Origin of the sequence: Thermosulfurimonas sp. F29 (genome assembly GCF_019688735.1) — a bacterium.
In the GTDB taxonomy this organism is placed as follows: domain Bacteria; phylum Desulfobacterota; class Thermodesulfobacteria; order Thermodesulfobacteriales; family Thermodesulfobacteriaceae; genus Thermosulfurimonas_A.
Genome location: NZ_JAIFYA010000001.1, coordinates 445,166 through 499,836 on the forward strand (window position 1 = coordinate 445,166; position 54,671 = coordinate 499,836).

61 protein-coding genes and 2 tRNA genes (2 of these 63 running past the window's edge) are annotated in these 54,671 nt (G+C 58.6%); 37 read left to right on the forward strand and 26 right to left on the reverse strand.

The features are described from left to right. The 7 genes from rsmB to K3767_RS02315 all read left to right on the forward strand — a co-directional run. Positions 1-89, forward strand: partial view of a 16S rRNA (cytosine(967)-C(5))-methyltransferase RsmB gene (gene rsmB / locus K3767_RS02285; protein ID WP_221171953.1) — the 3' end only. 1,279 nt of this gene lie to the left of the window's left edge; 89 of the gene's 1,368 nt are visible here — the last part of the coding sequence; its start codon lies off the left edge, out of view; its stop codon occupies positions 87-89. Between the two features lie 13 nt (positions 90-102). Continuing rightward, positions 103-912, forward strand: coding sequence for a YkgJ family cysteine cluster protein (locus K3767_RS02290; RefSeq protein ID WP_221171954.1), 810 nt, complete (start codon positions 103-105; stop codon positions 910-912). Positions 913-955: 43 nt separating this feature from the next. Continuing rightward, positions 956-1,028 (forward strand) — tRNA-Phe (locus tag K3767_RS02295). Positions 1,029-1,351: 323 nt separating this feature from the next. Further along, positions 1,352-2,665, forward strand: coding sequence for a transcription termination factor Rho (rho, locus tag K3767_RS02300; RefSeq protein ID WP_370630427.1), 1,314 nt, complete (start codon positions 1,352-1,354; stop codon positions 2,663-2,665). 66 nt (positions 2,666-2,731) lie between these two features. Then, positions 2,732-2,956, forward strand: a complete 225-nt coding sequence (gene rpmE, locus K3767_RS02305; RefSeq protein WP_221171955.1) for a 50S ribosomal protein L31 — start codon at positions 2,732-2,734, stop codon at positions 2,954-2,956. A 3-nt stretch (positions 2,957-2,959) separates the two neighbouring features. After that, positions 2,960-4,069 carry a peptide chain release factor 1 gene (gene prfA, locus K3767_RS02310; protein WP_221171956.1) on the forward strand — a complete coding sequence of 370 codons (1,110 nt, stop codon included), beginning with the start codon at positions 2,960-2,962 and terminating at the stop codon, positions 4,067-4,069. Beyond that, positions 4,066-4,407: an Mth938-like domain-containing protein gene (locus K3767_RS02315; RefSeq protein WP_221171957.1), complete on the forward strand. Its 342-nt coding sequence runs from the start codon at positions 4,066-4,068 to the stop codon at positions 4,405-4,407. Before prfA ends, K3767_RS02315 begins: the two co-directional genes overlap by 4 nt. A 203-nt stretch (positions 4,408-4,610) precedes the next feature. Here K3767_RS02315 and K3767_RS02320 read toward each other — a convergent pair whose 3' ends face one another. Then, positions 4,611-4,982 carry a response regulator gene (locus K3767_RS02320; protein ID WP_221171958.1) on the reverse strand — a complete coding sequence of 124 codons (372 nt, stop codon included), beginning with the start codon at positions 4,980-4,982 and terminating at the stop codon, positions 4,611-4,613. A 60-nt stretch (positions 4,983-5,042) separates the two neighbouring features. Here K3767_RS02320 and K3767_RS02325 point away from each other — a divergent pair, with 60 nt between their 5' ends. Genes K3767_RS02325 through K3767_RS02340 form a run of 4 tightly spaced genes read left to right on the forward strand, consistent with a single transcriptional unit; the run spans position 5,043 to position 7,978 of the window. Next, the gene (locus K3767_RS02325) at positions 5,043-5,243 is read left to right on the forward strand and encodes a Trm112 family protein (protein ID WP_221171959.1); all 201 of its coding nucleotides are present in this window, start codon (positions 5,043-5,045) and stop codon (positions 5,241-5,243) included. Then, positions 5,227-5,781, forward strand: coding sequence for a DUF4416 family protein (locus tag K3767_RS02330; protein ID WP_221171960.1), 555 nt, complete (start codon positions 5,227-5,229; stop codon positions 5,779-5,781). The genes K3767_RS02325 and K3767_RS02330 overlap by 17 nt, the downstream gene beginning before the upstream one ends. After that, entirely contained in the window at positions 5,742-6,698 is a 957-nt protein-coding gene (gene moaA / locus K3767_RS02335) for a GTP 3',8-cyclase MoaA (protein WP_221171961.1), read from the forward strand. Before K3767_RS02330 ends, moaA begins: the two co-directional genes overlap by 40 nt. Beyond that, positions 6,695-7,978 (forward strand): aminotransferase class I/II-fold pyridoxal phosphate-dependent enzyme, encoded by a 1,284-nt coding sequence (locus K3767_RS02340; protein ID WP_255592140.1) that lies wholly within the window; start codon positions 6,695-6,697, stop codon positions 7,976-7,978. The genes moaA and K3767_RS02340 overlap by 4 nt, the downstream gene beginning before the upstream one ends. Here the strand turns inward: K3767_RS02340 and K3767_RS02345 are convergent. From K3767_RS02345 to mqnC, 4 genes are read right to left on the reverse strand one after another with little or no spacing between them, the layout of a single operon-like run. Further along, on the reverse strand, positions 7,968-8,663 hold the full coding sequence (locus K3767_RS02345; RefSeq protein WP_221171962.1) for a ubiquinone/menaquinone biosynthesis methyltransferase: 696 nt from the start codon (positions 8,661-8,663) through the stop codon (positions 7,968-7,970). The two genes, K3767_RS02340 and K3767_RS02345, sit on opposite strands and share 11 nt — an antisense overlap. After that, positions 8,660-9,466: a menaquinone biosynthetic enzyme MqnA/MqnD family protein gene (locus tag K3767_RS02350; RefSeq protein ID WP_221171963.1), complete on the reverse strand. Its 807-nt coding sequence runs from the start codon at positions 9,464-9,466 to the stop codon at positions 8,660-8,662. The genes K3767_RS02345 and K3767_RS02350 overlap by 4 nt, the downstream gene beginning before the upstream one ends. Continuing rightward, complete coding sequence (locus tag K3767_RS02355; protein WP_221171964.1) at positions 9,453-10,667, reverse strand: amidohydrolase family protein; 1,215 nt, start codon at positions 10,665-10,667, stop codon at positions 9,453-9,455. The genes K3767_RS02350 and K3767_RS02355 overlap by 14 nt, the downstream gene beginning before the upstream one ends. Next, positions 10,668-11,747, reverse strand: a complete 1,080-nt coding sequence (gene mqnC, locus K3767_RS02360) for a cyclic dehypoxanthinyl futalosine synthase (RefSeq protein WP_221171965.1) — start codon at positions 11,745-11,747, stop codon at positions 10,668-10,670. It abuts the gene before it with no gap. A gap of 120 nt (positions 11,748-11,867) precedes the next feature. Here mqnC and K3767_RS02365 point away from each other — a divergent pair, with 120 nt between their 5' ends. Continuing rightward, positions 11,868-13,172 (forward strand): endonuclease Q family protein, encoded by a 1,305-nt coding sequence (locus K3767_RS02365; protein ID WP_221171966.1) that lies wholly within the window; start codon positions 11,868-11,870, stop codon positions 13,170-13,172. On the opposite strand, the gene K3767_RS02370 is transcribed toward K3767_RS02365, so the two are convergent. The 7 genes from K3767_RS02370 to recG are packed head-to-tail and all read right to left on the reverse strand — an operon-like array spanning position 13,135 to position 20,029. Next, entirely contained in the window at positions 13,135-13,320 is a 186-nt protein-coding gene (locus K3767_RS02370; RefSeq protein ID WP_221171967.1) for a hypothetical protein, read from the reverse strand. The genes K3767_RS02365 and K3767_RS02370 overlap by 38 nt on opposite strands. Then, the gene (locus K3767_RS02375) at positions 13,317-13,787 is read right to left on the reverse strand and encodes a nucleotidyltransferase (RefSeq protein ID WP_221171968.1); all 471 of its coding nucleotides are present in this window, start codon (positions 13,785-13,787) and stop codon (positions 13,317-13,319) included. Before K3767_RS02375 ends, K3767_RS02370 begins: the two co-directional genes overlap by 4 nt. Continuing rightward, a complete protein-coding gene (locus K3767_RS02380; RefSeq protein WP_221171969.1) occupies positions 13,757-14,983 on the reverse strand; it encodes a mechanosensitive ion channel family protein in 1,227 nt (408 codons plus the stop codon). The genes K3767_RS02375 and K3767_RS02380 overlap by 31 nt, the downstream gene beginning before the upstream one ends. Continuing rightward, entirely contained in the window at positions 14,980-15,837 is an 858-nt protein-coding gene (locus tag K3767_RS02385) for an HDOD domain-containing protein (protein ID WP_221171970.1), read from the reverse strand. The genes K3767_RS02380 and K3767_RS02385 overlap by 4 nt, the downstream gene beginning before the upstream one ends. After that, the gene (locus tag K3767_RS02390; protein ID WP_221171971.1) at positions 15,834-16,313 is read right to left on the reverse strand and encodes a chemotaxis protein CheD; all 480 of its coding nucleotides are present in this window, start codon (positions 16,311-16,313) and stop codon (positions 15,834-15,836) included. The genes K3767_RS02385 and K3767_RS02390 overlap by 4 nt, the downstream gene beginning before the upstream one ends. 6 nt (positions 16,314-16,319) lie before the next feature. Continuing rightward, a complete protein-coding gene (locus K3767_RS02395) occupies positions 16,320-17,609 on the reverse strand; it encodes a homoserine dehydrogenase (protein ID WP_221171972.1) in 1,290 nt (429 codons plus the stop codon). After that, positions 17,609-20,029 carry an ATP-dependent DNA helicase RecG gene (gene recG, locus K3767_RS02400; RefSeq protein ID WP_221171973.1) on the reverse strand — a complete coding sequence of 807 codons (2,421 nt, stop codon included), beginning with the start codon at positions 20,027-20,029 and terminating at the stop codon, positions 17,609-17,611. The genes K3767_RS02395 and recG overlap by 1 nt, the downstream gene beginning before the upstream one ends. Positions 20,030-20,121: 92 nt before the next feature. On the opposite strand from recG, the gene lon reads away from it, so the two are divergent. Beyond that, on the forward strand, positions 20,122-22,476 hold the full coding sequence (lon, locus tag K3767_RS02405; protein WP_221171974.1) for an endopeptidase La: 2,355 nt from the start codon (positions 20,122-20,124) through the stop codon (positions 22,474-22,476). An 86-nt stretch (positions 22,477-22,562) separates the two neighbouring features. On the opposite strand, the gene K3767_RS02410 is transcribed toward lon, so the two are convergent. Further along, on the reverse strand, positions 22,563-23,390 hold the full coding sequence (locus K3767_RS02410) for a glycosyltransferase (RefSeq protein WP_221171975.1): 828 nt from the start codon (positions 23,388-23,390) through the stop codon (positions 22,563-22,565). Positions 23,391-23,504: 114 nt separating this feature from the next. On the opposite strand from K3767_RS02410, the gene K3767_RS02415 reads away from it, so the two are divergent. Continuing rightward, positions 23,505-23,963 carry an Hsp20/alpha crystallin family protein gene (locus K3767_RS02415; protein WP_221171976.1) on the forward strand — a complete coding sequence of 153 codons (459 nt, stop codon included), beginning with the start codon at positions 23,505-23,507 and terminating at the stop codon, positions 23,961-23,963. 29 nt (positions 23,964-23,992) lie between these two features. Continuing rightward, positions 23,993-24,391 (forward strand): Hsp20/alpha crystallin family protein, encoded by a 399-nt coding sequence (locus K3767_RS02420; RefSeq protein WP_221171977.1) that lies wholly within the window; start codon positions 23,993-23,995, stop codon positions 24,389-24,391. Between the two features lie 71 nt (positions 24,392-24,462). Here the strand turns inward: K3767_RS02420 and kdsB are convergent, their stop codons facing one another. The 5 genes from kdsB to K3767_RS02445 form a co-directional block, all read right to left on the reverse strand. Beyond that, entirely contained in the window at positions 24,463-25,203 is a 741-nt protein-coding gene (gene kdsB / locus K3767_RS02425) for a 3-deoxy-manno-octulosonate cytidylyltransferase (RefSeq protein ID WP_221171978.1), read from the reverse strand. Positions 25,204-26,146: 943 nt separating this feature from the next. Next, positions 26,147-27,163 carry a glycosyltransferase family 9 protein gene (locus K3767_RS02430; RefSeq protein ID WP_221171979.1) on the reverse strand — a complete coding sequence of 339 codons (1,017 nt, stop codon included), beginning with the start codon at positions 27,161-27,163 and terminating at the stop codon, positions 26,147-26,149. Continuing rightward, positions 27,160-27,894: a SagB/ThcOx family dehydrogenase gene (locus tag K3767_RS02435; protein ID WP_221171980.1), complete on the reverse strand. Its 735-nt coding sequence runs from the start codon at positions 27,892-27,894 to the stop codon at positions 27,160-27,162. Before K3767_RS02435 ends, K3767_RS02430 begins: the two co-directional genes overlap by 4 nt. Continuing rightward, complete coding sequence (locus K3767_RS02440) at positions 27,887-29,092, reverse strand: hypothetical protein (RefSeq protein ID WP_221171981.1); 1,206 nt, start codon at positions 29,090-29,092, stop codon at positions 27,887-27,889. Before K3767_RS02440 ends, K3767_RS02435 begins: the two co-directional genes overlap by 8 nt. Next, a complete protein-coding gene (locus tag K3767_RS02445) occupies positions 29,085-30,650 on the reverse strand; it encodes a sigma-54-dependent Fis family transcriptional regulator (protein WP_255592147.1) in 1,566 nt (521 codons plus the stop codon). The genes K3767_RS02440 and K3767_RS02445 overlap by 8 nt, the downstream gene beginning before the upstream one ends. Positions 30,651-30,755: 105 nt before the next feature. Here K3767_RS02445 and K3767_RS02450 point away from each other — a divergent pair, with 105 nt between their 5' ends. From K3767_RS02450 to K3767_RS02470, 5 genes are all read left to right on the forward strand, one after another. Next, positions 30,756-31,568, forward strand: a complete 813-nt coding sequence (locus K3767_RS02450) for a transporter associated domain-containing protein (protein ID WP_221171982.1) — start codon at positions 30,756-30,758, stop codon at positions 31,566-31,568. Then, complete coding sequence (gene lnt / locus K3767_RS02455) at positions 31,486-32,985, forward strand: apolipoprotein N-acyltransferase (RefSeq protein WP_221171983.1); 1,500 nt, start codon at positions 31,486-31,488, stop codon at positions 32,983-32,985. Before K3767_RS02450 ends, lnt begins: the two co-directional genes overlap by 83 nt. A gap of 195 nt (positions 32,986-33,180) precedes the next feature. Beyond that, entirely contained in the window at positions 33,181-33,603 is a 423-nt protein-coding gene (locus K3767_RS02460) for a prepilin-type N-terminal cleavage/methylation domain-containing protein (RefSeq protein ID WP_255592148.1), read from the forward strand. Continuing rightward, positions 33,603-34,016 (forward strand): type IV pilin protein, encoded by a 414-nt coding sequence (locus tag K3767_RS02465; RefSeq protein WP_255592149.1) that lies wholly within the window; start codon positions 33,603-33,605, stop codon positions 34,014-34,016. The genes K3767_RS02460 and K3767_RS02465 overlap by 1 nt, the downstream gene beginning before the upstream one ends. Beyond that, complete coding sequence (locus K3767_RS02470; protein WP_255592150.1) at positions 33,989-34,468, forward strand: type IV pilin protein; 480 nt, start codon at positions 33,989-33,991, stop codon at positions 34,466-34,468. The genes K3767_RS02465 and K3767_RS02470 overlap by 28 nt, the downstream gene beginning before the upstream one ends. A gap of 68 nt (positions 34,469-34,536) precedes the next feature. Here the strand turns inward: K3767_RS02470 and K3767_RS02475 are convergent. Further along, positions 34,537-34,613: transfer RNA gene (locus K3767_RS02475), tRNA-Arg, on the reverse strand. Between the two features lie 329 nt (positions 34,614-34,942). Here K3767_RS02475 and K3767_RS02480 point away from each other — a divergent pair. Next, positions 34,943-36,628: a phosphoheptose isomerase gene (locus K3767_RS02480; protein WP_221171986.1), complete on the forward strand. Its 1,686-nt coding sequence runs from the start codon at positions 34,943-34,945 to the stop codon at positions 36,626-36,628. 2 nt (positions 36,629-36,630) lie between these two features. After that, the gene (locus K3767_RS02485) at positions 36,631-37,632 is read left to right on the forward strand and encodes a TrkA family potassium uptake protein (RefSeq protein ID WP_221171987.1); all 1,002 of its coding nucleotides are present in this window, start codon (positions 36,631-36,633) and stop codon (positions 37,630-37,632) included. Positions 37,633-37,636: 4 nt separating this feature from the next. On the opposite strand, the gene K3767_RS02490 is transcribed toward K3767_RS02485, so the two are convergent. Further along, complete coding sequence (locus K3767_RS02490) at positions 37,637-39,199, reverse strand: exosortase C-terminal domain/associated protein EpsI (RefSeq protein WP_255592151.1); 1,563 nt, start codon at positions 39,197-39,199, stop codon at positions 37,637-37,639. 181 nt (positions 39,200-39,380) lie between these two features. Between K3767_RS02490 and K3767_RS02495 the strand changes: the two genes are divergently transcribed. Further along, positions 39,381-40,499 (forward strand): 3-deoxy-7-phosphoheptulonate synthase, encoded by a 1,119-nt coding sequence (locus K3767_RS02495; protein ID WP_221171989.1) that lies wholly within the window; start codon positions 39,381-39,383, stop codon positions 40,497-40,499. A gap of 123 nt (positions 40,500-40,622) precedes the next feature. Continuing rightward, complete coding sequence (locus K3767_RS02500; RefSeq protein WP_221171990.1) at positions 40,623-41,537, forward strand: radical SAM protein; 915 nt, start codon at positions 40,623-40,625, stop codon at positions 41,535-41,537. Here the strand turns inward: K3767_RS02500 and K3767_RS02505 are convergent. Genes K3767_RS02505 through rplS form a run of 4 tightly spaced genes read right to left on the reverse strand, consistent with a single transcriptional unit; the run spans position 41,521 to position 44,640 of the window. Next, a complete protein-coding gene (locus K3767_RS02505; RefSeq protein ID WP_221171991.1) occupies positions 41,521-43,308 on the reverse strand; it encodes a DUF6178 family protein in 1,788 nt (595 codons plus the stop codon). The two genes, K3767_RS02500 and K3767_RS02505, sit on opposite strands and share 17 nt — an antisense overlap. Next, complete coding sequence (locus K3767_RS02510; protein WP_221171992.1) at positions 43,301-43,711, reverse strand: YraN family protein; 411 nt, start codon at positions 43,709-43,711, stop codon at positions 43,301-43,303. Before K3767_RS02510 ends, K3767_RS02505 begins: the two co-directional genes overlap by 8 nt. Next, the gene (locus K3767_RS02515) at positions 43,650-44,327 is read right to left on the reverse strand and encodes a ribonuclease HII (protein ID WP_255592153.1); all 678 of its coding nucleotides are present in this window, start codon (positions 44,325-44,327) and stop codon (positions 43,650-43,652) included. Before K3767_RS02515 ends, K3767_RS02510 begins: the two co-directional genes overlap by 62 nt. Continuing rightward, entirely contained in the window at positions 44,293-44,640 is a 348-nt protein-coding gene (gene rplS, locus K3767_RS02520; RefSeq protein WP_221171993.1) for a 50S ribosomal protein L19, read from the reverse strand. The genes K3767_RS02515 and rplS overlap by 35 nt, the downstream gene beginning before the upstream one ends. Before the next feature lie 93 nt (positions 44,641-44,733). Between rplS and K3767_RS02525 the strand changes: the two genes are divergently transcribed. Genes K3767_RS02525 through K3767_RS02545 form a run of 5 tightly spaced genes read left to right on the forward strand, consistent with a single transcriptional unit; the run spans position 44,734 to position 47,348 of the window. Continuing rightward, positions 44,734-45,246 carry a hypothetical protein gene (locus K3767_RS02525; protein ID WP_255592156.1) on the forward strand — a complete coding sequence of 171 codons (513 nt, stop codon included), beginning with the start codon at positions 44,734-44,736 and terminating at the stop codon, positions 45,244-45,246. After that, positions 45,225-45,845, forward strand: a complete 621-nt coding sequence (locus K3767_RS02530) for an alpha/beta hydrolase (protein ID WP_221171994.1) — start codon at positions 45,225-45,227, stop codon at positions 45,843-45,845. The genes K3767_RS02525 and K3767_RS02530 overlap by 22 nt, the downstream gene beginning before the upstream one ends. Before the next feature lie 11 nt (positions 45,846-45,856). Beyond that, on the forward strand, positions 45,857-46,363 hold the full coding sequence (locus tag K3767_RS02535) for a BCAM0308 family protein (protein WP_221171995.1): 507 nt from the start codon (positions 45,857-45,859) through the stop codon (positions 46,361-46,363). A gap of 4 nt (positions 46,364-46,367) precedes the next feature. Further along, positions 46,368-46,643: a TraR/DksA C4-type zinc finger protein gene (locus K3767_RS02540; RefSeq protein WP_221171996.1), complete on the forward strand. Its 276-nt coding sequence runs from the start codon at positions 46,368-46,370 to the stop codon at positions 46,641-46,643. 6 nt (positions 46,644-46,649) lie between these two features. Then, positions 46,650-47,348, forward strand: coding sequence for a CDP-alcohol phosphatidyltransferase family protein (locus tag K3767_RS02545; RefSeq protein ID WP_221171997.1), 699 nt, complete (start codon positions 46,650-46,652; stop codon positions 47,346-47,348). On the opposite strand, the gene rpe is transcribed toward K3767_RS02545, so the two are convergent. After that, positions 47,298-47,975, reverse strand: coding sequence for a ribulose-phosphate 3-epimerase (rpe, locus tag K3767_RS02550; RefSeq protein ID WP_221171998.1), 678 nt, complete (start codon positions 47,973-47,975; stop codon positions 47,298-47,300). The two genes, K3767_RS02545 and rpe, sit on opposite strands and share 51 nt — an antisense overlap. Beyond that, entirely contained in the window at positions 47,965-48,366 is a 402-nt protein-coding gene (locus K3767_RS02555; protein ID WP_221171999.1) for a hypothetical protein, read from the reverse strand. The genes rpe and K3767_RS02555 overlap by 11 nt, the downstream gene beginning before the upstream one ends. 24 nt (positions 48,367-48,390) lie before the next feature. On the opposite strand from K3767_RS02555, the gene K3767_RS02560 reads away from it, so the two are divergent. The 8 genes in view from K3767_RS02560 to K3767_RS02595 are tightly spaced (at most 17 nt apart) and all read left to right on the forward strand, a layout consistent with a single transcriptional unit that may run on beyond the window. After that, on the forward strand, positions 48,391-49,017 hold the full coding sequence (locus K3767_RS02560) for a thermonuclease family protein (RefSeq protein ID WP_221172000.1): 627 nt from the start codon (positions 48,391-48,393) through the stop codon (positions 49,015-49,017). A 15-nt stretch (positions 49,018-49,032) separates the two neighbouring features. Next, entirely contained in the window at positions 49,033-50,103 is a 1,071-nt protein-coding gene (pheA, locus tag K3767_RS02565) for a prephenate dehydratase (RefSeq protein WP_221172001.1), read from the forward strand. Positions 50,104-50,120: 17 nt separating this feature from the next. Next, entirely contained in the window at positions 50,121-50,615 is a 495-nt protein-coding gene (locus K3767_RS02570) for a hypothetical protein (protein ID WP_221172002.1), read from the forward strand. After that, positions 50,590-50,835, forward strand: coding sequence for an FmdB family zinc ribbon protein (locus K3767_RS02575; RefSeq protein ID WP_221172003.1), 246 nt, complete (start codon positions 50,590-50,592; stop codon positions 50,833-50,835). The genes K3767_RS02570 and K3767_RS02575 overlap by 26 nt, the downstream gene beginning before the upstream one ends. Beyond that, positions 50,836-52,572 (forward strand): M48 family metallopeptidase, encoded by a 1,737-nt coding sequence (locus K3767_RS02580; RefSeq protein WP_221172004.1) that lies wholly within the window; start codon positions 50,836-50,838, stop codon positions 52,570-52,572. After that, positions 52,553-53,359, forward strand: coding sequence for a 50S ribosomal protein L11 methyltransferase (locus K3767_RS02585; protein WP_221172005.1), 807 nt, complete (start codon positions 52,553-52,555; stop codon positions 53,357-53,359). The genes K3767_RS02580 and K3767_RS02585 overlap by 20 nt, the downstream gene beginning before the upstream one ends. Next, a complete protein-coding gene (locus K3767_RS02590; RefSeq protein WP_255592161.1) occupies positions 53,332-54,132 on the forward strand; it encodes a type III pantothenate kinase in 801 nt (266 codons plus the stop codon). Before K3767_RS02585 ends, K3767_RS02590 begins: the two co-directional genes overlap by 28 nt. Further along, positions 54,125-54,671: the 5' portion of an LD-carboxypeptidase gene (locus K3767_RS02595; RefSeq protein WP_221172006.1), read on the forward strand. It continues 311 nt past the right edge of the window; 547 of the gene's 858 nt are visible here — the first part of the coding sequence; the start codon lies at positions 54,125-54,127; its stop codon lies off the right edge, out of view. Before K3767_RS02590 ends, K3767_RS02595 begins: the two co-directional genes overlap by 8 nt.

A 54,671-nucleotide genomic window follows, 5' to 3' on the forward strand; every position in this document is an offset into this window, starting at 1 on the left:
TGGTGGACGAAAACGGGTTCCTGCACACCTATCCCCATCGCCATGGTCTCGACGGATTTTTCGGGGTAAGATTGAGAAAACGGCGTTAAAGGAGAGGGCGTTATGGCCATCACTGAACTTCGCGGAATGGATCGCATTATCGTTCCCATAAAGCTGGAACCCCACACGAAGTTCGTCTTTCAGTGCGGGCCCGGGGTGCCCTGTTTCAAACTCTGCTGTTCGGCCCTTTATCTGCCGCTTACCCCTTACGACATTCTGCGCCTGCGCAACCATCTGGGGCTCACCACCGACGAATTCCTTCTTCAGTACACCGAACCCTTCATTCTTCCCCGGTCGGGGCTTCCGGTGGCCAGACTCAGGATGCGGGACGACGAAGAGAAGACCTGTCCCTTCCTGGGGGAGGAGGGGTGCACGGTCTATCCGGTGCGGCCTCTGGCCTGTCGGTACTATCCCCTGGGACTGGGGATCTTTCGCAATCGCGACGAGGGACGCAACGAGGACTTTTACTACCTGGTGAAGGAGGGGTTCTGTCAGGGACTTGATTCCGGGCCGGAGATCACCGTAGAGGAATATCGACGGAGTCAGGGCATCCCGGAGACGGAGGAGCCGGTAAAGGAATGGGCCGAGATCGTCATGAAAAAGGAGTCGCTGGGTCCGGTGGAGGTCCCGGAAAAGAGCCTCCAGCTCTTTTTTATGGTGAGCACCAATCCGGAACGGTTTCGCCGTTTCGTTTTCGAGAGCAAATTTCTGGAAATCTTCGAGGTGGACGAGGGAACCCTTTCCCGCATCCGGGAGGACGACCTGGCTCTCCTCCAGTTCGGGTTCCGGTGGTTGAAGAGCGTTCTTTTCGGGGAGGAGTTGGTCAAGCGCCGCAGGGAGGTTCCCAAACACAAGAAGATCAAGCCCGTTTAGGGACTTGCAAGACCGATAAAAGATGGTATTTATGGTGGAAAGTGCCGGGGTAGCTCAGTCGGTAGAGCAGCGGACTGAAAATCCGCGTGTCCCTGGTTCGATTCCGGGCCCCGGCACCTTGATTCTCAAGGGTTTCCCGCCTTAATAAAAATTTTTGGGTGTCCAAAAGGCTGAAAGACCCGCGGAGGGCTTCCTCGGAAGGAGAGAGGGTGTGATAAAAAGCGTGCTCGCCTCCCAATTTTTTTCTTGTTCAGACTGGTTCCAAACCATAGAAGATATTTCAAACCAGTTAACATCTTGACACCCCATTTCCTTTTTAATATTATTGATGGTAAGATAGTCTTCGGGCCTCTTGGAATTAGCCCGCCCTGCAAGGTCAATAGATTTTTTTAAGGAAGACTTCCTAACGAATGCAAATTCACATCAAGGAGTTAGTTCTATGTCTCAGGAGACCCTTCTGACCACAGAGAAAGCCCCTGAGGAACGCGGGGAAGTTGCGGTACTGGATCTCCGCGATCTCCGGCAGCGGCCCCTTAGCGAGCTGGCGGAGCTGGCCGAGGCCTTCGGGGTGGAAAACGCCTCGGGAATGCGCAAGCAGGAGCTCGTCTCCTCCATCGTGCGCACCCATCTTGAAAAGGGCGGCGAGGTGCGGGCCGAGGGAGTACTTGAGGTTCTGCCCGAGGGGTTCGGCTTCCTGCGGTTCCCGGACTACAGTTATCTCCCCGGGCCGGAGGACATCTATGTATCCCCCTCCCAGATTCGACGCTTCGGTCTGCGCACCGGGGACACCATCACGGGGTCCATTCGTCCCCCCAAGGAGGGAGAGAAGTACTTCGCCCTTCTCAAGATCGAAAGAATCAACTTTCAGCCCCCGGAGCGGGCCCGCCTGCGCATTCCCTTTGACAACCTCACCCCCATCTATCCCAACGAGTGGTTGCGACTGGAGACCGATCCGGACAACTTTTCCACCCGGATCATCGATCTCTTCACCCCCATCGGGAAGGGTCAGCGCGGTCTCATCGTGGCTCCGCCGCGTACGGGAAAGACCATGCTCCTCCAGAACATCGCCAACGGCATCGCCCGAAACTATCCGGACATTTACCTCATAATTCTCCTCATCGACGAGCGTCCGGAAGAGGTTACCGACATGGAACGCAGCGTACCGGCGGCCGAGGTGATAAGCTCCACCTTCGACGAACCGCCCCAGCGCCACACTCAAGTGGCCGAGATAGTGATCGAACGAGCCAAACGCCTGGTGGAACACGGCTACGATGTAGTGATCCTTCTCGACAGCCTTACCCGTCTGGCCCGGGCCTACAACACCGTGGTGCCCTCGAGCGGGAAGCTCCTTTCCGGAGGCATTGACGCCAACGCGCTCCACAAACCCAAGAGATTCTTCGGGGCCGCCCGAAACATCGAGGAAGGGGGAAGCCTTACCATCATCGCCACCTGTCTGGTGGATACCGGAAGCCGGATGGACGAGGTGATCTTCGAGGAATTCAAGGGGACCGGAAACCTGGAGATCCATCTGGATCGGCGCCTGGCGGACCGGCGTATCTGGCCGGCCATAGACATCCATCACAGCGGCACCCGAAAGGAGGAGCTCCTGCTGCCGCCGGAGATCCTGCACCGGGTGTGGTTGCTCCGCAAGGTGCTCTCCCCGCTGAATCCCGTGGACTGCATGGAGTTTCTGCTGGACAAGATGAAGGACACCAGGAGCAATGCCGAATTCCTGGCCTCCATGAACCAGTGAACTTGCCACCGGAAAAGGGGGCGTTAAACTTAGACGAAAATTTCAGGTGCTACGGGGAGGAAGGTCATGAAAAAGGGGATTCATCCGGAGTATTATCCCGAGGCGGTGGTGCGTTGCGCCTGCGGAAACGAATTGCGGGTGGGGGCCACCCGGCCGGAAATCCGGGTGGAGGTCTGTTCCAAGTGCCACCCCTTCTTCACCGGGGAGCAGCGTTTTGTGGACACCGAAGGGCGCGTGGAAAAGTTCATGAAGAAGTACGCGGATTACTACAGGGAGAAGGAATCCCGGTAAATCATGGCCCTTTCGGACCTCTATCTTTCCAGACTCGCCGAGGTGGAACGGCGTTATCGGGAGCTCTCGGAGGAGCTCTCGGATCCCGCCCTGTTTTCGGACCGGGAGCGTTACGCCCGGCTGGCCCGCGAACACGCGGAGCTTGAGCCGGTGGTGGAAGCCTACCGGGAATACCAACGGATTCTTAAGGAGCTCGCCGAAAACAAGGAACTCCTGGAAGAGGAGAAGGACGAGGAACTCCGGGAGCTGGCCCGGGAGGAGATCAAGCAGCTGGAGGAACGACTGGAGGTACTGGAGAAGGAGATCCCCCTCCTGCTGCTTCCCCGGGATCCCAACGACGAAAAGAGCGTGATACTGGAGATTCGGTCCGGTGCAGGGGGGGAGGAAGCGGCGCTTTTTGCGGCGGATCTCCTGCGCATGTACACCCGATATGCCGAACGCCGGGGCTGGAAAACGGAGATCCTTTCGGCCAACGAGACCGGTCTGGGAGGCTTCAAGGAGGCCATCCTGCGCATCGACGGCAAAGGGGCTTACAGCCGGCTCAAGTACGAAAGCGGGGTGCACCGGGTCCAGCGCATCCCGGTTACGGAGTCCGGGGGGCGTATCCACACCTCCACGGTCACGGTGGCGGTGTTGCCCGAGGCCGACGAGGTGGAGGTGGAGATCCGTCCCGAGGATCTGCGCATCGAGACCATGCGGGCTTCGGGGCACGGAGGCCAGCATGTGAACCGCACCGAAAGCGCGGTGCGCATTACGCACCTTCCCACCGGGATAACGGTCTACTGTGCCAACGAGCGCAGTCAGCACCAGAACCGGGCCACGGCCATGAAGATCCTGCGGGCCCGCCTCTACGAGATGGCCCTTAGGGAACAACAGGAGAAGATCCAGGCCGAACGCCGCAGCCAGGTGGGCACCGGCGACCGCAGCGAACGCATCCGGACCTACAACTTTCCCCAGAACCGGGTCACGGATCATCGGGTGGGGCTCACCCTTTACCGCCTGGAGGAGGTTCTGGACGGTGACATCGACGAAATACTGGACGCCCTGATCACCCACTTCCGCACCGAAGCCCTCAAGCGGGAAGAGGAAAACCTCCTGAGGAAGGCGGCATGATTGAGTCCTATCGTTTCGGAGAAATGGTGGTGGCCGGGCGGAGTTATCGGCGCGATCTCAAGATCGTGGAGGGGGAGGTTCGTCCGGACTGGTGGCGGAAGGAGGGCCATTACCTCCAGCCCGAGGATCTGGAGGATGTGTGGGCGGCCCGGCCCGAGATCCTGGTGGTGGGCACCGGGGCCAGCGGGGTGATGCGCATCGATCCGCGGGTAAGAGAGAAAGCCTCCTCCCTGGGGATCGAGCTCGAGGCCTATCCCACCGCCCGGGCGGCGGAACGCTTCAACGAACTTCTCCGCGCCGGTCGTCGGGTGGCCGGGGCCTTTCACCTGACCTGCTGATCCTCTCGCGAAGCGGCCGGCCGGGTCTGAAAGTAAGCCGAACCCCCTGCCTGGTGCGAGAAACGCGCCACCGCCCCAGCCCTTTCAGGTACACGGTATCGTCCGTGGCCAGACCCCGGGAAATTTCCTCAAGCAGGAGGCGAAGAAAGATCCGACTTTCACGGAAGGGGATCCCCAGTCGCTCAGCCAGTCTGCGGGAGAGTTCAAGAAGACCCGCCAAGGTGATTGCCCACGATGTTCGTGATTTCGTCCAGAGGAACCGGCTTTTTCAGAAGATATAAAGGACCGCGATATTCCTCTTCCACCTCCCCCAGCAGATCTTCGTCCACGAGACCGGTAAGGATAATGACGGGAATTTGAGGGGGGAGGGTTTTCAAAAGTTTGCAGGCACTTCCATCCGGAAGATCGCAATCGGAAATTATAAGATCGTAGTGCCTTTCCGCGTAAAGACGACGCGCTTCGGCGAGAGTGCCGACGAGATCTATCTCCACTTCCGGGAAGAGTAAAGAGAGATACTCTCCTAACTGCTCCCGGATGGCTCCCTCGTCTTCGATTATCAGAAGTCGCTTTTTCATGGTATTTATAACGGGTTGAATAATAAAAGCAAAACGCTTGAGCAGCAAGGGGGAAAGACCATGGCCGAGGTGGTGCCCCGTGAACTTCTCGAGCTTCTGGCCTGTCCCAGGTGCAAGGGTGAGGTGGAGGCGGTGGAAAGTCCCCCGGGTCTTCTCTGCCGCCGATGCGACCTCTTCTATGAGGTGCGGGAGGGCATTCCGGTGATGCTGGTGGAGGAGGCCCGACGCTGGTCGGAGGTAAAGGGTGAGTCATCCGGGTAATCCCCCACCGGCCCTCTACTTCGTGAGTGCCTTCGGGAGGGATCGGGAGCGGGTCCTTGAGGCGATAGAGGTCCTTTCCCGGAAGCTGGGACCCGCGCGGGAGAGGTCTCCGTGGTTTCCCTTCGACTTCACGGATTACTACGCCCGGGAATTCGGGGCTCCCCTCACGCGGGCCTTTTTCTTCTTCGACCTGCGCCCGCAGGAGGATCTAGTGGAGGTGAAACACTGGACCTACGAGGTGGAGAGAGCCTTCGCGAGGGGGGACAAACGCACCGTGAATCTCGATCCGGGCTACCTCCTCCTTTCCCGTCTGGTACTGGCCACCTTCAAGGACTTCGCCCATCGCATCTACCTGGGTAAGGGGGTCTTTGCCGAGGTGACCCTCCTTTTTCGGGAGGGGAGCTTCCGGCCCCTTCCCTGGACCTATCCGGATTACGCGGCGGAGGAAACCATCGCCCTTTTCAACCGGATGAGAGGGGAGTATAAAAAGCTTTTGAAATGCTCGTCGATCTCTTCGGCCGCAGGATCACCTACCTGAGGATCTCGATCACCGATCGCTGCAATCTGCGCTGTCTTTACTGCAGCGGCAGGCCTTTCGAATGGCTGGCCCCGGAGAGGATCCTTTCCTACGAGGAAATTTATCGTCTGGTGAAGGTGGCGGTGCATCTGGGAGTGGAAAGGGTGCGGCTTACCGGGGGGGAACCCCTGGTGCGCCGGGGGGTTGCCGGGCTGATAAGGATGCTCGCCGGCATCCCGGGGCTGCGGGACCTTTCCCTCACTACCAACGGTCTTCTTCTGGCGAATCTGGCTCAGGAGCTCCGGGGGGCCGGACTGCGCAGGGTCAATGTGAGCCTGGACACCTTCGACCCCGAAAAGTTTCGCAGAATTACCGGGGTGGACGGCCTCGAGCGGGTGCTGGCCGGCATCGAGGCCGCTCTCTCCGCGGGGCTCACGCCGGTGAAGGTAAATGTGGTGGTGATGCGGGGTTTGAACGACGAGGAGGTACCGGAGCTGGCCCGGTGGACGCTTTCCACGCCGGTGCACCTGCGGTTCATCGAGTTCATGCCGGTGGGCGAAGGGACGGAGTGGGGGCCGGATCGATTCGTGCCCCTGGAGGAGATCCGGGAGAGGGCGGCGGAGGCCGGAGAGCTTCGTCCGGCCGAGGTGGAGGGAGGAGGACCGGCCCGGGTCTTCCGACTCCCCGGGGGAAAGGGCACCGTGGGATTTATTGCGGCCATGAGCCGACACTTCTGCCGCCACTGCAACCGCCTGCGCATCACTCCGGAGGGCCGGATAAGATACTGCCTCTTCTCCGACCGGGAGTTTGACCTGAGGCCCCACCTCGCCCGCGGGGAGGAGGCCCTGGCCGAGGCCCTTCGCCAGGCGGTACGCCGAAAACCGGCCTCCCGCCTCGGGCTTGAGCCGCGCAGACTCATGCGGACCATCGGCGGATGATTGACAAAGTGCGGGAAGAGGGGCAATATCAGGGTTCAACTCCTCTTAAGGTTGCGGGAAAGATGGCCTTTCCTCCCATAAGACCGGCTCGTCGAACGGAGAGGATCGAGTATGCGGTGCGGGACATCGTCGTCACCGCGGAGGAGGCGGCCCGTCGGGGAAAGGAACTGCTCTTCCTCAACATAGGGGATCCCATTCAGTACGACTTTTTCACGCCCCGGCCCATCGTGGAAGCCGCCTGCAAGGCCATGCTGGAAAACCTCACCGGTTATTCCGCTTCAGCCGGGGTGGACGAGGCCATCGAGGCCATACGGCGCGAGGCCCGTCGGGCCGGAATAGAGCCGGTGGACATCTTCATCACCACCGGGGCCAGCGAGGCCATCGACTTCGCCCTCACCGCTCTGGTCAACAGCGGCGACAATGTCCTGGTGCCCTACCCGGGCTATCCCCTCTACACCGCCATCCTGGCCAAACTGGAGGCCGAGCCCAACCCCTATTACCTGCGGGAGGAGGCGGGGTGGCAGCCCGATCCGGAGGAGATCGAGGCCAAGGTGAACGAACGCACCCGGGCCATCGTGCTCATCAATCCCAACAATCCCACCGGGGCGGTCTTCAGCCGGGAGGTCCTGTTGGCCATCGCCGAGATCGCCCGTCGACACCGTCTGGTAATCCTTTCGGACGAGATCTACGACAAGCTGGTCTTTGACGGGGATCGGCATCACTCCATTGCGGCCCTGGCCCCGGATGTCCCGGTGGTGACTTTTAACGGTCTTTCCAAGTGTTACCTGGCTCCTGGGTTCCGGATAGGCTGGGGAATAGTTTCCGGGCCGGCGGAAGTGGTGAGCGACTACATCGAGGCCATTCACAAGCTGGCCCGGGCCCGGCTCTCCACCAGTCACCCCAAACAGTACGCCATCCCCGTGGCCCTGGAGGGGGATCAGTCGCACCTTCCGGCGGTACTGGAGAAGCTCCGCCGGCGCCGCGACCTCACTTACAAAATGCTTAATGAGATCCCCGGGATCTCCTGTGTCAAACCCCGGGGAGCCTTCTACGCTTTTCCTCGTATAGAGATCCCGGGGGTCTCGGACCGGGAGTTCGTGCGGGAGCTGATCCTGGAGACCGGGGTGGTGGTGGTCCATGGGAGCGGGTTCGGGGAGGTCCCCGGCACGGCCCACTTCCGGGTGGTCTTCTTGCCTCCGGAGGAGGTCCTGGAGAGGGCCTACACGCGCCTGGCTGAATTTGCGGAAAGGTTCTTCCGCCGGCGGGGCCTTACGGTTTGATTCCGGTGTAGATGGTTACCACCCCGAAGGTCAGGGGGTAAGCCTTAGGCTCCCGGAAACCGGCCTCCGAGAGCCAGGAGAGGACCACCTCCGGAGCGGCAAACTCGTAAATGGAACGGGCCAGATAATGATAGGCCTCGCGATCCCCGGTGAGCAGTCCTCCCAGAAGGGGCATGTAGTAACGGAGGTAGAGACGATAAAGGGGAGCGAATAGAGGGGTCCGGGGACGGGAAAATTCCAGGATGACCAGTTTGCCTCCCGGTTTGAGCACCCGGAAGGCCTCGAGCAGCCCCTTTTCGGGACGGGAGAGATTGCGCAGACCGAAGGCCATGGTGGCTCCGTAAAAGGTTTCCCCGGCAAAGGGGAGACTTTCGGCGTCCCCGCACACCGCTCGGATCCATCCGGCGAGGGGATCCCCGGAGAGCCGAAAGGTGCCGTAGAGGAGCATCTCCGGGGTGAGATCCAGAGCCACCACCGGTCGAGGCTCCTGACGGACCAGTTCCCTGGCGAGCACCAGGGTCCCCGCACACAGATCCAGGAGCGGACCGGGAAATCCGGCCAGTTCCGCGGCGGCCTTTCGCCTCCAGCGGGCGTCTATGCCCAGGCTTCCCAGGGTGTTCACCAGGTCGTATCTCCGGGTGACCCGGGAAAACTTTTCGCGCACGAAGCCTTTGCGGTCCTTCATGGAAGCTCCACGAACGCAAGGTCTTCCGGCCGGGAGATCTCGCCCCGGCGCGCCAGGTGCCGAAAGAATACGCGCAGGGCCTCCTGTTTTAGCCCGGAAAGGTCGTACTCCAGCCCCAGAAGATACCCGAGGGCCTCGTCCGGGGTAAGCGCGGAGGGACATCTCCGGGCGATTTCCCTTAGATGGGCCAGGCCGTAAGCCCGGGAGAGGTAAAGGGCCCCGGCGAGGGGGCCGATGAGCTCGGAAAAAAGCTCCACGGCCCTCCGGTGCACCGCGAGCACCGCGAACACGAAGGGAAGCCCGGTTCTCTCCATCCACACTCCGGCGAGATCCAGTACCTCCGGAAAAGGGGGATTCCGGCGCAGGAGCAGGGCCTCGTCGCCGATGGCGAGATAGCCGGCCTCCGCCGAACCGGGAGGGCCGGAACGATACCGGGGACTCAGACCGTAAAAGTCTTCGAGCAAAAGCTTCAGGAGGGCTACGGAGGTGGCGCTCTCGGGGGTCACGGCCACGGTCCGTTCGGAAAGACCCCGGAGGGGGCCCCGGAAAAAGAGGAGCACGCTTCCCACCCGGCCGGTGGCGCTGATGGAAAGATCGGGAAGGAGCAGGAGATCCCGGTGATGTTTGGCATAGGCCAGGGAGGATACGAGGCCGGCCTCGAGTTCTCCCTCCGCGATGAGACGGTTAAGTTGAGCCGGGCTGCCGTAGATCACTTTGACCCGGGAAGGGAGCAGATCCCGGAGCCGATAGCGCAGGGGAGCAGTGTTGAAGTAGTTGACCAGACCCAGCCTAAAGATCCTCATAGATGCGCGCCTCCACCTTTTTGGGACCTTCGAGAAGACCCCTCACCGGATCGGAACCGGAAAAGGATCCCGAAAGGGCGATCATCTCCGGGCGGAAACCCGGCGCGAGCGCCCCGAGATCCCGGCGTCCCAGGGCCTCCGCCCCCCAGAGGGTGCCCATGAGAAAGTAGGTCTCCGGGGGGATCTCGGGATAGGCGTAGTACAGGACCTCCATTTCCGAAAGGATGGAGAGCCGGTCGTTACTGGCCAGGCTGTCGGTGCCCAGGCAGGGTCTAAGTCCGGCCCGGAGGAGATCCGGGAGAGGTGGGAGCCCCACCCCGAGAAAGACATTGCTTCTGGGACAGAGGCAGGGACGCACCCGCCTCCGGGCCAGGATCTCGATGTCCTCCGGGCTTACCTGTACCACATGGACGCAGATGGTCCGGTCGTCGAGCACCCCCAGTCGATCCAGATAAGCCACCGGGGAGAGTCCCGGGGCCCGAAATTCCGGGTGAAACTGCCCTCTCTCCTCGAGAAGGAAACGGATGGGGCCGCTTCCGTCCCGGAGAAATAGGGTCTCCTCCGGGGATTCGGCCACATGGATGGAAAAGGGGCGTCCCCGGCGCCTGGTCCAGCTCTTTATGGCCTGGATTAGCACCGGAGAGACCGTGTAGGGGGCATGGGGAGAGAGGGCGTAAACCATACGGGCTTCCGGGAACCGGGCCAGGAAATCCTTGAGCTCCGTGGTGCCCCGGAAATCAATGATTTCCCTGAAGTAAACGGTAAAAAAAGGGGCCTCCCGGAGGAGGGCCAGGGTGAGGCCGGTGTTGCCCACCTCTCCCAGCAACCCCACGCCCTCGCGCCACAGTTCCTTCAGGGCCTCGCCGGCGGCCCGGCGCACCTCTTCCAGGGAAAATTCGGCCCGCTTGCGCAGGAGAGACTTGACCCAGGTCACGAAGGACCCCGTGGGGGTGAGCCGGAAACGGAGGACCGAGAGCTCCAGGTGGGTGTGGGCGTTGGCCAGGGCCGGAAGAAGGGCCACCTCGCCCAGATCCACGGAGCGCCCGGAGAAGGTGCGTCGCAGCAGGGAATAGGGCCCCACCGCAACGATGCGCCCCCTTTCCACCGCCACGGCCCCGTTTTCCACCGGAGGGCCTTGCATGGGCAGGATCAGACGGGCCCTGAAGAGAACCGGTTTGCGGGAGACGGGATATTCTTCCATTCACTCGAGCAGGCTGTAATCCATTCGTCTGCGCCGGGGCTCGTAACCGGCCGCCCGGATTATCCTGCGCATCTCCTCTTCGGAGAGGCGGTGCGCTACCCCCGCGGCGGCTACCACATTTTCCTCAATCATGGTGCTTCCGAAGTCGTTGGCCCCGAACTCGAGAGCCACCTGAGCCACCTTGGGTCCCTGGGTCACCCAGGAAGCCTGAAGGTTGGGCACATTGTCGAGTACTATGCGGGACACGGCTAGAGTCCGGAGGTATTCCACCGGAGTGGCCTTGGGCACGGAAAGGGCCGTGTTGCCGGGCTGAAAGGGCCAGGGGATGAAGGCCGTAAATCCCCCGGTCTCGTCCTGGAGTTCCCGGATCCGAAAAAGGTGTTCCACCCGTTCCTCAAGGGTTTCGATGTGTCCGAACATCATGGTGGCCGTGGTCTTGAGCCCCAAGCGGTGGGCTATGCGCATGACCGAGAGCCATTCCTCCGCCGAGCACTTGTTGGGAGAAATCCTTCGCCGCACCCGGTCCACCAGGATCTCGGCCCCTCCGCCCGGGATGGAATCCAGACCCGCGGCGATGAGGCGTCGCAGGACCTCCTCTATGGAGAGCCCCTCCCGGCGGGCGAAAAAAACGATCTCCGGGGGGGAAAAACCGTGGACATGGATCCGGGGGAACCGTTCCTTGATGAAGGAGAGCATTTCCTCGTAGTAGGAGAGGGGAAGATCAGGGTGAAGGCCTCCCTGAAGGAGGATCTGATACCCCCCCAGGGTCAGGGTCTCCTCGATCTTGCGGGCGAGTTCCTCGAAGGAAAGAAGATAACCCCCGGGGTCTCCGGGAGAGCGATAGTAGGCGCAGAACTTGCATCCAGAAACGCATATGTTGGTGTAGTTTATGTTACGATCCACCACATAGGTCACGATGGGTTCGGGGTGAAGGCGAAAGCGTATCTCCCGGGCGAGTTCCCCGAGTTCGAAGAGATCCGCCTCGAAGAGGATCCTGGCCTCGGCCCGGTTCACCCGTTCCCCGGCTCGGACCTTTTCCAGCACCTCGGGAAGAGACACCCTCTCCATGATCTCTCCCATTTAACCGACCCCTCTTCCCACCGTCAACTCGAAAAAATGGGATCGGATCCTATTTTTGAGGGGGTGGTTGCCTTCGGGGAGGATTGTGGTAGCTCATACGGAGACACGAAAGGAGGCGAAATGGCCGGAGCAAACCCTGGAAACGAATGGCCCCCGAGGGAGTGGTTCGGAAAATTCTACCTGGCCGACCTCCATGTGCACAGTCGCTACAGCCGGGCCACCAGCCGGGACATGACCGTGCCCACTCTGGCCCGGGTGGCCCGGGAGAAGGGCCTGGCCCTGGTGGGCACCGGGGACTTCACCCATCCGGACTACTTCCGGGAGCTCAGCGAATACCTCGTCCCGGCCCCGGAAGAAGGGCTCTATGTTTTCCGTGACGATCCGGAGGGGGTGCGCTTCGTGCTTTCCGCGGAGGTCTCCAACATATTCTCCCAGGGCCCCTACCGGAACCGGCGCATCCACACCCTCCTCCTGGCCCCCTCGCTGGAGGTGGTGCGGGAGATCAACCTGGCCCTCTCCCGGCTCGGGGATCTCTCCGCCGACGGACGGCCCACCTTCGGATTCCCGGTGAAAAAACTGGTGCGGCTGCTGCGCGAAATCTCCCCGGACATAGCCATCATTCCCGCCCACGCCTGGACGCCCTGGTACTCGGTCTTCGGGGCCTTTTCGGGATTCAACTCCGTGGAGGAATGCTTCGAGGAGGAAACCGAACACATCTGGGCCCTCGAGACCGGACTCTCCTCGGACCCCGAGATGAACTGGCGCATTTCGGCTCTGGATCGTTACACCCTGATCTCCAATTCCGACGCCCACTCCCCGGCCAAGCTGGGACGGGAGGCCAACGCCTTCTGGTATCCCATGAGTTATCCGGCCCTGCTTTCGGCTCTCCGGGAGGGCAACCTGGCCTTCACCGTCGAGTTCTATCCCGAGGAAGGCAAGTACCACTTCGACGGCCATCGATCCTGCGGAGTCCTCTTCTCTCCGGCGGAAACCCGGGCCCACGGAGGCAGGTGCCCGGTCTGCGGCGAGCCTCTTACCGTGGGAGTGATGCACCGGGTGGAGGAACTGGCCGATCGTCCCGAAGGCTATCGCCCCCCGGGCAAACCCCTCTCGGTGCACCTGGTGCCGCTTGAGGAAATCATCGCCGAGGCCCTGGGGGTGGGACCACAAAGCAAGCGGGTGAAGCGTACTTATCGGCAACTGGTGGATCTCGCCGGAAGCGAGTTCGCTTTGCTTCTCGAAAAGCCTCTTTCCGAACTGGCTTCCTTCGTTCCGGAGAAGATCCTCGAGGGTATCAGACGGGTACGGGAAGGGCGAGTCTATGTGCGCCCGGGCTACGATGGAGTGTACGGGGTGGTATCCATTTTCGGAGGAGAAGAGGAAGAAACTACCGCGGAGGCCCCTCGCCAGCAGAGCCTCTTCTGAGCCGCAGCCAGCGTTCGAGTTTCTCCCGGGGCACGGCCCTCAGAATAAACTCCCAGGTCTCCTCGAGCCACCTCAGGCGTTCTTCCACCGTGGTATCCCTGAAACGCCTCAGGGTCTCCGGGTCGGGAGCAAAATACCAATCCTTCATAACTTCTCCAGCATCTCGATGTCTTTAAGATCCTGGGGCCTTCCAGCCATTCTTTTGAGTCTTATAAGGGTATTCTTAGAAACCACGGGAATTTCTATGTCTTTTGCTTTTTTCCATTCTATCTCGAGTTCCCCAAAGGGAACAGGCTCTTTGATAAAAAAGTCCACCTGTTTTATCAGATCGGCGGGATGATAGAGACTCATCATCACCATATTCTTTTCCCGAAAAAGTCTATCCCTTTCCGCGGGATTAAGAAGGATTTCTTTCGTAATCGGGACCCGGGGCATGAATCCGAGCTCTTCCATGGCTCCCCAGAACTTTTCCAGGTTTTCTCCGGACAGTTCTACAAAAAGATCAAGATCCGCGGTAAGGCGCACCACCCCGTGGAGCACCAGAGCCAGGCCCCCGGTAACGGCATACTTTACGGCCCGTTCATTTAATTTTCTGAATACTTCTTCGTAGAACACTTTCCGGAAAGGGCCTCTTTCAGGTCAAACCCGGTGGGTTTCTGGAAGATGCGGAGTTCGAACTCCGGCGCCGCGGCGATGATGTGATCGAATATGTCGGCCTGGACCTTCTCGTAGGGCACCCAGCGGGTGTCGGCCACGAAACAGTAAACCTCCAGGGGGAGCCCCTCGGCGGTGGGCTGGAGGTGACGCACCATGAGGGTCATGTCCTTGCGGATCATGGGATGGGCCCGGAGATACTCCTCCACATAGACGCGAAAGGTGCCCAGGTTGGTGAGACGCCGACCGTTCAGCGGAGAGGCCCCAGCGTCTATCCCCATCCTCCGGTTGTAGTCCTCGATCTCCCTGAGCTTGCGATCCAGGTAGTCCCGGAGGAGGTGAATGCGCCTCAGTCGTTCGAGAAGCTCGTCGTCCACGAACTTCACCGAGCTCTGATCCACCAGGAGATGACGCTTTATCCGGCGCCCTCCGGAGCGCTCCATCCCCCGCCAGTTCTTGAAGGACTCCTCCATCAGGCGGTAGGTAGGAATGCTCACGATGGTCTTGTCCCAGTTCTGAACCAGGACATTGTAGAGGGTCATCTCCACCACCTCGCCGTCGGCGCCGAACTGAGGGGCCTCGATCCAGTCTCCGATGCGGATGAGATCCTGGCTGATGATCTGGACGCTGGCCACGAAGGAAAGAATGGTGTTGCGAAAGACCAGGATCACCACGGCGCTCAGGGCTCCCAGTCCGGAAAGAATGCCCCAGGGAGAGCGATCGAGCAGGGTGCACACCGCCACTATTCCCGCGGCAAGCCACACCAGGAACTTGAGGATCTGCACATAGCCACGGATGGGGTGTCTCCTGGCGAAGGGAAGCCGGTTGTAAAGCGCAAGCGCCACCGAGAGCCCTCGATTTACGATGAGGGCCGCCACCGGGGCAAGCAGGATCTCCACCGCCTTCACCACCGGAGCCCTCACCTGCGGCACGAAAAGACTCCCGTAGTAGAGCACCGAAAGGGGGACAAGGTAGGCCAGAGCGGAGAAGACGCCGTGTTGTACCAGGAGGTCGTCGATGTCGGTACGGGAGCGCTCGGCCAGCCGTTGGATGAAAACGATCAGGGTGCGCCGGGTGAGCCAGTAGGCCAGCCAGGAGGCCGCAAGGAGAAAGGCGACCTTTCCCAGCAGCAGGGCCTCGGGAGGGAGGTTTTTCATGAGAAGAAAGCGGCCTTGAGGTTTTCGACCCGGGCGAAGGTCTCCACTATAACCGGATAGAGATCCTTTTCCCCCACGCCTGCGGCCTCAAGCAACCCCTCGGGGATGTGATAGGCAAAGGTGTCCACCCCCACCCCTATCCCCATGAGGTTTACCAGGGCGTTGGCCAGGGCCGTAAGCGCGGGAAGCCGCCCCTGAAGCATGAGGCTTTCGTCGTGATGGGCCCGCACCGCGAAGTAAACCTCCCGGGGAAACTCCCAGCGTCGCAGGAGTTCCGCCCCCACGATGGCGTGATCAGCCCCGAGCACCATCCACTCGGCCTGCATGAAGGTGAGCCCGGGATTTTCCTTAAGGGTCTTCTCCAGGTCGTGGAGCTCTCCCTCCACATAGAGACCCAGGACGATCTTGCCTATGTCGTGAAGCAGGGCCGCGGTGTAAAGGTTTTCCGGACGATGAAGCCCCGCCCGCCGGGCCAGGGCCTCGGCCGCAAGCCCGCAGGCCATGGAATGCAGCCATATCTCCTCGGGGCTGAGTCCGTATCCCCTTATGGGCTCCTTGAGATACTCCCCCAGGCACGAGGCGATGAGCACGAACTTGATCTGGTTTATCCCCAGGAGAGAGAAGGCCTGGAGAAGGGTGTTCACCTTTCGGGGCAGCCCGAAGGCCGCGGAATTTACCAGCTTGAGGAAGTTGGCGGTTATGGCCGCATCGTGGCGCACGACCTTTTCCAGTTCCGCGAAGTCCACCTCGTCGTTCTGGAGAAGGGCCAGGGCCCTGCGGGCGGTCTCCGGGAAGTTGGGAATCCGGTCCACCTTCTCGAAGATGTGTTCCAGAACGGGTTCGCGACGGTTCACCAGCTTTCCACCTCGTAAGCGGTGTAGACCTTTATCCCCTCGCGAAGGGAGACCTCCATCCTCCGGACCTTCGAGTCCCCCACCCTCTCGGCCGTGGGGAAAAGCCCCAGTCTTTTCAGGAAGAACCGGGCCGCGGCCGCGTTTTTGGCTCCGATGTCGAGCCACTTGGGGGAGGCCCGGAAGCGTCCGCCGCCGGCCACCACCAGCCGCACCCTTAACGGATCCCCGCCCCGGCGGCGAAACTCCTCCACGAAACGCGGCAGGGCCTCCTCGGCGAAGAAACCCGGAAAGCCCTCCGGAGCCGAAAGCCCCCGGGACTCCGGAAGCACATACTGCAGGAGCCCGGCCACCCCGGACTCCGCGTCCACCATTCCCACCGCCACGCAGGCCCCGAGACGCCGGGTGAAGAGGACCTCCTCCGGGGAGGTGGTCAAACGGAAAGTTCCTCCTTCCACGAGCACCCGCATTAACCTCATCTTGCCCTAGGCTTCCAGAATGCGCAAGAGCCTGGTGGGGGCGGTGACCACCTCCAGCCGATCTATCTCGGAAAGGGCCCGACGCACATCCGCCTCCCGGGCCTCGTGGGTGAGCATCACGATGGGCACCGACCCCTTTTCCCTGCGTCCCTTCTGAATCACCGAGGCGATGCTGATCCCGTGGCGTCCCAGCACGCCGGAGATCCTGGAAAGCACCCCCGGACGATCCACCGCGGAGAACCGGAAGTAGTACCGGGAAACCACCTCCTCCATGGGCCGCAGGGAAAGGGGGCTGTCCCGGAAGAGAATCGGTGCGGGACGGGCCCCGGAGGTGATCAGCCGGGCCGCGTCGAGGAGATCCCCCACCACGGCGCTGGCGGTGGGTTCGGCCCCGGCCCCGAGACCGTAAAGCAGCACCTCACCCACGAAATCCCCTTCCAGGAGAAAACCGTTGAAGGCCCCCCGGACCGAGGCCAGCACATGACCCTCCGGGATCAGGGTGGGATGGACGCGTACCTCCACCTTCCCGTCTTCCTCCCGGGCTATGGCCAGAAGTTTCAGCACATAACCGAACTCCCGGGCGAAAACCAGATCGGAGACCTCGAGGTCGGCTATGCCTTCCTGGTGAATTCTTCCCGCGGGCACATGGGCCCCGTAGGCCAGGGTGGCCAGAATGGCCAGCTTGTGCACCGAGTCCCGCCCGGAGATATCCAGGGCGGGATCCGCCTCGGCAAACCCCCGATCCTGGGCCTCGGCGAGGGCCTCGGCGAAGGAAAGCCCCTCCTCGCTCATGCGCGTCAGGATGTAGTTGCAGGTTCCGTTCACGATGGCGGTGATGCGGCGGATGCGATTGGCCGCAAGGCTTTCCCGAAGTGTCTTGATGATGGGGACTCCGCCTCCCACCGCGGCCTCAAAGAAGACCTCGCAACCCGCGGACTCGGCGGCGGCGAACACCTCCGGCCCGTACTCGGCGAGCACCGCCTTATTGGCGGTGACCACATGTTTGCCCCGTTCAAGGGCCGAAAGGATGTAAGTTCGGGCCGGCTCAAGCCCCCCCACCAGTTCACAGACCACCTGAATGGCGGGATCCTCCAGGATGTCCTCCACCCGGGTGGTAAGAAGACCCCCCGGCACCTCCACCGGGCGCCTTTTTCCGGGATCCCGCACCAGAATGCGCCGGATGGAAAGACGCACCCCGGTCTTGCGGGCCAGAAACTCCCCGTTTTCGGACAGAAGCCGCCACACCCCCGTTCCCACCACCCCGAAGCCGAGAAGCCCTATCCCGATCTCCTGCATCAGGCCACCTCCGAAAGCCTGAGTCTCTCGGCCCACCGTTCCGAAAGGATCTCCTTGAGGGGCTGATGTTCGGGACGCGCCAGCGCCGGGTCCTCCTCAAGGAGCCGGAAGGCCTCCTCGCGGGCGGCAAGCAACATTTCGTAATCCCGTACCAGATCCGCCCGGCGAAACTCCAGATACCCGTGCTGCCTGGTGCCCAGAAATTCCCCCGGACCCCTGATCTTGAGATCCTCCTCGGCGATGCGGAATCCGTCGTTGGTCTCCGTAAGCACCCTGAGCCTTCGCCAGGCCTCCCCTCCCGGTGATACCCCATGGGCCACCAAAAAGCAATAGGACTGTCGATCGCTGCGCCCCACCCGCCCCCGGAGCTGATGGAGCTGGGAGAGTCCGAAACGCTCGGCGTGTTCGATGATCATCACCGTGGCCTCCGGAACATCCACCCCCACCTCGATCACCGTGGTGGAGACCAGAATCTGGTAATCCCCTCGCTTGAAGGCCCGCATCACCCGTTCCTTTTCCGGGGGGCTCATGCGCCCGTGGAGAAGTCCCACCCGGAATTCCGAAAAGACCTCCTTGCGCAGGTGCTCGGCCCATTCCGTGGCGGAAAGGAGGTCCATCTTCTCGGACTCCTCGATGAGGGGCAGAACCACATACACCCGGTGCCCCCGGCGGGCCTCCTGCCGGGCCTTTTCGTAGGCCAGGTGCCGGGAGGCCTCGGTGAAAAGTTCGGTCCGGACCGGCTTGCGTCCGGCCGGAAGCTCGTCAATGAGGGAGACCTCCAGATCCCCGTATATGGTGAGGGCCAGGGTCCGCGGAATGGGGGTGGCGGTCATCACCAGGGTGTCCGGGGAGACCCCTTTGGCCTTGTCGCGGAGGGCGGCCCTCTGCAGCACCCCGAAGCGATGCTGCTCGTCGATTACGACCAGTCCCAGGCGCTTGAACTCCACATCCTCCTGGAAAAGGGCGTGGGTGCCTATGACCAGATGCACCTGTCCCAGGGCCAGGGCCTGCTTGACCTCCCGCTTCCGGCTCGGGGGAAGCCCTCCGGTGAGAAGGGCCGTCTCCACCCCGGCCAGGCCGCATAGCTCCCGGAAACCCGCGTAGTGCTGTTCGGCCAGGATCTCGGTGGGGGCCATCAGGGCCACCTGGTAGCCGTTGTCGATGGCGATTAGGGCGGCCAGAAAAGCCACCACGGTCTTGCCGCAGCCCACATCCCCCTGAAGAAGACGATTCATGGGAAAGGGTTTGGCCATATCCCTCTTTATTTCCTCAAAGGCCCGTTCCTGGGCACGGGTCAGCCGAAAGGGAAGCCTGGCGAGGAATCTTTCCACCAGCGCCGAAGCGGTGCGAAAGGCGATGCCCGGGGCCTGTTTCACCCGCGACCTGCGCAACCCCAGGGCCAGCTCCAGGAAGAAGAACTCGTCAAAGGCCAGGCTCTTGTGATAGACGCTGCGCTCGGCGTTAAGGGCGGAAAGATCGGCGTCATCCGGGGGAAAGTGGAGCCCCCGCACCGCCTCGGAAAGGGGAAGAAGACGGCGACGGCGAAGGATCTCCGGAGGAATGTAGCTCACCAGTTTGTCCGCGTGCCTTTCCACGGCCTCCCGCACGATGCGTCGCAACACCTTGGGAGAAACTCCCTCGACGGGGGGATACACCGGAAGGATCCGCCCCACATGGAGCTCGAGACCGGGAGCCTCCGGATCCTCCACCTCGGGATGTACCATCTCGAAGCGCCCCCCGAAACGGGATACCTCGCCGGAGACGATCACCGTCTTTCCGATGCGAAAGGTCTCCCGGAGGTGGGACTCCCGGAAGTGAAACCATTTAAGGGTCAGCAACCCCGTCCCGTCGGAGAGCACCACCTCGTAGATCCGCCTCCTTCGAAATTGCACCGGACCGGAGAGCACCACTTCTCCCTTCACCACGGCCTTTCCCCCGGCCCGGAGCTCCCTTATAGGGGTGTAGCGCCGGCGATCCTCGTAGCTTTTAGGCAGGAAGTAGAGGAGGTCCTCTATGGTATGGATTCCGCGGGTGGCGAGTCGGGCCGCAAGCTTGGGGCCCACCCCCCTTAGAAACTGGACGGGAGTGCGCAACTCCTCCCGGAAACGCTTCAGGAGGTCCGGATCCGGATAGGCGGGAAATTCCTCCTCCGGCTCGGGTCCCGCGAGATCCTCGGAGAGTTCAAGGATCCTTTTTATGCGCTCCTTCTTCTCCTCCGGCTCCAGGGAATCTATGCCCCGGACGAGTTCCCCGAGACGGCGGCGCAGGGCCTCGGAAAGCTCCTCCGGGGCCTCCTCGAGAAGTCGCGTAAGGGTCAATTCCAGATCCCGTACCTTGGGAAGAAGGGCGAAGTCCCGCCGGGCACAGAAGAGAAGGGGGCGCCGAAACCGCTCCCTCCATTCCTCGAGTCTCTCCCGCATGTTTTACATTTTACTTTGCCCCCGGCGTCATTGTCAGCGTCGGTTTCGGCCTTATTTTCCCTGTTAGAGATCCTTTCCTGTGGAGGAACTCCATGAGCGAAAGAAGGGAGGAGCTTCCGGCTCGTCCGGACGAGATCAAGGATGTGCCCGTAATTCCGGGAGACGCGGTGATCTTCCCGCACATGATCGTGCCCTTTGTCCTCACCGAACCCGGATTACTTAAGGCCGTGGAGGAGGCCCTTTCCCGGGATCGTCTGGTGGCGGTGGTGGCGGTGAAGGATCCCCGTTCGGAACGCAAGGAACTCTATCGGCACGGAACGCTCTGCCTCATTCTTCGGGCCAGCCGGGTGGAGCTCGACCGGGTGCGCATCGTGGTGCAGGGGCTTTCCCGGGTGCGCATCCTTTCTTTTCTGAAGGAGGAACCCTTTCTCGTGGCCCGGGTGCAGCAGCTCACCGAGACCTTTTCGCCGGATCGCGAGGCCGAGGCGCTGGCCGCAAACATCCGGCAGATGTTCGGTCGGGTGGTGGAACTTTCCCCGTACCTCCCCGGAGAACTGCGGGGTCTGGTGGAGAACCTGGAGGACCCGGGCATGCTCGCCGATCTGTCGGTGGCCCATCTCAATGTGCCCCACGCCGAAAAACAGGCCCTGCTGGAGATTCTGGATGTGAAGGAACGCCTCCACCGGGCGGTGCGGTTGCTGGCGGAACAGCTCGAGGTGCTGGAACTGGGGCAGCGCATCCAGGCCGAGGTGCGCGACCGCATGGAAAAGGCCCAGAAGGAATATTACCTGCGGGAACAGCTCAAGGTCATCCGCAAGGAACTCGGGGAGACCGAAGGGGTGGAGGCCGAGGTCGAGGAACTCAGGGAGAAGCTGGAGAAAAAGGCCCTGCCGGATCTGGTGCGCCGGGAAGCCGAAAAGGAACTGCAGAAACTCTCGCGCACCCACCCCGCCTCTGCGGAGTACACCGTGATCCGGAACTACCTGGACTGGATCCTCGATCTTCCCTGGCTCGAGTCCACGGAGGAACACCTGGACCTTGCGGAGGCCGAAAGGATCCTCGACGAGGATCACTACGATCTGGAGAAGGTGAAAAAGAGGATCCTGGAGTATCTCGCGGTGCGGAAACTGAATCCGGAGATGAAGGGCCCCATTCTCTGTTTCCTGGGCCCTCCGGGGGTGGGGAAGACCAGTCTGGGGCGTTCCATCGCCCGGGCGCTCGGACGGCGTTTCTGGCGCATCTCTCTGGGCGGGGTGCGGGACGAGGCGGAAATCCGTGGACACCGTCGGACCTATGTGGGCGCCATGCCCGGACGCATCATCCAGGCCCTCCGCCGGGTGGGGGTGAATAACCCGGTGCTCATGCTCGACGAAATCGACAAGATCGGGGCCGACTTCCGCGGCGATCCCGCGGCGGCCCTCCTTGAGGTGCTCGATCCGGAACAGAACCGGGAGTTCTCCGACCACTACCTGGAACTCCCCTTCGACCTCTCCCGGGTGATCTTCATCGCCACCGCCAATGTGCTGGACACCATTCCGGCTCCGCTTCGCGATCGCATGGAGATCATCGAGATTCCGGGTTATACCGAGGAGGAGAAGCTACACATCGCCCGCAGGTATCTGGTGCCCCGGCAGCTCCGGGAACACGGTCTTCGGGCCTCGCAGCTTCGTTTCACTGATTCGGCCCTGCGGCGGATCATCGTCTACTACACCCGGGAGGCCGGGGTGCGTCAGCTGGAACGCGAGATCGGAGCGGTGTGCCGGGCCGTGGCCCGGGAGGTGGCCGAGGGGAAGACCGCCGGGACCCGGATTTCGGTGCGGAATCTGGAGGAATATCTGGGCCCGCCGAAGTATCTGCCGGAGATAACCGAAAGGGTGCGGGTTCCCGGGGTGGCCGTGGGGCTGGCCTGGACCCCTGCCGGAGGGGAGGTCCTCTTCGTGGAGGCGGCCCGGATGAAGGGATCCCGCAAGTTGATCCTTACCGGCCAGCTCGGGGAGGTCATGCGCGAAAGCGCCGAGGCGGCGTTCACCTATGTGCGATCCCACGCCGAGGAACTGGGGATCGACGAGGAGGTGCTGGCCGGATCCGACTTTCACATCCATGTGCCCTCCGGAGCCATTCCCAAGGACGGCCCCAGTGCCGGAGTAACCATCCTCACGGCCCTGGTGAGTTTGTTGACCGGGCGCACCGTGCGTCCGGAGGTGGCCATGACCGGAGAGATCACCCTCCGGGGCCTGGTGCTTCCGGTGGGAGGGATAAAGGAAAAGGTGCTGGCCGCCAGACGCTACGGATTGAAGGAGGTGATTCTTCCCCGGCGCAACGAAAAGGACCTCCGGGAGATCCCGGAGGAAGCCCGACGGGCCCTCCGGTTTCACCTGGTCTCCCGGGTGGAGGAGATCTTTCCCCTGGTCTTCCCCGGCTGGCCCCGCCGCCCCCACAAAAAATAGGATCCGATCCTATTTTTGAAAAGCCATATTTCTCGTTGATTTGCCTTGTGTGTCGGGGACTTCACCATAAAAAATAGGATCCGATCCTATTTTTCGAGGGCGGGGAGGTGGAGTTGGGCCAGGAGTTTCCGGGCCTCAAAGGCCCCGCGGAGGTTCTCGTGTTTCAGGGCTCCGCGCAGGAAGATTTCGGCCTTGCGCCGGGCCTCCGCCATCACCATTAGACGCATGGTCGGGGTTAGCACCGGATCGCGAAGGATCTTGACCAGCGCCTTCAGGCGCCAGAAGTCCAGGCCCGGAGTGGCGGAGAGTTGTCCCGGATGCCCGCCCCGTTTGATCACCAGGGGTTCGGGAAGGAGGTGTACCGGATACCGGGCCGCAAGTCTCAACCACAGCTCGTAGTCCTCACACACGGGAAACTCCTCGTCGAAGAGGCCTATCTCGTCGAACACCCGGCGTCTCAACATCACCCCCGAGGGGGAAACCACGCACAGCTTCACCGCCCGGTGGAAGAAGTAGCCGTCGGGCTTGCGATGTTTGCGCTGAGGGCGAATTCGACGCCCCCCCTTGATCCACACCTCCTCCGGCTGCACGGCCACCGCCTCGGGATGCCGCCGGAAAAACTCCACCTGACGGGATACCTTTTCCGGAAGCCAGAGGTCGTCACTGTCCAGAAAGGCCACCAGCTCCCCCCGGGAAAGAAGGATCCCCCTGTTGCGGGCCGAGGCCGGACCACCCCGGGCCTTGCGATGATAAATCACCGGATAGGCCGTAATAAGTCGGGGGGTTTCGTCCGTGGAACCGTCGTCCACCACGATGATCTCAAGCGGCCGGTAAGTCTGCGCCAGGACCGAAGCCAGCGCCTCCCGTAAAAACCGGGCCCGATTGTAGGTGGGGATGACCACGGAAACCAACAATTTTTATCAGTTTACCCCTTGATCTCATCCTTACAAGACTTATTTTTCTCTGTGGAAGGCCTTCCAGGACAGATCTCCGGAGATCCTCCAAAATAAAGAAAAGGAGGTGATATTATGGCTCTGAACTGGGCCGTGGAGTGGGATCCCTTCCGTGAGTTCGAACGGTTGCAGGAGGAGCTGGATCGGCTGTTTGAGTGGGTGAGTCCCTTCCGGACGCTTCGGGGCGAGGAGGTCTATCCCCGCCTCAATGTGGGGGAGACCCCGGAGGAGGTGCTGGTTTACATCTTTGCTCCGGGGGTGGACCCCAAATCGGTGGAGCTTTCGCTGGAGGGCAACCTTCTTTCCATTTCCGGGGAACGCCGGGCCGAGGAGGCGCTTGGAGTCGGGGAGGTGAAGCCGGAGCGCTTCGTGCGGCAGGAGAGGTTTTCCGGCAAGTTCTCCCGGGTGATCTCGTTGCCGGAGTCCGTGGATCCGGAACAGGTGGAGGCGGAGTATCGCAACGGTTTGATCGTGGTGCGCATCGGTAAGAAGGCCGAGCGTCGGGCCAGGAAGATCGAGGTGAAGGGAGCCTAAAAAATCCCCGGACAAGGAGGTGATGAGCGATGCCGGAGAGGAAGGATCTCGCCCCCAGAGAGGAAAAAAGGGAGGTGGCTTCCCGCCGGAGGGGTCGGGCCATGGTGCCTCCGGTGGACATCTACGAGACCGACGAGGGATTGATCCTGCTTGCGGACATGCCCGGGGTGAGGGCGGACACGCTGGAGGTGAAGGTGGAGGACAATGTGCTTCACCTGCGGGGAGAGATCGCGGAGACACCGGGCGAGGAGGTGCGCCCGGAGTATGTGGAGGTGCGGGGTCGCGAGTATTATCGGGCCTTCACCCTGGGGCCGGAGTTCGACCGGGATCGGATTGAGGCCACGCTGAAACAGGGCGTGCTCCGGCTCTTCATTCCCAAGTTCGAGTCCGAAAAACCCAAACGCATCGAGATCAAGGTCTCCGGTTAGAGTCGTTCTCGGGGCCCCTCCCGCGCCGGCAAAAGGAGGGGGCCCCTCCTCGAAAAAGTTAGGAGCCGATCCTAATTCCGGGGGGAGAAGAGGGCGCGGATCCTCTCCAGGTCCTCGGGGGTGTCCACCTCCGGACAGTCGTAGCGGGTAATGGTAACGGCGATGGGATATCCGTTTTCGAGCGCCCTCAGCTGCTCCAGCTTTTCCGTCCTCTCCAGATCGCCGGGGGGGAGTTTCACGAAGAGGTCCAGGAACTCCTTGCGGTAGGCGTAGAGGCCTATGTGCCGCAGGTAAAGAGGGGCCTGGCCCGGGGGCCGAAAATAGGGAATGGGGGCCCGGGAGAAGTAAAGGGCCCGGCCCTCCCGGTCGAGCACCACCTTAACCCGATTGGGATCGGCAAGTTCCTCCGGGTTCTCAAAGGGGATGGCCACGGTGGCCATGGGAACCTCGCTCGACAGAAGAAGCGGTCGCACCAGCTCCTCGATGACCTCCGGAGCCAGCAGGGGCTGGTCCCCCTGGATGTTTACCACCAGATCCTCGTCGGACAGGGAAAGAAGCCCCGCGGCTTCGGCGATTCGCTCCGTACCGCAGGTGTGCTCCGGGGAGGTCATGAGGGCCTCTCCCCCGAAACCGCGTACGCACTCCAGGATGCGCTCGTCGTCCGTGGCCACCACCACCCTCTCCAGAATCGGACTCGCACTGGCCCGTTCAAACACATGCTGAATGAGGGGCTTGCCCCAGAGATCCGCCAGAGGTTTTCCGGGAAACCGGGTGGACCCGTATCGGGCCGGAATCAAACCCACGATGCGCATAGCCGCCTCCTTGACTTACCCGATGGGTGATGATTTACTCAAGTTTAAACCGAACCGGGGGAAAGAAAAATGAGGTTTTTGGGACTCTGGATCCTTTTTATGTTTTTTATCTCCGGTTTTGCCCTGGCGAAGGCCCCCAAGAGGGTGGCCGTGATACCCTTCCGGATTCACGCCTCGCAGGATCTATCCTATGTGCGGGACGGCATTCAGGACATGCTCACCACCAGACTCTTCGCCCCCGGCACCGTGGAGACCGTGGATCCGGAGGTGGTGAGAAAGGCCCTTTCGGAGCTCAAAGGCCCCCTTACCCGACGGACCGCTCGCCTTCTGGGAGAAAAACTCGGGGCCGACTATGTCCTTTTCGGGAGCGTGAGTGTCTTCGGGAACACGGTAAGCGTGGATGCGGAGCTTCTTCCCGTCAAGGAAAAAAGGCCCCCTATAACCCTTTACACCGAGGTAAAGGATCTTGGGGAGGTGATCCCTGCCCTGGCTCAATTTGCCAAACGATCGCGGGCCTACATCCTGGGCCGGGAGACGCCCTCGGAGGCCGTGGCCGTGGTGACGACACCGGCTCCCAAATCCGAAACGGCTCCCGCGCCGGCTCGGGCCTCCTCGCCGCCCGAGATCCCTCCCGCGAGGATGCATCCGGAAAAGCTGGTAGAGGCCTCCCCGCCCTCCTCCGCACCGACAACCGGGGTTTCCCCGGCGCCCTCCCGGCCGCGCTCGGGGGTCCCCCCGGTCCACTATGTGGACGAGGATCAGTGGCCGGATTACCCCCCTCCCGAGGAAAGTCTTCCCCCGGTAAGAAAGGAAGCCCGCGCCGTTCCCCCGGTGGCGGCTCCTCCGGCACCGGCCTCACCCCAGAAACCCAAAAAGAAGTCCCTCCTCCGGCGTATCGGTTCCAAGCTCTGGCCCTTCGGAAAGAAGGAAAAGGAGGTGAAACTCAGTCAGGTCCCGCCTCCGCCACCTCCACCGCCTCCACCCCCAGGAACCGGAGCCCAGCCGGCCCCTCAAGGCTATCCGGCTTCGCCGTCTTATCGGCCGTCCCCGTCCTACCGGGCTCCCCAGCCCCCCACGGCCCCTCCGCCCCGGCCTCCGGTGGCTTCGGCACGCCCTCCGGTGGCCTCCCCCCGGGAGGGCAGCCCTCCCTCCGGCGGAACATGGGAATGGTATTGAGAAAAGATCCTATCTCCCGGGTCAGGGCCTGCGGGGAAAGTCTAGTAAAGGGGTAAAGCACCCTTACCCTTTCCCCGAAAGGGGCCCAGAGGACCGGATCCGTGGGACCGAAGAGGGCGAGAACCGGCACTCCCAGGGCCGCGGCCAGATGCGTGAGTCCGGAGTCGTTTCCGAGAAAGGCGGCGGCCCGCGAAAGGGCGTATAGGGCCTCATCCAAGGTGCGGCTTCGAATCACGGAAAAGCCGGAAAATTCTCCGGCGAGATCCTCCTCCGCCGGCCCGAGGATGACCCGCAGGGGAATCTCTCCGAGACGCCTCAGGGCCTCCTTCAGGTCCCCGACGGGATAGCACTTGCTCCGCCCTCCGGAGCCGGGATGCACCAGGAGACACTCCGGTGAACGGGAAAACCCCGGAGGACGAAGGACTCCGGCCCTCTCCAGGGCGAAAGGAGCCTCCCCAACCTCAAGCCACTGGAAGAGGGCCACATGGACGCGCCTCCGCGGGCGCGTGCGGATGATTCTGAGGAAGCTTTTCGGAAAACGAAGGGAGAGGATCTCCCTGGCGAAAGGGCTTTCGCCGAAGAGATAGACGGTGTCCGGCGGGGACCGGTCCCACCCCGGCCCCCAATCGGTGCTGGCGACCTCGTGAACCAGTCCGGCTTCCCTGAGAAGAACTCGGGCCTCGGAGCGGGCGAGAAGCAGGGTCTCCTCCCCTCCGAGGGCGGCTATGGCCAGCCGGGAGAGGAGCAGATCCCCCAGGGCTCCCTCGTGCCAGAGGAGGTTCATCGTCCGGGGCGTCCCACGGTGACGAGGTAAACCGCGGTCTCCTCCACCCCGTCCAGCCCGAAGAGTTCGTTCAACTCGTCGTCCAGGAAGGCCCCCACCGGACAGGCCGCAAGGCCCAGGGCCTCGGCCGCCAGCAGAAGATTCTGAGCGATGTGAGCCGTGTCCAGAAAGAGGTAACGCACCCCCCGGCTGCCGTACTTGGACATGGTGCGGCGCGGTATCACCGACCACACGAAGACCACCGCCGCGGTGGCACAGAAACCCTGCCCCAGGGCGGCCTCCTTGAGGTCGGCCCGGAAGTCCCCCCTGCGGAGTTCCTCGAGCACCCATTCCCTGAGCTCCAGGTGATAGAGTCCGGGCTCGAGTCCCTCTACCCTATGGACGGCCAGATAGGTTTCCACGGGGTAGAGGGCTCCGGCGGAAGGGGCGGTGCGGAGGAGGTAGCGCCCGGCCCGGGCCGTAACGCCGCAGGCCGCCCAGAGAAGCACGCTCAACTCCTCGAGCCTCAAGGGGGTCGGGGCGTAAATCCTTTCGCTTCGCCTCCGGGCCAGGACCTCGAAGAGGTCCGCCCGGGGAGGCCGGGGGCGGGGAAGCCCGTGCCGCCGGGCCCCGGGATAGCGTTTGAAGGGCTCGGCGGGGGCAATCTCCTCCCGGTCCCGAAAGAGATCCCTCAGGGAAAGCTTGGTGCCCTCAAGGAAGGAAAAACCGAGGGATCGGGTGTAGTCAGGCATTCCTGCGCCGCCTTTTCCTCCTCACGGATTTAAGTTCGATTTTAAAGAAGTTCCTTTCCTCGGAAAAGATGTGTTCGGCAAGCTCCCGCAGTTCGGCAAAATAGCTCTTTCGGACGAGTTTTTTCGGGGGCGTTTTTCCCTTTAGAGCGAAATACCGGTAATAAAGAAGCGCCGAGAGCAGAACCACCGTTTCCTCAAAAAGTTCCTTGCAGAACCGGTAGGACCCCAGGATCTCGAGCAACCTCCTTTCCACCTCCCGGGTGGGGCGCTCGGGTTTTTCCGGAGGCAAGAGAAATCCGTTGGTGAGGAGGTAGGGATAGAGGAAAAAGACCAGGGCTCCGGCCTGGGAAAGGGAACCCGTCTTTTTCAGGCCGTCGGCCCGGCGAAGAAGCCGGGAGAGGAAACCCCGGCTCTGAGGATAGTCCACCAGGGTGCGGTGATAGGCGGGAAAGATCTCCCGGAAGAGACCGCTTCGAAACATCAGGTCCAGCCAGGGGCCTGCCCATCCGCCGGTCACATCCTTGAGCCATTCGTCCCGCAGACGAATGGGCGAGGCCAGACGGATCTTTTCCCGGTGACGCAGGATGCCCTCCCAGGTGCGGGGTTCGATCTCGAAACCGGCCCGTGCTGCGTGTCGCACCGCCCGGAGCATCCGCACCGGATCCCGAATGAAACGCACATTGGGCTCCCCTATGACCCGGATGATACCGTTTCTTAGATCCTCCAGCCCCCCCACATAATCGATGATGGTGAAGTCGGCGATGTTGTAAAAGAGGGCGTTAATGGTGAGATCCCGCCGGAAGGCGTCCTCCTCGGGGGTGCCGTAGACCTCTCCCTCCTCGTCCTCCCGTTCCTCCGGCCCCCGGAAGGTGACCACCTCCACGATCTTGCCGCCCCGAAAGTAGACATGCACCAGGCGGAAGCGGCGCCCGATGATCCGGCTGGCCCGGAAGAGCCGCCGAATTTCCTCCGGGCGGGCGTCGGTGCCCACATCGAAGTCCTTGGGAGTGAGCCCCAGGAGGAGATCCCGTACGCTCCCCCCCACGAGATAGGCCAGGAAGCCCGCGTCGTGCAGGCGATAGAGGACCTTAAGGGCCTCCCGGGAGATCATTCGCCGGGAGATGGGATGCTCGGAGCGGGGGACGATGCGGGGCTCCGGAGGAGCGTAACCGGGGAAGAGTTCCAGCTGTTTAGGCATGGGCGGCGTTCTTTCTCCGAGGACGAAAGCTCCGGGGATCTATACCGTACTTCTTGACCTTGTAGTTGAGGACCCGCAGGGTGGTGCCCAGGAGCTGGGCGGCCCGGCTCTGGTTGCCCCCGGTCTCCTTCAGGGCCTCCACGATGAGCTCCCGTTCCACCTTTTCCACGGCCTCGGGAAGGGTGAGCCGGGCCCGCGTGTCCGAACTCCTGGCCGTCTGAAGACTCGGGGGAAGGTGGTAACTGCGAATGACCTCCTCGTCGCAGATGAGAACCGCCCTTTCAATGGCGTTCTCGAGCTCCCGCACATTACCCGGCCAGTGATACTGCATGAGAAGATCGATGGCCGGAGAGGAAAGGCGCTTTATGTTCTTTCCGTAAAGCCGGCAGTACTTCTCCAGAAAGTGCTCGGCGAGCGGTATGATGTCCGTAGGCCTTTCCCGGAGCGGAGGGATGTAAATGGGAAAGACCGAAAGGCGATAGTAAAGATCCTCGCGGAAGAGGCCCTTTTCCACCAGTTCCTCGAGATTGCGGTTGGTGGCCGCGATGATGCGCACATCCACCTTTATGGGTTCGGTGCTTCCCAGGCGGTAAAATTCCTTTTCCTGGATGGCGTGAAGTAGCTTGGCCTGGATGGGGAGACTTAAGTCGCCTATTTCGTCGAGAAAGAGTGTTCCTCCGTGGGCTTTTTCCATAAGACCGATCTTTCGGCCCTGGGCCCCGGTGAAGGCCCCCTTTTCGTAGCCGAAAAGTTCGCTCTCCAGCAGGGTTTCCGGAATGGCCGTACAGGGCACGGAAACGAAGGGGCCGTCGGCCCGGGGGCTATTGTAGTGGATGAGTCGAGCGATGAGCGTTTTCCCCGTGCCGGACTCCCCCCGGAGGAGTACTGTGGCCGGACTTCCCGCCACCCGGTGGATCATCTCGAGCACCTCGTGCATGCGGGAGGAGGTGGCCACGAAATTCTCGAGCTGGTAGCGTCCCTTGAGTTCGTGCTTGAGGCGCAGATTTTCCTCGAGCAACCGGGCCCGTTCCTCCTCCAGGGCCTGGAGCTTGGCCACGGTCTGGGCCAGCAACCCGGCCACGATGATGAGAAACTGGAGATTCTTGGCCAGCTCCACCGCATCGGCGGCCGGCCTATCCACCGAAAGGGTGCCCAGCACCCGCCCCCCGCTCTTTATGGGTACGCAGATGAACGAGAGGTTCTTCTTTTCTTTTTCGTTACGGCTTCGGGTGCGGTTCAGAAAACGCGGATCCTCACTTATCTGGGGCACGATGATGGGCTGGCCGGTGGCCACCACCTCACCGGTGATGCCCTCCCCCGGGCGGTAGCGTCCCCGACGACGGGCTTCTTCGGAAAGGCCGTGGGCCACCTCGATCTGGATCTCCCCGGTGCGGGGATTGAAGATGGTGATGGTGCCCCGCTTGAGGGCGAACCTTTCGGAAAGCACGGCCAGGGTTCGCTCCAGCGCCTCGCGCAGTTCCAGGGTGCTGGCCAGGGTGCTGGCAATCTCGTAAAGGCAGGTCAGCTCCTCGAGACTGTGCTGGGCCATCTTTTCCATTGCTCACCAGACAGATTTTACAATTTTGCCAATTTTAGCCTCAATCCTACGAAGGGGCAATAGGATACCTTGACTTCTGAAGGCCTGAATCGTTAATTTAACGGTATGCCGGAGATCCCGTCATGGTTTGAGGTGCTGCGGGCCCTCTTTCAGAAAACCCCGGAGGAACACCTCCGCGAGTTCACCGAGGAGCTGGGAGAGCTGGTGGGAGAAGCCGAGCGCGAGGGACTCCTTACCCCGGAGGAAAGGGAAATCGTCCTTTCGGTGTTAAGACTTCGTCGGGTGGCCGTGCGAGAGGTTATGATCCCCAGAAAGGAACTGGTGGGCCTTCCCGCCGACGCCCCTCCGGAAGAGATATGGAAAAGAGTGGCCATGGTCCCCCATGATTACTATCCCGTATACGGACGGGATCTCGACGATTTCCTGGGGATAGTCTCTATAAAAGATCTGGTGCGAAGAATAGGAAAAAAATTTTCCCTGCGCGAGTTACTGCATCCGGCTTATGTGATTCCGGAAAGCCTTCGATTGCGTGAGGCCTTAAAAGGATTTCGGGATCGGAGAGCATCCGTGGCCCTGGTGATCGATGAATTTGGAACTCTTTCCGGGATGGTGCGTCTCAGAGATCTGTTGGAGTTTCTCTTTCCGGTTCAGAGGACTCGTTTTCTGCAGGATCCCGAGGGATGGTTTATTCTTAGTCCGGAGACCTCTCTGGAGGAGGTGGAAAGACTCTTCGGGGTGGAATTACCCCGTGGAGATTATGAAACACTGGCCGGTTTAATCCAGGATAAACTAGGAGCGTTACCTCGTTCCTCAGAGCGGGTGGAGGTAGACGGGCTTGAGGTGGAAATCCTCTCCGCGGATGAACGGGCCATCCGGGCCCTCAGAGTCCGGCCGCTTTCCGGAAAAGGAAAAAGTTAGGTTCCTTTTTCCCTTTATCGGTGGACTGATCCTGACCCTTTCCTTTCCCGAAACAGATCTTTATCCCTTGGCTCCGCTGGCTCTAGTTCCTCTTCTGGAGGCTTCCAGGGGAAACGGATTCCTGAGAGCCCTGGGAGGCGGACTCCTTTTCGGGCTCACCCACTTCACCACTCTCCTCTATTGGCTTCCCGAGGTAATGACCCGTTTCGGGGGCTTCTCCTGGCCTGCCGCGGTAGGCCTGCATCTTCTCCTGTGCCTCTATCTGGGTCTGTACCCGGCTCTCGCGGTGGCACTTACGGAAAAAGCCGGTGCTCTCAAAAATCCTTCCCTTTTCGGGGGCCTCGTTTTCGGCACCCTGTGGGTGATTTTTGAATTTCTGCGCGGACTGGGCCCCCTGGGTTTCCCCTGGGAACCCCTGGGGGCAGTCCTGGCTCCCAACCCCTATCTTATCCAGCCGGCCTCCTTTGCCGGAGTTTACGGGCTCTCCTTCTTGGTGGCCTTCTCCGGGTATGCCCTGTGGGGAATCCTGGGTCATGGCCGGAGAGCGCAAAGACTTATACTTTGTGCCAGCACACTCTGGCTTCTGAATGCACTGATCGGTTGGTATCTAATTTCCAAAGGTCCATCCCCTATGCCTATGAAGGTCTGTCTGGTTCAGGGAAATGTTTCCCAGAATATTAAATGGAGCCCGGGGCAGGAACGAAAAAACCTGGAAAAATACCTTGCCCTTTCCCGGAAACTGATTCCCGAACGACCTGATCTTATCGTATGGCCGGAGACGGCCATGACCTTTGTTTTTCCGGTGGATCCTCTGGTGAAGAATCTATTCTCCGGCATCCGAACCCTGGGCATTCCGGTGCTCCTTGGTATACCCAGAGTGGAAGTGCGTTCCGACGGATATGTAATGAAAAACAGCATGGTGCTTGTTTCCTCCTCCGGGAAGGTTCTCGGGATTTACGACAAGGAACATCTGGTCCCCTTCGGGGAATACATTCCCTTTGAGCAATGGCTTCCCTGGCTCAGGCACTTTGCGGTGGCCGCAGGGAACTATGTCCCCGGTCAAGAGTCGGGAGTGCTCAGGATTTCCGGTCATCGGCTGGGGATACTGATCTGTTTCGAGAATGTCTTTCCCGGGCTTTCCAGAAAACGCGTCCGCGCCGGAGCAGACCTTCTGATAGTGGCCACCAACGACGCATGGTTCGGGCGTTCGGCAGCCCTAGCCCAACATTTTTATCAGTCTGTTCTGAGGGCCGTTGAGACCCGTCGGTATGTAATTCAGGTAGGCAATACCGGTCTTTCCGGCCTCATAGATCCTTCCGGTCGAGTATTAACCCTGGGCCCGATCAATCGGGAATGGACGGCCTGTTTCGGACCCCAAAGCCAGCCGAAATCCCCGGCTCGCAGATCAGGATCGTGACAAAATTTGTCCGAATGTTGACAAATTTTGTCACGGGGCTCCCGATATGTCGTTTTTCAAAAAATTTTTTCATCAAGAAACAGGGAATATAGTTTACATTTTCTTTCCGGAGATCCTGGCATAAAATTTGCTTATCCACGACACGAGGACCAAAATAAATTCACTAAGGAGGTGTAACTCATGAAGGACCAAAAGTTGCGCAAACCAAGGAAAGACAGGAAGGAAGCGGGTTTCACTCTGGTGGAGTTGATGATCGTTATCGCGATCATCGCTATTCTGGCGGCGGTGGCCATCAGTCAGTATTCAGCCTATAAGAACAAGGCCAAGGCCAAGGATCTGGTGGGATTTGCCCGGGCCTGTGCCATGGAGATTGTAACGCAGTGTGAGGCGGACTCTAGTTTCAATAACGCCACTCAGCTGGAATCGTGTAACCTTAATAATGGGACCTCGAAGTATCTTTCAAACATAACTATAGATGCTAGTAGTTTTAGCGGGTGTAATGCCACTTTTACCATCACGGCTAGCGGTGATCTTCCCAATGGGGATACCTATCAGGCTCAGTGCACCTATGATGTGAATAATCAGGACATAAGCTGTACGGCTCCCAGGAAGCAGTAGTGAGATCAAAAGGGTTTACCCTGGTTGAGCTTATGATGGTGATGGCCATCCTGGCCATATTGGCTGGGGTGGCCATCACCCAATATGCATCTTACAAAAACAAAACCAAGGCCAAGGATCTGATCACTCTAGCCGGGGCATGTGTGCAAGAAATTTTGGCTCACTGTGTTACGGATGGCAATTTTTCCGATCCTGCCGCATTAGAGAATTGCCGGACCAGGAATGGTACCATGTGGCTCGATACCATATCCTTTACCGCCGACCCTCCCTTTTCCTCTTTTTCCTGTAATCGGACTTTTGCGGTTACCGCCAGTGCTAAAATAAAGGGCACCGACATAACCTATAGAGCTACCTGTATTTATGATGTCTCGAAGGAGGATATCTCGTGTTCCGGTCCCAAAGAAGCTCCTTAGGCTACGAAGGTTTTACTCTTGTAGAGGTATTGATGGTGTTGGCCATATTAGCTATTTTGGCCTCGTTTTCTGTAGCGATTTATCGTCACTACTTTCGTTCGGCTTTCGAGGTGGATCCGGTACAGGTCCTTCTTGCGGCCAAAATGGCCCAGGAGGAATATTACGCCGATCACGACCGCTACGCCTGTCAGATAGAGGAGCTTGCCGGTTTTAACGATGGCACCGCGGACAATAAGTATCAGCTTAATTCCGACAAGGACGCGCGCCGACGCTTTTATATTACCGCTAACTGTACTGATAACGGGACCGGATACATCCTAACTGTAAAGAATGACTCAAACGATCCTAAGTGGCGTATAGAATGGACCCTCTCCTGCAATGCCACCGCCAATGTTGGAGAATGCAAACCCGTCCAGGTAAGCGGATCGAGCACCCTGGGGAACATTTTTTAAAGCCCTGTGAAATTCGGGCAGAACGAGACGGATCCTGAGCAAAGTAGTAAGAGCGGGATAATTTTAACTGGCGCGCCCGGGAGGATTCGAACCCCCAACCATCGGATCCGAAGTCCGACGCTCTATCCAGTTGAGCTACGGGCGCAACCTTAAACAGTTTATAAAAAAACCTCCCAGAGTGAGGAGGCCGGACCGAGCGAAGTTTGCAGTGCGTATGCGGTCTCCTGCCTCGCCGGAACCCGGAGTCACCACGGCATAAATATCCCCTCAACAAGTCCGAAAAAAACAAATCCAGGCATGAGACCACCTTCCGTCATCGCCTCTCCCGGTTCTTTATTAAGAATACCATAAAATCCCGAAAATGTCCTCCCCCTCCAGAAAACAGGATCCGACCTATTTTCTGGATAGGATGGGTTTTGCAAGGGGGCTGATTATGTTAGGTATAGAGAGAAACCTTTCCGGGAAGGAGGTCTCATGAAAAAGGCTGCATTAAGACGCCCAACGCGGATGAGCGAAGAGGAAAAGCAGGCCCTGGTGGCCAAGATTCTGGCCGGAGATCCCTCGGCCTTTACCGAAGATCCGGAGGAGGCCCGGAAGATTGCCCACAGGCTGGGGTGGGTGCGGGCCCCGGAGAGGATGCGCTCCAGGATAGAGGAGCTTCGTGCCTTCGGCGAAGAAATCCGCGAGCAGTTCGAAGAGGTGGTCTGGTGTGGTATGGGGGGATCGAGTCTATTTCCCCTGGCGCTTGCGGAAATCTTCGGCCCCCAGGAGGGATATCCGGGTTTTACTGTGCTGGATACGGATGATCCCGAAACCATAGCGGAGATCGAGGAAACCCTTTCCTGGGAGAAAACCCTCTTTGTTATAGCCAGCAAATCCGGAACCACGGTAGAAACCCTGTCTCATTATCGCTACTTCTGGAAGGCTTTTGAGGATCGAAATATAAAACCCGGGCCCCATTTTGTGGCCCTCACCGATCCGGGCTCACCGCTCGAAAAAGAGGCCCGGGAAAAGGGATTCTTGAGGGTCGTTCATCATCCTCCGGATGTGGGGGGACGATATGCAGCCCTCACGGAGGTGGGGATGCTTCCCGCAGCCCTCCTGGGGCTAGATCTGGAACGGGCTATTTCGGCGGCTGAGGAAATGTTCGAGGCCTCATCACCGGAGATACCCTGGAGTTATAATCTTTCGGCCTGGCTGGCTCAATACATGGTAGAACATTTCATCCACGGCAAGGACAAGCTCACCATCATGGCCGATCCCTTGCTGCGACCTTTCGCCCTATGGATTGAACAGCTGGTGGCCGAGAGTCTAGGTAAAAACTTTCTGGGGATCATTCCCATCGTAGGAGAAAGCCCGGGTTCCCCCACAGTTTACGGGCCGGATCGGTATTTCGTATATCTCGGGCTACGAGGGCGAGAAAACCTTTATCGTCGACTTTTTTCGGATCTGAGAGAGGCTGACTTCGAACTCAAGACCTATTTTCTGGAGGATCGTTACGAAATCTTTGCCGAGTGCGTACGCTGGGAACTGGCCGTGGCTCTAGCCGGGGCCTTTCTGGGGGTAAACCCCTTTGACGAGCCTGATGTGGTGCGTACCAAACGCAAGACCCGGGAGATCCTGGATACCCTTCGGGAGACCGGGGAATTTCCAGTGGAGTTCTATCTGGATGAAGATACCGGGATAGGATTTCTTTATGCCGAAACCGCACGCATCGAGTATCCCCGACTAACGGCCCTGATCAAAAAGTTTTTCCAGGACATGTCTCCCTGGGGATACCTGGCACTTCTGGCCTACCTCCCCCCGGATCCCGAACTTGAGGAAATCTTTCGCGACTTTCGGACCCTAATTAGAGGTCGCCGACAGTGCAGTACGGTCTTCGGGTTCGGTCCTCGCTATCTTCATTCCACCGGTCAGCTTTTTAAGGGGGGAACTATTTCCGGGCGCTTTATTATATTTACCCGCAAAGGTCGTCGGCCGGAACAGGTAATTCCCGGAGAAGGGGTAACCTTCTGGGATCTTCAGTTTGCTCAAGCGTACGGAGACTTTCGAGCTCTGGAGGAAGCCGGACGACCGGTTATCCACATCCATCTCACCGAAGACTATCGGGAAGACCTGCGCAAACTTTATGATATCTTCGAAGAGTGCCTGCGGCTTTAAAAATGCCGGCTTTCCGACGTATCGGTCTGGGATTCTTATTTCTATGCATCCTTATCCTGATCGGGGTAGCCGGCTTCGCCTTTTTTGAACATCGTTCCCTTTTTGAAGCCTTTTATCTAACCCTGATGACCCTTACCACGGTGGGGTATGGAGATATCGTACCCCACACCCCGGCCGGGCGTGTTCTGGCCATCATAGTGGCCTTCGGAGGGGCGGGACTTTTCTTTTACGCGGTGGGAGTGGTAAGTGAAATTGTTCTATCTGAAGTATTTTACAATTTTTTCGGGAGGCGCCAGATGGAGAAGAAACTGGCCTCACTGAAGGATCACTATATTATCTGCGGCTACGGGCGGATCGGAAAACATATCTGTCGTCTTATCGCCAGAGAAGTAGCCTTCGTGGTTATCGAAAACGATCCGAAAGTGATTCGTGATCTCGAGCGGGAGGGATATCTTTTCATTCAGGGTGATGCCACCAACGAAGAAGTACTGCTCAAAGCCGGAATTGAAAAGGCCCGGGGAGTGATAAGCGTCCTTCGCTCCGATGCCGACAATGTGTACATCGTGCTTACCGCCCGCAGTCTCAATCCCCGCATCTTCATCATGGCCCGGGCCGACGAGGAACATGTGGCCAAGCGCCTGAAACAGGCCGGGGCCAATAAAGTCTTTTCTCCATATCTGATAGGCGCCCGGCGTATGGCCCTGGCCATCCTGCGTCCAGCGGTAACGGATTTTCTGGAACTAACCTCTCCGGAAGCCAATCTGGACCTCCAGCTCGAGGAAATGCGTCTTTCTCGAACCTCCCCTTTAGTGGGAAAGGATCTGGTTTCGAGCCGAATCCGGGAGATCTCAGGGGCCATAATCCTGGCAGTAAAAAAGGCCACCGGGGAAATGGTCTTTAACCCCGCCCCCACCTATGTGCTTGAACCGGGGGATACCCTCATAGCCCTGGGAAGAAGAGAAGGACTTTCTCGCCTGGAAAAGCTGGCCTCGGGCGAGCGATAATAATCTATTGAGGAATAGCCTTTTCCAGTTCCGGCCAGATCAGTCGTATAAATTTTGCGAGTGTTTTTTCCGCCTCTGAATAGGAGAGCTGCGGGGAAAGATATAGTTCTATTCTTACCAGAGCTCCATCCGTCCGGTGTCTGGAGAGGGCATCCCACAGGAGATATAATTTGTGTTTCCAGGGACTGATGAGAATTCTTCCGCGTTCGAAATAAAAATATGTAGCCAGCAGTTTATATTCCCCTTTTTTGAGCCACATATATCTTACCACTATTTTTTGATGATTCGATAGATAAAGAAGTCTGTCCTTTATCTTCAGAATGTCCCATCCGCTCCCCAGCAAACATGAATGGGGCGTGTGAGCAGTGTGCCGTGTGGTCTGGTAAGTGTAGTAAGAAATCAAAAGATGAATTTCTCCGGTGGTATTGTTGCAGTGATAAATGCCGTAAAAATAGTCATCCGCCCATAGACTTTTTAGGATGTTAGGAGAGAGGGCTATACTTTCTCCCAGACATCCGTTCAATTTCAAAGGGAAAGCAAGCAGATCCTTTTTAGGAGGAACCCTATCTATTCCAGGCAATTTCCATAGAATTAAACCTACAAAAATATTGAGTACACAAAAAATGACTACTGTTAAGAATAAATCAAACTTAAATCCTCGTTTCGGTTTTGAGGGAATACAAGCAGAAAGAGATTGTTTATCTTTTACAGAAATAGACAAACGATTTTCTAAGGCTCTCAAAAGTAATAACAAAAAAAGAAAACATATCACTGCTAAAACAAAAAATAACCATCCCAAGATAGAATGATAGGGTTCCCGTAGCCATAGCTTCAGACTGTAATTGTAAAAAAGTGCTATTACAGATATTCTAAAAGCATTAAATAAAATTGAAACCGGAAGAACAAAAAAGAATAATACAAGACGAGACAAGAATGTGTTTAATCCATAATAACCTATCAACAAAGATAACAAAATTAAAGGCATGAAATAACGCAATCCACTACAGGCTTCTGCCACTTGAAGTCGAGTTATTCCTATATCTAAAATATTACCCTCGCGAAAAACACTCATATTGAACATTCTTATAATGTGTTCGGCTAGAACAGAAGTAGCCAATTGGAGATTAAAAGTCAATAATCGATTAATGAATGGAGGAAGAGGGATGCTAAAAAATAGAACCAAGAAAGGAAAGATTAAATATTTGCATTTCTTGCCATACAGAACTAAAAATAGAGAAATGATGGCAAGATATAAACCAAAATAAAGAAAAGTTTCTATGGAAGACAATTGACCTATTAACGAGAAAACCGAAGAGACTAATAGTAGAAAAATTCCTGAATAGCTAGGATTAAATTCTGAAAAATCAAAAACTTTTTTCTTTTCCCAGCACATGTATAAGAAAATAAACGGAATCAGAAGACAGTAATTGTTTGATGGCGATTTTATGAGCATCAAAAAATTATAAATTACTTTATGATAAGACAATAAAAGAGAAGAGACAGAAATAAAAATTAACAGATATATTTTCTGCTTGATTCGTTTAGATTCAAATGATTGAAGACTCATTTAAATTTATAAAACCCTTCCAGAATTTTTCTGAAAGTATTTTAGCTAAAATCAGTAGTTCGATCAAACATAAGTCTGTAAATTTTACGATTTTAGTCCATTTTTGGAAGATGGCTGCAAAGTTGCGCTTTCCGGTGGAGGGGGTAAATATCATGTACGAATTATAAAATGGAGGTAAAGGATGATCATTATTCTCAAACCGGAAATAGGTCCTGAAAGTGAAGAATTCAAAAAAATCCGGGAATATCTCTCCCGGTTCGAGGGGATTCGTTTGCATGTGGCCCAGTACGAAGGGGTTACCCGCAAGGTCATTGAAATACATCTCATAGGGGATACCCAGAGGGTCCCCTTGGAGGAGGTTCAGGCCCTCCCCGGGGTGGAGCGGGCCATAAGGGTATCGGCCAAGTATCGCCGGATCGGTCGCCACGGAACCCTTGAGCCCTTCGGTTTCGAGTACCAAGGCCTGCGTTTCGATCAGGACTCCTTCCACATTTTTGCCGGGCTCTGCGCGGTGGATTCCCGGGAAAACGCCGAGGCCATCTTTAAGGCCCTTTCCGAGGCCGGAATAGTTACGGCCCGCATGGGGGCCTACAAGCCCCGCACATCCCCGTACGATTTCCAGGGGCTCGGGAAGGAGTGTCTTCCCTGGCTCTTCGAGCTGGCCGGCAAATACGGTATCCGGGTGATCGCCATGGAGGTGCTTGCCCCGCATCACATCGAAGAGATCCACGAGGCCCTGGAGCAAACCGGACATCCCACCGGGGTGATGCTTCAGATCGGGACCCGTAACGCCCAGAACTTTGAACTGCTGCGGGCCGTGGGAAGTCAGACGGAGTTCCCGGTCCTTTACAAGCGCGGCATGGGACTCTCCCTTGAGGAATCCCTTAACGCCTGTGAATACATCGCCAGCGAGGGAAACCACAGGATCGTCTTCTGCCTGCGGGGGGTGCGCACCCATCTGGGGGACCCGCACCGCAATCTGGTGGACTTCGGGCATGTCCCGGTGGTAAAACGCCTCACCCGGCTTCCGGTGTGCGTGGATCCCTCTCACCCCATAGGTTCCCGGGCGGAGGCCCCGGACGGGATCAGGGACATTTACCATGTTGCGGCTCAGGGAGTAATCGCCGGAGCCAACATGGTCCTGGTGGAGTTTCATCCCCGCCCGGAGGCGGCCCTTTGCGACGGACCGCAGGCCCTCTATCTCGAGGAGCTTCCCCGGTTTCTGGAACACATGCGCATAGCCCGCGAGGCCTATCTCGCCATGAAAAAGCTGGCGGAGAAGTATCGTGGGAAAGTTTGATTTTTTGCGCGTAAAACAATGTCTTTCGTCGAAAGAAGGTTAGCCTATCTCGAAAAAGTCAAACCTTGTTTCGAAGATCCGGAGGCCTGGGCCCGCAGGATACTCGAAGCCGGAGGTTTCGTAATGCCCGTTTTCGGACCGGTAAGATCCCGCCGTCTGGGATTATCTCTGGGGGTGGATCTGGTGCCCTACAAGATATGTTCCATGGATTGTGTGTACTGCGAAGTGGGACGCACCACCACCCTTACCCTGGAGATCAGAGAATACCGCCCCTTTAAGGAGATATCCTCGGCCCTCAGGAGGGCTCTTGAAGAAAAGGAATTCGATGTGGTCACTCTCACCGGGTCCGGGGAGCCCACCCTGAACTCCTGTTTTCCGGAGGTGGTAGAGCTGATAAGGGAGATTACCGAAAAACCCTTAGCCGTCCTTACCAACAGCACCACCCTTAATGTGCCCGGGATCTTCAACGCCCTCTGTGAATCGGACTATGTGCTGGCCTCACTCGATGCCGCGCGCCCCGAGTCCCTGAGGCGGGTAAACCGCCCCGTTCCGGGACTCCATCCGGAAGCCCTCGTGGAGGGTCTTTCCCGGCTGCGTGAGAACATGCGGGGAGAGCTCTGGCTGGAAATTCTCCTGGTGAAGGGGATAAACGACCAGAGGGAAGACATCGAAGCCCTGCGGGCGGCGGTGGAACGCATTCGTCCCCATCGGATTCAGTTGAACACCGTAGCCCGTCCCCCGGCGGAATCCTGGGCGAAACCGCTTTCCGCGGGCGAACTTATGGCCTTATCGCGCGAGCTTGGGGCGGAGGTCATCGCCCCCCGCCGGGTTTGCCGGACCCGGGAGGAAATCCCGGAGGAGACCGAGATACTGGCTTATCTCTCCCGAAGACCGGCTCCGGTGGAGGAACTGGCCGAGGCCTTCGGAATCCCGCCCGAAAAGATAGAAAAGATCCTGAAAGAACTCGTGAGGAGGGATCTATTAAAGGGCCATTTCTTCGGCAGGAGGATCTTTTACCGCATCAATCCAGAGCTATAAGCAGGTAGCGCACATAACGGGGCTCGGGAGGAGAATCCGGTTCGGCAAAGGCGAATTCCTCCTCGAAACGGGAGGTCACGAACCGTAAAAAGTTTTCCGTATGCTCCGGGGCGTAGTAGAGGGTCTGCTGGGCCAGCTGGCGAAAATTCCGGTGCAGGGTCTCCCGTAATTTTCCGGAGAAACGATTTCGTTCTCCGGCCGGGCCCGGCTCGAGCAAGTGTTTGAGTGCCTCCGGCCATTTTTCCACCGGAAGGGCCTCAAACCGGAATTCTCCGAAGCACACCCAGTTGGCCAGGGCGGTAAGGATGAGGGCCGACCAGGTGATGTCCCGCGGCTCCAGAAAATTGGTGCGCCGGGTGGCTATTTCAGCCACCCACAGGGGCGGAGGGCCAAAGGCCCTCTGGATGAGCGGAGCCCAGTAGCCCACCATATCCAGAAGGTCTTCCACATACCTCACCTCGGAAAGCTCCCTGAACCAGCGATATTCCTCGGCCGTGCCCGCCTTCTCCGGCACATAAAACTTCAACCGGTTGGCCTCCCGGGCCGTAACCCCCTTGAGGTAGGAGGCAAAGGGCTCGTCCAGGTGCCTGAGCACCCGGGTATCCAGTCCTTCCTGTGAGGATATCTCCCGGGCCTTTTTGCGGAGGCGCACGATGAGGGTGTGAGCCAGGCGAAAGATGTCTTCGAGAAAGTAATTTTCCAGCACCCGGGCCCCGGCCTCCGGATCCGGTCCGGCCAGGTACTCCAGACCGATGTTGAGATACCCCAGAACCTTGTTCAGGGAGTCCTCCACCTGGGAAATCTCGTCCAGATTGATGTGATCCACCGTCAGCACTTTATTGGTAATCCAGGCCAGTTCCCGTTTGAGACGGTCGAGCTGGGCCGGGTCGGACACCCGGGAAAGGGCCAGGGTGAAGCGTTCCGCGCCCGGCCGGTGAATGACGGGGAGAAAACCCGGCTGAGGTCCTCTTTCCTCCTCCGGTTCGCGGCCGGGAAGATAACGGGGATCCACCTGCCGCAGTCTTCCGTCCGCCAGGGGAGCATAGACCTCCAGGGCGTCGAAGTAGTCGGGAATGCCGTGGTCAGCCAGCCGTCCCCGGCGCCAGCGATAGGCCATCTCCTCCACCTGGGAGGGAAGCTCCCAGATAAGGGCCTCCATGAGGTTGTAATAATAGGTTTCCTCCATATCCCGGACGATCTCCACGATGCGTCGAAAATAAAATTCAAACTTTTTCTTCCGAAATTCGATAAAGTAGGTGTCGTCCAGGGTATAGGGGGGCAGCCAGTCCAGGGCCTCGGTAAGATCGGTATCGTCGGGGCGCTTGACCACCCGGATGAACCTCTGGAGGACCGCCACCAGGAAATCGAAATCCGCCACCCGTAACCACCGGGCCACCGAATCTTCCCCGGCCTCGAAGAGAAGCACCAGCCAGGCCAGAAACCTCTCGTCCACGATGCGGTCCTTGCGCCAGGCATCCAGGTCAAAGATGAGCTGGATCTGTTCGCCCTTGGCATAGGCGAGAAGGTCCACGGCCTCCTCGGTGGAGACCGCCTTCAGGGTAAGAAAGAGTTCCTGAGGGGGAAGGTTCCTTACCAGGCCTTCGGCCAGCGGTGAAAGGGTAATGATCCTCGGGCGAAGGTGCCAGGGGGCGGAGAGAACCAGCTGAAGCTGTTCCCGGAAGGACAACCCGGCCAGAAGCTTTTCCGCTTCCGAGGCCGGCCTGGCCAGGAGTTCCTCGTAAGTTAAGGGTAAGGACGACCTTTCATCCATCCTCGATAACTCCCTCAAAATGTCGGATGTCCGGAATTTTCCCGGAAAAATCCAGGGCGAGAACATCAAAACGCACCCGCCCGACCCTCCCCTTAAAGGAAGATAAGTAACACCGGGCCAGGGTTAAGAGCCTGGTCTTCTTGGCCGGGGTGAGGGCCTCCTCCGGACGCCCTTTACGGCGACTCCGACGGGCCTTGACCTCTACGAAGACCAGGGTGTCGTCTTTCTGAACCACGAGATCGATCTCTCCGAAACGGGTGCGCCAGTTTCGACACAGGATCCGGTAACCCTTAAACCGGAGATATTCCTCGGCCAGTTTCTCGGCCCGCCTCCCGAAGTCCTTAGGGTTTCCGGACCTCGCAAACCGGGCGAAAAGTTCGGCGATGTATCGGACAGGGGCCATAAATACGGAGGGCCTCCAGGTGTTCCCTGGTGCCGTAACCTTTGTGACGGGAAAATCCGTAGGAGGGATACGCAGGACAGAGACTTTCCATGAGACGATCCCGGTGGACCTTGGCCACGATGGACGCCGCCGCAATGGAGGCGCACAGGGCATCGCCGTCCACCACGGCCTTCTGCGGCCCTCCCCAGCCCGGAAGGGTGAAACGCCCGTCCACCAGAAGAAGCTCGGGAGTGAGGGAGAGCCGCGTTACCGCCCGGGCCATGGCCACAAGACTGGCCTGAAGGATCCCCATCGCGTCTATTTCCTCGTGGGAGGCCTCTCCCACCGCCCAGGCCAGGGCCTCACGGGTAATTATTTCGTAAAGGGCCTCCCTTTTTTCCGGACTGAGGGTCTTGGAGTCAGCCAACTCCTCGTGGTCAAACCCCTCCGGGAGGATAACCGCTGCAGCCACCACCGGCCCAGCAAGAGCTCCCCGTCCCACCTCGTCCACACCGGCAATAAAACGGTAACCGGCCCGACGATATCGTTTCTCACGCGCCCAGCGTTCCGCCGAAAGGTTCTCTGGCGGCCAGAGCATACCCTTACAGTCGCTCTTTGATACGGGCGGCCTTCCCATAACGCCCCCTCAGGTAGTACAGCCGGGCCCGGCGTACTTTGCCCCGCCGTACGACCTCTATCTTCTCAATGCGAGGAGAATGCAACGGAAAGGTCCGTTCAACCCCGATCCCGAAGGAGACCTTCCGCACCGTAAAAGTGGCCCCGGTACCGCTTCCCCGTTTCCGAATGACCACTCCCTCAAAGACCTGAATCCGTTCCTTCTCTTCACCTTCCTGGATGCGATAGTGAACACGCACCGTGTCTCCCGGACGAAAGTCCGGCAGATCATTACGCAGGTAGCGCTTTTCCACCTCGTGAATCACCGGAAGCATTCCTGTCAACCTCCCCGATCCGTCCCAATATTCGGGCTGATCTTAAGAGACTAAAGAGGAATCGTCAAGAGGGGAAAGGGGGTATTTTCTTTTTTGATCACTCGGGTTAGACTAAAAATGATGGCTTACGAATGGTTGCCTCCCGGCCGGCGACATCAACCGCTCTGGCCCGGTCGGCTGGTGGAGAAAATTCATCTTCCGAATGGTCTCTGTCTGGAAATCTGGGATTATTCCCGGAAGCTGGCCGGAGATCGCTGGTTGGTGGGCATGTTGGCCCAGGTGGCCGTGGAGCCCGAGCCGGAACGATTCTCCTCCCCGGAGACTTATCAGCGATTCCGTGAGATGACCGAGGGCTTCGTTTACTATCGTTATCGAAAGGAACGCCATTTTGTGGATGAACGGGAACGGGAGAGTCTTTTTCAGAGCCTAAAGGAGAACTTTCTCCGGGCGGCCCTGAATTATCTTTCACATCCGGAATTCCGGGAACGTCTTCTCGAGACTGAAGTACCTCTCTTCGAGAGGCGCCTTCAGTGGGAGGAGGAGATCCGGCGTCGGGATGAGGAAGCTGAAAGGCTGGAAACTTTATGGAAGGATCGTCCCATATAGAGCTCTTTGAGAAAGCCGGTTTCCGGCTTCGAATTCTGTGTCCCGCGAAGGTGGCCCCGTTTCTGCTCCTGATCCCGGGAGGTGAAAGTTCGCCGGAGGTCATAGAAATCCTGGCCCAAAAACTTTTCCTTGAAGATTTTCAGGTGGCTCTGGCCACCTGGCTGGAGGATTACGAGAAGTTCAGAAATGGTCTGCGTGAGTTCCTGAAAAAACGAAATTTTACAGAAATCTGGATCTGGGGGGAGGGGCGGGGAGCTCTTTTTGGGCTGCGCCTGGCTCTGGATCTTCCCGGCGAAGTCAGAGGCCTGATCCTGGATGGATTTCAGCCCGAGGATCGGGAAGAAATTGCTGCACTGCTCCCCGGATTACACAAACCCCATCTCATCCTACATCCCCAGCTTGACGAAAAGCTCCCCTTCACGGAGGTGGAAAGACTGTTTATCTTATCTCCAGCCCACGCCAAAAAACTTCTCCTGGTGCCTGGTATGCGCCGGGGAGAGGTTTTGAGACGAGAAGCGGATCTTTATGTACGGACCATAGCGGAATTTATCAATCCCCGGACCGGACGCTGGCCCCGTAAATTCGGATGTTCTCATTAAGGAGGTGTTGTATGGCCAAAAAGGGCCTCAGATGGCTGACCGAGCGGCAGGAATACCAGAGCACGGATGATCCCTATCTCTCCGATGCTGCCCCCAGTGGAGAAGCCCTTTGCCCCGGGTGCCATGCAGTCTTTCGGGACAAGCGCTGGCTTTTAGACGAAGCCTTTTACCAGGAATACAAGGATACCGATTTTGTTCCCAAGATTCTCTGCCCGGGGTGTCGCAAGGCTGCTGATCGATATGCCATGGGGTATGTCTACCTTTCCGGGAAATTTTTCGAAAAGCATCGAGATGAAATCATGCGTCTTATCCAGAACGAATATGAACGAGCCCGGGAGCACAATCCCCTTCACCAGATCATTACCATGTATGAACAGGACGGCCGTACGGTGATCGAAACCACCACCGATCACCTGGCTCAGCGTCTGGGAAGGGCTGTATACCGGGCCTACAAAGGCAACCTTACCTTTCGCTGGTCTGAGGGGGACAAACTGGTACGAATTTACTGGGAGAGGTAATAACTTGAGGGAGGAGGCCGAAAGGCGTCCGCTTGCGCCGGAGGAGATATCCCGGCTGCGCGAACTTCTCCGGCGCCGGGAAAGAGAGCTTGAGGAGGAGAGTCCGGAGTCGGGGGTGCTGGGGGAAATTCGGGAGGCGCTTTCCCGTATGGCCAGGGGGGAATATGGTCGTTGTGTGGATTGTGGACGCTGGATCCGGTTGAGACGGTTAGAAACTATTCCCTGGGCCAAGCGGTGTCGATCCTGTCAGGAACGCTGGGAAATGCTTGAAGCGGTATAAGGGGAAATGCTGCGTTTGACCCCCAATCGCCTTACCCTCCTCCGGATAGTTCTCCTTCCGCTACCCTGTTTCCTCCTTTTCGGTGGGCCGGAGTCCAAACTAACCGCTTTAGGACTGGGTTCTCTTCTGGGACTCACCGATTATCTGGATGGACGTATGGCCCGTCGGATCGGGTCTTCCAGGCTGGGGGCCCTTCTGGATCCGGTGGCGGATAAAATCTTCGTGGGGGTAACCTACCTTCTCCTCTACCGTCTGGGGTACCTTCCCTATGTACTGGTCTTTCCGCTGCTCCTCCGAGAGATACTTGTTTCCGGACTCCGGGGAATTCAGCCGGAGGGGCTTCGGGTTCGTCGTCTCGCCCGGTTCAAGACCGCCCTTCAGATGGGTGGGGCCGGGATGATCATTCTGGCGGGTTTCCTACCCGTTTTCCCCGGACGGCTTATTATGGAGATGGTGGCCGGAGGCGTACTTATTCTTACCTGGATAAGCGCCTGGCCCTACCTAAGGAGGGGGGTTCCGGCCCTCGGGAGTTTCCCAGGGGGATGGGGAAACTTCTCCCTGACCGTAATCCCTCCCGTAGTCCTGCTCGGTCTTTTCCCCATGAGCGGAACCTTCTGGCCACTGGTGCTGGTGCTTCTTGGGGGAAGCTTCCTTTCAGGACTCTTGCTGAGTTTCCGCCGCCCGGCGAAGGTCCTGAATGGCTGAGGCGTAATCCCCTCTATCGAACACCGCCGAACCGGCCACCAGAATCTCCGCCCCGGCGGCTACCACTTTCCCTGCGGTCTCCGGAGCTATCCCTCCGTCCACCTGTATCTTTACGGGCACTCCGGCTTCGGCAATCATTCGGGAAAGCCTTCTTATTTTCTCGGTGATTTGAGGAATAAATTTCTGGCCCCCGAAACCGGGATTTACACTCATGATCAGGACAAAATCCAGATCCGGCAGGATCCATTCCACCGCCGACAGAGGTGTGGCCGGATTGAGGGCCACCCCGGCCTTTTTACCCAGATCCTTGATCCGGGTGATGGTTCTGTGGAGATGGCGACAGGCCTCGGCATGCACACTGATCCAGTCCGCTCCCGCCCGGGCAAAGTCCTCCAAATACCGATCCGGTTCCTCAATCATGAGGTGCACATCAAAGACAAGCCGGCTTTGAGGACGAAGGGCAGCCACCACCGCCGGTCCGAAGGTGATGTTGGGCACGAAGTGACCGTCCATTACATCGAGGTGCAGGACATCGGCCCCGGCGAGCTCCACGGCTCGCACTTCCCGAGAAAGGTGCGCAAAATTGGCTGAAAGTATCGAGGGAGCGATGAGCACCTTACGAACCATGTGCTTTCCCCCCGGGAAAGATCACCACTTTATCCGGTTTTTCACCTCTTTTGTCAGACGATTTCCGGGATGGGGAGGGGGGGCTATCCGGTCCTTCCGGAGGGCGGGGAAGCCGAAGTTTGTACTGTTCCAATAGGGTCTCCGGGATGGAGGTGCTGTACCAGATCACATTGCGGCGTTGGACCACTATGTGTTCCAGCCCCAGTAGCACCGGCCGCAATCCCCCGGCGTCCACCGTTACCAGCGCCGGCCACTCGAAGTCGAAAAATTCCCGTTTTTCCAGCACAAAATTGAGGCTTTCAAAGCCATGATGAAAACATACCAGCCCCAGAAAAAGACCGGCCGTGGTCTGTATGAGAACCGGATCCTTACGGGTGGCCTTTTCAAGCATGGTAAATTTTATAAAGTGAAAATCATGAATTGTAAATTCCGGAGATTTTTGGGAATTATCCTGGGGCTTCTCCTATGGGCGGGTCCCCTTGCGGCCCGCGATGTCCGGGTGATTCGGGTTATTGACGGGGACACCGTCGTCCTGGCGAGCGGGTACCATCTGCGCTATGCGGGGATTAACGCCCCGGAACTCCATACCCGATTCGGTTCCCCGGAGCCCTTCGCCCGGAAGGCCTTTCTGCGCAACCGACAACTGGTAGAGGGCAAACGATTGCGCTTCGAGCCCGCGGAGCGCCGGAAAGACCGGTACGGACGACTCCTGGGCTACCTCTTTCTTCCGGATGGACGTCTGGTCTCCGAGGTGCTGGTTTCGGAGGGACTGGCCATGGTGTGCTATTATCCCGGGGCTTCTCGGTACTACCGGAAGTTGCTGGCGATTCAGAGAAGAGCTCTTCGAGAGGAACGGGGCCTCTTTGGAACCCTTGATCGGGGTCGAGGACCTTATATAGGTAATATCCGTTCCCGGCGTTTCCATCGAAAGGATTGTCCGGAGGCCCGGCACATCCGGCGACGAAGGATATTCAAATCCCTGAGAGAGGCCTTCTGGGCCGGATACTGTCCGGCCCGGGGTTGCCGACCATGGCCGCCCTGATAAAGTAAGTTTGCCATGAAGGAGCTCGAGGCCCTGCGCCGGGAGATAGACGAACTGGATCGACGATTGCTGGAGATATTACACCGGCGTCTAGAGGTAGCCCGGCGTATAGGAGAAATCAAACGCCGGGAGGGAATCCGGAGTCTGGACCTCTCGCGGGAACGGGAGGTCCTCCGGAGATTGCTCTCAGAAAACCGGGGATACTTCCCCGAGGAATCCCTGCGGGCCATCGTGCTCGAGATTATTAATACCTGCCGGCAGGCCCAGGAACCCAGTCGGGTAGCCTATCTCGGACCGGAGGCCACCTTCAGCCATATGGCCGCTCTGGAATTTTTCGGTCAGAGCACGGAGTTTTTACCGGTGGAATCCGTGTTGGATGTATTTGAAGAGGTGGAAAGCGAGAGAGTCCGTTTCGGAGTGGTCCCGGTGGAAAATTCCATTGAGGGCACGGTTTCCACCACCCTGGACGCCTTCTCCCAGTATCGGGTCAAGGTCTGTGGAGAAGTCTACATCCCCATCACTCACAATCTTCTAAACCAGACCGGACGACGGGAAGACATAAAGAAGGTCCTATCTCATCCCCATGCGCTGGCCCAGTGCCGCCGTTGGTTGCGCAAGAATCTCCCCTCGGTGACGGTGGACGAGGTGGCTTCCACGGCACTGGCGGCCCGCTGGGCTGCGGTGGATCCCTCGGTGGCGGCCATCGCCAGTCCGCTTGCCGCCCGTACCTATCACCTCCAGGTGGTGGCCAAACATATTGAGGATTACAAGGGAAATGTAACCCGGTTCTGGATTATAGGACGCGAACCTCCTCCTCCCACCGGAGAGGACAAGACCTCGCTTTTTTTCAGCGTGTCCGATCGTCCCGGAGCCCTATATCGGGTTCTTAAGGCCTTTGCGGAACGCCATATCAATCTTTCCAAGATCGAAAGTCGCCCGGCCAAGAGCGAACCGTGGCGGTATCTCTTTTTCCTGGACTGTGAAGGGCATGTGGAGGATCCCCGGCTCAAGGAATGTCTGAAGGAAGTGGAAAAATACTGTTTGCATCTGGAATGGCTTGGGTCTTACCCCAGGGGCCATCTATAGAGCGCAGGGGGCGACTTTTGCCCTGCAGGTATCTCCTGGGAGAGGCCTCGGCTTTGGCCGAGGAATTGGTCTTCGAACATTTTCGTCTCGGCCCCCGATTCCTCCGGCGTCTCCAATATGAGGTGCATTTTCTGAAAGAAGACTGGCCCTTCCCCCAAGAGGCCCTGGCGGTTCTCGTCAGGGGAGAAGGCCCTGTAACCAGGTATCTCGATCCTTACTGGATCCTCCTCCCGTATGGTCGCCCCCTTCCCTTCGGAAGGGCTTTTCTCCCGGCTCTCCTGCTTTATATTTTTACTCACGAACTGATACACATGGTAAGATTTTCCTGCTACGAAGCCTCTTACTATATGAAATCAATGGAAAAATGGCGAGAGGAAAGACTGGTCCACCAAAAAACCCGGGAAATTTTAAAAGATCTCTCTTTTTTGCCCGGTCTTTTTGAAACCCTGCATTATTTTGATCTAATCTACGAAGGAGGTGGGAGCGATGCCCATTTACGAATACGAGTGTGAGAACTGCGGACGGCACCTTGAGGTATGGCAGAAGATTACCGAAGATCCTCTTACCGTTTGTGAGGTCTGCGGGGGGAAACTTCGTAAACTCATAAGCCAGAGTTCTTTCATTCTTAAAGGGACGGGGTGGTATGTAACTGATTACGCCAGAAAGGATCAGAAAAAATCCTCCTCCAAAGAGGATTCCGGCGGAAAGACCTCGGAGAAGAAAGAGTCATAAGTGTTTTATGACGAAATTATTTATCTCTTCCTGGCGTTAATCCTGTGGGGAGCCTGGCCCCGTAAGGTCGGGCCCCCGGCTCTCGTGACTGCGTCTATCTTTCTTTTAAAGGATCTCGTGTGGCTTTTGCTGGTTAGACAGAGACTGGCTACCGCTTTGGATGCCCTGGAGTTTGCCGTAAGGCAACGCGCTCTCCTGCGCTGGGCGCTCCTCTTTTTCTTCGTGGATGTGGCGATGCTGGGTCTTCCCTCCCGTCTTCCCCACGAGGTATGGGCCATTTTTCTTTACGGCCAGTATCTCCTCCTCGCCTGGTACATGGCCGGACGCTACGAAAAACGCCAGCACCTCACCGGCCTTTCCCCCGGACGGTACCTCCTCTCGCAGATCCGCTTCTTCTCACCGGCGGTGTTCCCGTGGGTAGCGGCTTCCCTCGGAATAGAACTCATCCAAAGGTGTGTCCCCGGACTCCCGGATTATTTCCTCTGGACCCTGGGACTTATCCTTCTGGGTATCTTTTTCCCATATCTTGCGGTTAAACTCTGGCCCACCCGGTCTTTCCCGACCTCGTCCCTCCGCACCGAAATCGAAGCCTACCTTCGTCGGGTAGGAGTTCGCCTGGGGGACATCCGACTCTGGCTCGCCTTTGAGGGCAAGCTTCTTACTGCAGGTGTTCTGGGGGTGCTCCCTCCTTTCCGGTATCTTTTAATCTCTCCGGGTCTCCTGGCCACCCTTAACGAGGAGGAAATTCTCTCGGTGGTAGCCCATGAAGCCGGACATGTCAAACACCGCCATCTATGGTGGCTCCTTTTTTTCCTGCTGGCCTTTCTTTTTCTCCTCTACTGGGTTCTGGAGTCGGCCTGGTTGCTTTTCATCTCCCTTTTTCCCTATCCGAAACTCTTTGTGAGTTCGGATTTTCATCTGCGGGTCTGGCCGGAGATAATTCTGGCTTTAATCCTGGGAGGGGTGGTGATATTTTATTTTCGCTATTTTATTGGCTATTTTCTTCGCAATTTTGAGCGTCAGGCGGATCTCTTTGCCTTGGAAAGCCTGGGATCGGCCCGGGGGATCATTGCGGCGCTGGAGAAGATAGCGGCTATTTCCGGTTTACAAGAGGCCCCTAGCTGGCATCATTACAGTCTGGCCGAAAGAATCTCTTTCCTTCACGCGGCCTCGGCTGATCCGCTTCTCGTTCAAAAACATCATGTGGCCCTTTCTAGGCGTAAGAGGATCTTTCTCCTCGTTGTTTTTGTCCTCCTGGGCCTCGCGGCACTGGGGGACCACAACTTTCTAAAGGAAAGGGCTCTCCGAAACATGCTGCGGGGGGTGGAGGCCCGGGCGGAGGGGCAACCCGAGGTTCTGCAGGCGCTCGCGGATTATCTCCTCTCTCAGGGGCTGGAAAAGGAAGCCATTTCGGTATACGAGAAGGTCCTTACCGGAGATCCCCGGGATCCCTGGGCCTTAAATAACCTGGCGTGGCTGCTTCTTACCGCAAAGAAGCCTTCTCTGAGGCATCCCCGAAGGGCCCTTGAGCTGGCCCGAGAGGCCGTACGGCTCAAACCCTCCGCGGCCATTCTCGACACCCTGGCCGAGGCCTATTACCAGAACGGTGATCGAAATCAAGCATGTGCTACCGCCCGCAAAGCCCTCTCCCGGGCCAGAAGGGAGAAAAGTCGCCATCTGAATTATTACTTGAAACGGGAAAAAGCCTTCTGCCGTCATGCTTCGGCCTCCCTATGAACGCTACGAAATCCTTTATCTGTACGCCTTTTCGGGCACTCATCCCGACCTTCGGAATTTCTCCGACCCGGACTTCATAGGTTGCTGGGTGGAGGAGGACCTCACGGTGCTTTTTTTCCATCGTGAAAAGTCCGGGCTCCCGGAAATGATTGAGAGGAGATTTGGTCTCATTTTTGAGCTATCGGCCCGGGTTCCCTATCGGGAATGGGGCGAAGGTCGGGACCTTTCTCCTTTTTCTGTGGGGCCTTTTATCTTTGCGCCGGTCTGGAAAAAGATTCCAGGGGCGCTGATCTATGATCCCGGGGTGGTCTTCGGAAGCGGCTCTCATCCCACCACCCGCCTCATGCTCGAGACCCTGTGGGAGGTCTGGTCACAGGAAGGCCCCTTTCACCGGATCTATGATCTGGGATGCGGAAGCGGTCTTCTCACCCTGTTTGCTGCCCGTCTGGGTGCCAGGGTCACCGCGGTGGATCGTAATCCCCTGTGCGTGGAACTTACCCGCCACAATCTGAAGCTGAATGGTCTTGCGGCGGAGGTGATCGAGGGGGATCTCCGGAAGCTTCTTCCCTTCCAGGGGGGGCTGGTTCTGGCCAATCTATACAAAGGCCTGCTTGCGGAACTCCTGGGACTGCCCTCCTTTCTTAAAGCCGATTATTATATCCTTTCCGGCTTTAACACCTCCATGGAAGTGGAGCTCCGGGAGATAATCGCCGGAGGAAGGCTCAAAATCATAGATCGAAGGGAAAGGGAGGGTTGGGTGTGTCTGAGTCTCAAAAAGAAGAAATGATCTTGTGCGTGGATGTGGGAAATACTACCACCGCCTGCGGAATATTCCGCCGGGACGGACTCCTTCTGCGGACCTTCCGTTTCCGTACGCGCACCGATCTCACCCCGGAAGAGCTTCTCCTTTTTATTCGCGGCTTTCTTGATCTTCTGGAGATCCCCGTGCGCGCTGTAAAGGGTGTGGCCTATGCCTCGGTAGTACCTCCCCTGGACAGTGTGTGGGAAGCGGTGGTGCGCCGATGGCTGGTCAAGGAATGGCTGGTGGTTTCCGCCGAAAGCATCCCTATAACGGTGAAACTCCGTTATCCCTCCGAGGTGGGGGCGGATCGACTGGTAAACGCTTATGCAGCCTGGGTCCGGTGGAAACAGGCGGTTATTGTGGTGGACTTTGGCACCGCCACCACCTTTGACTGTGTATCCCCGGAGGGGGAGTACCTGGGAGGAGCCATAGCCCCGGGACTCGAAACTGCCGCCGAGTTCCTCTTCCGGCGTGCAGCCAAGCTTCCCCGCGTGGACCTGAGCCGCCCTCCGGAGGAGATCTTGGGAAGGGACACGGTCTCGGCCATGAAAAGCGGTCTCCTTTACGGTTTTGTGGGCCTTACCGAGGGTCTGGTGGAGAGACTTTCCCGGGAGATGGCCACCTCTCCCATGGTGGTGGCCACCGGTGGACTATCCCGGATCATAGCCCCCCTTTGCCGGGTGATCCGGGAGGTGGTGCCGGAGTTGACCCTGGAGGGACTCTATCTTCTCTATAGGGAGCGAGTGAAAGGTGTTTAACCCCGGTGATCGGGTAATCGTTTTCGCTCCGGCCGGGGCGGTGCGCGAAGCGGATCTGGAAACGGGACTGGATATACTGCGGAAATGGGGGCTTGAACCACGGGTGAGTGAGACCTGTCGAAGCCGGTATCGCTATCTCGCCGGAGACGACAAGCTGCGGGGAGAGGAACTGCGGAGACTTCTTGAGGAAGAAAGGGATTGCGTGCTCTGGGCTGCCCGTGGAGGATTCGGTTCGGCCCGGCTTCTTCCCCGTCTAGAGGATCTCTTTCCGGGCCGCAAGTCGCCGATTCTTCTGGGGTTTAGTGATTTAACCGCGCTTCTCAATTATCTCGTGATCCGGGGCTTTAGAGCCTGGCATGCTCCCACGGTGAGTTTTCTCGGAAAAATGCATCCTGGGGCCCGGGAGGAACTGCGTCGCCTACTTTTCGGAGAAAAGATCCCCCTCCTTTGCGGAATCGCTCTTCGAGAAGGAACAGTTGAGGGACCTCTTTTCGGTGGAAATCTGGCCACCCTTTCGGCCCTTGTGGGCACACCATATT

Excerpts from the sequence above, each read along its gene's own strand:
- K3767_RS02290 (WP_221171954.1), top strand. The coding sequence starts at position 103 with ATGGCCATCACTGAACTTCGCGGAATGGATCGCATTATCGTTCCCATA.
- rho (WP_370630427.1), top strand. The coding sequence starts at position 1,352 with ATGTCTCAGGAGACCCTTCTGACCACAGAGAAAGCCCCTGAGGAACGC.
- rpmE (WP_221171955.1), top strand. The coding sequence starts at position 2,732 with ATGAAAAAGGGGATTCATCCGGAGTATTATCCCGAGGCGGTGGTGCGT.
- prfA (WP_221171956.1), top strand. The coding sequence starts at position 2,960 with ATGGCCCTTTCGGACCTCTATCTTTCCAGACTCGCCGAGGTGGAACGG.
- K3767_RS02315 (WP_221171957.1), top strand. The coding sequence starts at position 4,066 with ATGATTGAGTCCTATCGTTTCGGAGAAATGGTGGTGGCCGGGCGGAGT.
- K3767_RS02320 (WP_221171958.1), bottom strand. The coding sequence starts at position 4,982 with ATGAAAAAGCGACTTCTGATAATCGAAGACGAGGGAGCCATCCGGGAG.
- K3767_RS02325 (WP_221171959.1), top strand. The coding sequence starts at position 5,043 with ATGGCCGAGGTGGTGCCCCGTGAACTTCTCGAGCTTCTGGCCTGTCCC.
- moaA (WP_221171961.1), top strand. The coding sequence starts at position 5,742 with ATGCTCGTCGATCTCTTCGGCCGCAGGATCACCTACCTGAGGATCTCG.
- K3767_RS02340 (WP_255592140.1), top strand. The coding sequence starts at position 6,695 with ATGATTGACAAAGTGCGGGAAGAGGGGCAATATCAGGGTTCAACTCCT.
- K3767_RS02345 (WP_221171962.1), bottom strand. The coding sequence starts at position 8,663 with ATGAAGGACCGCAAAGGCTTCGTGCGCGAAAAGTTTTCCCGGGTCACC.
- K3767_RS02350 (WP_221171963.1), bottom strand. The coding sequence starts at position 9,466 with ATGAGGATCTTTAGGCTGGGTCTGGTCAACTACTTCAACACTGCTCCC.
- K3767_RS02355 (WP_221171964.1), bottom strand. The coding sequence starts at position 10,667 with ATGGAAGAATATCCCGTCTCCCGCAAACCGGTTCTCTTCAGGGCCCGT.
- mqnC (WP_221171965.1), bottom strand. The coding sequence starts at position 11,747 with ATGGGAGAGATCATGGAGAGGGTGTCTCTTCCCGAGGTGCTGGAAAAG.
- K3767_RS02365 (WP_221171966.1), top strand. The coding sequence starts at position 11,868 with ATGGCCGGAGCAAACCCTGGAAACGAATGGCCCCCGAGGGAGTGGTTC.
- K3767_RS02370 (WP_221171967.1), bottom strand. The coding sequence starts at position 13,320 with ATGAAGGATTGGTATTTTGCTCCCGACCCGGAGACCCTGAGGCGTTTC.
- K3767_RS02380 (WP_221171969.1), bottom strand. The coding sequence starts at position 14,983 with ATGAAAAACCTCCCTCCCGAGGCCCTGCTGCTGGGAAAGGTCGCCTTT.
- K3767_RS02390 (WP_221171971.1), bottom strand. The coding sequence starts at position 16,313 with ATGAGGTTAATGCGGGTGCTCGTGGAAGGAGGAACTTTCCGTTTGACC.
- K3767_RS02395 (WP_221171972.1), bottom strand. The coding sequence starts at position 17,609 with ATGCAGGAGATCGGGATAGGGCTTCTCGGCTTCGGGGTGGTGGGAACG.
- recG (WP_221171973.1), bottom strand. The coding sequence starts at position 20,029 with ATGCGGGAGAGACTCGAGGAATGGAGGGAGCGGTTTCGGCGCCCCCTT.
- lon (WP_221171974.1), top strand. The coding sequence starts at position 20,122 with ATGAGCGAAAGAAGGGAGGAGCTTCCGGCTCGTCCGGACGAGATCAAG.
- K3767_RS02415 (WP_221171976.1), top strand. The coding sequence starts at position 23,505 with ATGGCTCTGAACTGGGCCGTGGAGTGGGATCCCTTCCGTGAGTTCGAA.
- K3767_RS02420 (WP_221171977.1), top strand. The coding sequence starts at position 23,993 with ATGCCGGAGAGGAAGGATCTCGCCCCCAGAGAGGAAAAAAGGGAGGTG.
- kdsB (WP_221171978.1), bottom strand. The coding sequence starts at position 25,203 with ATGCGCATCGTGGGTTTGATTCCGGCCCGATACGGGTCCACCCGGTTT.
- K3767_RS02430 (WP_221171979.1), bottom strand. The coding sequence starts at position 27,163 with ATGAACCTCCTCTGGCACGAGGGAGCCCTGGGGGATCTGCTCCTCTCC.
- K3767_RS02435 (WP_221171980.1), bottom strand. The coding sequence starts at position 27,894 with ATGCCTGACTACACCCGATCCCTCGGTTTTTCCTTCCTTGAGGGCACC.
- K3767_RS02440 (WP_221171981.1), bottom strand. The coding sequence starts at position 29,092 with ATGCCTAAACAGCTGGAACTCTTCCCCGGTTACGCTCCTCCGGAGCCC.
- K3767_RS02445 (WP_255592147.1), bottom strand. The coding sequence starts at position 30,650 with ATGGAAAAGATGGCCCAGCACAGTCTCGAGGAGCTGACCTGCCTTTAC.
- K3767_RS02450 (WP_221171982.1), top strand. The coding sequence starts at position 30,756 with ATGCCGGAGATCCCGTCATGGTTTGAGGTGCTGCGGGCCCTCTTTCAG.
- K3767_RS02480 (WP_221171986.1), top strand. The coding sequence starts at position 34,943 with ATGAAAAAGGCTGCATTAAGACGCCCAACGCGGATGAGCGAAGAGGAA.
- K3767_RS02485 (WP_221171987.1), top strand. The coding sequence starts at position 36,631 with ATGCCGGCTTTCCGACGTATCGGTCTGGGATTCTTATTTCTATGCATC.
- K3767_RS02490 (WP_255592151.1), bottom strand. The coding sequence starts at position 39,199 with ATGAGTCTTCAATCATTTGAATCTAAACGAATCAAGCAGAAAATATAT.
- K3767_RS02495 (WP_221171989.1), top strand. The coding sequence starts at position 39,381 with ATGATCATTATTCTCAAACCGGAAATAGGTCCTGAAAGTGAAGAATTC.
- K3767_RS02500 (WP_221171990.1), top strand. The coding sequence starts at position 40,623 with ATGCCCGTTTTCGGACCGGTAAGATCCCGCCGTCTGGGATTATCTCTG.
- K3767_RS02505 (WP_221171991.1), bottom strand. The coding sequence starts at position 43,308 with ATGGATGAAAGGTCGTCCTTACCCTTAACTTACGAGGAACTCCTGGCC.
- K3767_RS02510 (WP_221171992.1), bottom strand. The coding sequence starts at position 43,711 with ATGGCCCCTGTCCGATACATCGCCGAACTTTTCGCCCGGTTTGCGAGG.
- K3767_RS02515 (WP_255592153.1), bottom strand. The coding sequence starts at position 44,327 with ATGGGAAGGCCGCCCGTATCAAAGAGCGACTGTAAGGGTATGCTCTGG.
- rplS (WP_221171993.1), bottom strand. The coding sequence starts at position 44,640 with ATGCTTCCGGTGATTCACGAGGTGGAAAAGCGCTACCTGCGTAATGAT.
- K3767_RS02530 (WP_221171994.1), top strand. The coding sequence starts at position 45,225 with ATGGAAGGATCGTCCCATATAGAGCTCTTTGAGAAAGCCGGTTTCCGG.
- K3767_RS02535 (WP_221171995.1), top strand. The coding sequence starts at position 45,857 with ATGGCCAAAAAGGGCCTCAGATGGCTGACCGAGCGGCAGGAATACCAG.
- K3767_RS02545 (WP_221171997.1), top strand. The coding sequence starts at position 46,650 with ATGCTGCGTTTGACCCCCAATCGCCTTACCCTCCTCCGGATAGTTCTC.
- rpe (WP_221171998.1), bottom strand. The coding sequence starts at position 47,975 with ATGGTTCGTAAGGTGCTCATCGCTCCCTCGATACTTTCAGCCAATTTT.
- K3767_RS02555 (WP_221171999.1), bottom strand. The coding sequence starts at position 48,366 with ATGCTTGAAAAGGCCACCCGTAAGGATCCGGTTCTCATACAGACCACG.
- K3767_RS02560 (WP_221172000.1), top strand. The coding sequence starts at position 48,391 with ATGAATTGTAAATTCCGGAGATTTTTGGGAATTATCCTGGGGCTTCTC.
- pheA (WP_221172001.1), top strand. The coding sequence starts at position 49,033 with ATGAAGGAGCTCGAGGCCCTGCGCCGGGAGATAGACGAACTGGATCGA.
- K3767_RS02575 (WP_221172003.1), top strand. The coding sequence starts at position 50,590 with ATGCCCATTTACGAATACGAGTGTGAGAACTGCGGACGGCACCTTGAG.
- K3767_RS02585 (WP_221172005.1), top strand. The coding sequence starts at position 52,553 with ATGCTTCGGCCTCCCTATGAACGCTACGAAATCCTTTATCTGTACGCC.